Source organism: Rhizobium sp. NZLR11 (genome assembly GCF_019685115.1).
Taxonomy (GTDB): Bacteria; Pseudomonadota; Alphaproteobacteria; order Rhizobiales; family Rhizobiaceae; genus Rhizobium.
The window spans coordinates 171274-225784 of record NZ_JABDWD010000009.1 but is presented as its reverse complement, the minus strand read 5'-3'; the positions used below and the strand labels follow the sequence as shown (position 1 = coordinate 225784).

The window sequence follows — 54511 nt, the reverse complement described above, 5'->3', positions numbered from 1 at the left end:
CGGTTTCCTGCTGAAGGCGAAGGCCGAACTGATCGACGGCCGGGCGACCGGCTCCGTTCAACCGGTAAACACAAAGCCGTTATTGCAGGTCGAATGAGGGTTGAAGCTCTCCCCTGCCCGCTCCACGTTCGGACGGGAGAGATGACCGGGGAAGCAAGATGAAGAGAATATCCGCCTTCCATTTCGCAGCAGCGCTGTTCCTGTTCGGCGCCGTGTCCGCCGATGCGGCCGATACCGTCAATACGCAGGGTCCCGCCGTTCGTGTCGACAATCTCGCCAAGGGCCTCGAGCATCCCTGGGCGGTCGAGGTGTTGCCCGATGGCGCCTATCTCGTCACCGAGCGGCCCGGCCGCATGCGCATCATCCGCGATGGCAATATCTCCGACCCGATCGGCGGCGTGCCCACGGTCAGCGCCCGTGGCCAGGGCGGCCTGATGGACGTGGCGCTCGCCCCGGACTTTGCGACATCTAGAAGGATCTATTTCACCGCCGCCATCGCCAATGCACAGGGCTCTGGCACTGAAGCCTTCAGCGCCACGCTTTCCGCTGACGAGAAGAGACTGGGCGCCGTAACGCCTGTTTTCACCATGCGGCGCTTCACCTCCGGCAATATCCAGTACGGCTCGCGCATCGCCATAGCCCGTGATGGTTCGCTGTTCATCAGCGTCGGCGACCGTGGCGACCGCGACCGCTCGCAGGACTGGCAGGATGATGCCGGCTCGATCATCCACATCAATGCCGATGGCAGCATCCCGGCCGACAACCCATTCAAGGACGGCGGCAAGGCGCTGCCGGAAATCTGGTCGAAGGGCCACCGCAACCCGCAGGGTATCACCTTCGATACCAAGGACGGCAAGCTCTACACCGTCGAACACGGCGCGCGCGGCGGTGACGAAATCAACCAGCCTGAGGCAGGCAAGAATTACGGCTGGCCGATCATCACCTATGGCCGCGACTATTCGGGTGCGGAAATCGGCGAAGGCACCGCGAGGGAAGGGCTGGAACAGCCGCTGCATTACTGGGATCCGTCGATTGCCCCTGGTGCGCTCACGGTCTACCGCGGCGCCATGTTCCCGGAATGGGACGGCAATTTCCTCGTCGCGGCGCTGAAGTTTCAGCTGCTTTCGCGCATGCAGCGCGACGAAAGCGGCGCCTTCGTCGCCGAAGAGCGCCTGTTCGAGGGTGAATACGGCCGGATCCGCGATGTCGTCGTCGCACCCGACGGCGCGCTGCTGATGGTGACGGACGAGGACAGCGGATCGCTGCTCAGGGTTTCGCGCGCTGAGGCCAATAACGGCTGAAAGATCACAACGCGCCACGTAACTCCTTGCGGATAACAAATTTCAGTCCGGACCAGACCTCATCGACGGCGCAGACCTTGACGTCAACAAGGCCGGTCGGAAGGAGGATCTCTCGTAGCACATCCTCGGTGACGTCCGTCGGCACCCGCGAACTCTTCTTCGGCCAGGAGATCCAGAGGATGCCATCCGGTCTCAGAACACGAAAAAGCGCGGACGCGAAAGCCTCCAACGTCGCTCGCTCGGTCGTAAACAGGTGCATGTAGTCAAACGCCCGCCGAGGCGTTTCGGGAAGCGCAAGGGCGACCGAGGCAAAGCCGTCGAAGCCATAGATCTCGCCAATCGTTTCGGGAACGCCGAGAAGAGCAGCCGCCTGGCCGCGCGCGAGGCCGAGCTTCTTGGCGAGCGGCGTGCCAGAATAGCCTGCCGTCCCGGGCATCGCCGCCATTTCGCCGGCCAGCCGGCCTTCGTCGCGTTGCATGCTGTCACCTCCGCCAACCGGCAACATAGTCTGCACCCTTGCCGAAAGGAAACGCAACTGCTAACCGCTGGGGCACATTCCTTCCCCATCGAGGACGACATGACGCGCGCTCAGGCGAACCTTCTGCTGTTGCTTGCAGCCGCCATCTGGGGTGGCGGCTTCGTCGCGCAATCGACGGCGATGAAGGCGATCGGCCCCTTCTGGTTCATTGCCCTGCGTTTCACCGTCGCGACGCTGGCCGTGCTGCCTTTCGTCGTTTTCGAAGCGCTCAACTCCAAGGTGAAGACCAGCGCACGCCATGCGAAACTCTATATTCTGACCGGCCTTGCGCTTTTCGGCGGCGCAGCCACGCAGCAGGTCGGGCTCCAGACGACGACTGTGACGAATTCGAGCTTCATCACCGGCCTCTATGTTGTCTTCGTGCCGCTGATCGCCGTGTTCTTCCTGCGTCGTGCCCCGCATTGGATCATCTGGCCGGGGGGGCTGATGGCTGTCACCGGCATCTATCTCTTGTCAGGCGATCACCTCTCGGCCCTTACATCAGGCGACCTCCTGACAATGGTCTGCGCCGGCTTCTGGGCAATCCAGATCACCCTTGCCGGCACGACTGTTTCTGCGACCGGACGGCCGCTCGCCCTCTCGGCCACGCAATTCGCCGTCACCGCAATCTGCGCGCTTGTCATTGCCGCAATCGTCGAACCGATCAGCCTCTCTGCGATACGGGCCGCGGCACCTGAGATCGTCTATGTCGGCATCTTCTCCTCGGGCCTGGCCTTCGTGCTGCAGGTGATCGCCCAGCGTTACACCACACCCTCGCAGGCAGCGATCTTCCTCTCCGCCGAAGCGCTCTTCGGCGCCTCGCTCGCAGCCCTGCTGCTGGGCGAGACGATGCCAGTGACCGGCTATGCAGGTTGCGCGCTGATGTTTATCGCTATGCTTGTGGTCGAACTCGTGCCTGGATTTGCCCGGCGACGCCTGCCAGTCACCTGAACACGCGTCGAAATGCGGGTGAGTCACGCGTTGAGAAAAAATTTATCGGATGCGTAAAGACGCGTTCACGTTGCATTATTGGGAAAATCTGCTCCGAACTTATATTGCAGACGATATAAAACGTTAATCATTCCTCTATCTTCGAAGAAAATTTTGCGTTTTTGCGCAAATTGGATATTCGCAGGGGTGCGCGCCGCACGGCACGCTAAAAACTTTTGCTTGCCAAAATCCTTTAACCGCAGCATTCTCAGCGCGTTCGGGCATTTTGCGAGCATGGGAAGTCCTTAAGTATTTGCGCGCCGGGAACGCTAATATTCCGGTCAGCCGGTTCCGAAGATGGCGGGCGAAGTCCTGCCTGGAACAGGCCGAGGTAGAGGGGACCTTTTTCTCACATTTCAAGAATTGCCTGCCTACACCTCCCGCAAGGAGGCAATGCTATGATGCTGCCCGTGTGGATGGCGGGCAGAGAGAAAAGGGACCTGACGCATGGCAGAGACTGGCACTGTAAAATTCTTCAATACCGACAAAGGCTTCGGCTTCATCAAGCCGGACCGGGGCGGCGCCGATATCTTCGTTCACATTTCTGCCGTTCAAGCCTCCGGGCTGGCCGGTCTGACGGAAAACCAGAAGGTAAGCTTCGACACGGAGCCGGATCGCCGCGGCAAGGGCCCCAAGGCCGTCAATCTGCAGATTGCGGGCTGAACCTCTTAACAAGGCTGTCGAATTCGAGTTGATGCCCGGCAGCGATGCCGGGTTTTGTCGTTCAGCCTTCGTTCAGCCACCAATCTATAGGACTGCCACCATCGAGAAAGGAACCGGCGTTCGGTTCCCGCGATTAGGACCTACGCTGATGAACAGGCTCGTAAAAACTCTTATGCTGACGGCAACGGCTGCTGCGCTTACCCTCTCCGCCATTGGCGATGCATCGGCCGGCGACCGTCATTGGCACCATCACAACGGCAACGATGCGCTCGTCGGCGGCGCCCTTGGTCTCGCGACCGGCCTGATCGTCGGTTCGGCCATCGCCAATACCAATAACGGTCCTGCATACGAAGAGCGCCGCTACATCGACCCGGCTTACGAGCCGGATTATTACGAGCCCGCTCCGGTCTATCGCGCCCCGCGTCGCGTCTATGTCGAGCAGCCGCAATATGTCGAGCAGCCGCGATACTATGCACCGGTCCGCACGTCGGTGGAGCCCTGGTCGCCGCAGTGGGAGCGTTACTGCTCTTACCGCTACCGCTCTTTCGATTCGCGTAGCGGCACCTATATCGGCAATGACGGCCGCAGCCATTTCTGTACCGCCGGCTGATCTCTCTAAAGCGCGTCGCTTCAAACTAAATTCACGCGACGCTCTTTTGCTATTGTGCATGCTATCCCGGAACCGCTGCACACTTCCGGGCGACATGCATTATCATCGCTGATGCCAGGCGCCGCTTTCGAGCGGCACTTTCTTTTGTGATCCGTCAGCGAATTTTTCTCAAAGCATATCGGCATCGGGTTCGAAATCGGTCGAGACGCTGACCGCGCGCCATTCCCGATCAGCGTCGATACGCGCGGCATCCGCTTTCTCGACATTGCGGACAGCATCGCTGCCGAGCAGCAGCCGGAGCGGTGCTGCATCGAGGCCGGCGATATGGATGACCACCGCAGCCGCTTTGGCAGGATCTCCGGGCTGGCGACCATTATACTCACGCTGGAAGCGCACGGTAGCGCCGACCGTCTCCGCATAGTCCTGCCGCCCTTCGGCAAGCACCGTCGAGGCGCCGGCGAAATCGGTCCTGAAGCCGCCGGGCTCGATCACCGTCACCCTGATGCCGAATGGCGCGACCTCTTTCGCCAACACCTCGGAAAAGCCCTCGACACCGAATTTCGCTGCCGAATAGGCGCCGCGCCCGGCAGGTCCGATCCGGCCACCGACGGATGAGAACTGGATGATATGCCCTGCCCCCTGTTCGCGCATCAGGGCGATGACCGCCTTGGTCATGATGATCGTGCCGAACAGATTGGCCTCGATCTGCGCCCGGAAATCGGCAAGGCTGGTATCTTCGATCGAGGAGACATTGCCGTAGCCGGCATTGTTGACAAGCACGTCGATGCGTCCGAACCGCTTCACACCGGCCTCGACCGCTGCCGTGGCCGCCGTCTCGTCGGTCACGTCGAGCGCGACCGTCAGCACCTGGCCGCCATATCGCTCGGACAGATCGGCAAGTTGGGCCGGATCGCGCGCCGTCGCCACCAGATTGTCGCCGGAGGCCAAAACCGCCTCCGCCAACGCTCGGCCGAGACCGCGCGAACTCCCTGTAATCAACCAGACCTTGGACATCGGAAACCTTTCCTTCTTTGGTTCCCGGCTCATGTATGGTCTATCGTATCCGATCGAAAGAAGGTACCCTGGCGATCTATACGCACCTTGAGGTAACTGACTTGCCGAGCGACATGTTCGATTTCTGCAGCAGCATGACGGATGAACAGGATGCGCGCGCCCGCGAACTGATCGAGCGGGCGGCGTCGAAATGGCCGCTGCGCATCCTGCACGTGCTCTCCGGTGCGGGCGCACCCCTGCGCTTCTCGCGCCTTATGGAAAGGGTCGAGGGCATCAGCCAAAAGGTGCTGACGCAGACGCTGCGCACCCTCGAAAGAGACGGCCTCATCATCCGCACGCTCTATCCGCAAGTGCCGCCGCGCGTTGAATATGAGTTGACGCCGCTCGGACGCGACCTCCTCATGCAGGTCGCTGGCCTCTGGCGTTGGATCGTCGAACATCTGGATGCATTCGATGCACGCAAAGCCGTGAAGCTGCCGACCGTTGCCGACAACCAAAACCCGTTCTAAGCAGGGATGCGGATCGTTGCCCTCAGTCCGCCGAGCGGGCTGTCGGCGAGGGTGACGTTGCCGCCGTGGCTGCGGGCGATGTCGCGGGCAATCGCAAGGCCAAGGCCGGTGCCCGACGCATCGAGGTTACGCGCCGCGTCCAGTCGGAAGAACGGCTTGAAAACGTCCTCGCGGTTCTTTTCCGGAATACCCGGTCCGTCATCGTCGAAGATGACGGTCAGCCATTTGGCATTGTGCTTGGCTTCGATGTCGAGCCTGCCGGCATAACGGCGGGCATTCGAGGCCAGGTTGGTGACGAGACGCATGAAAGCATTCGGCCTGACGGATATGTCGTCATCGCCTTCGATGGAATAGCTGAATGTCTTGCCGTGCAGAGCGAAATCGGATTCCAGCTTTACGAAGATCTCGCTGAGTTTCAGCTCGCCGACATCCTCTTCGACTTCGCCGCGTGCGAAGGCCGTGTAGGCCTCCAGCATGGCCTGCATATCGTTGACGTCGTCGTTCAGCCCATGCAGGTCGGGATTGTCGCCGGCGAGCGCCAGTTGCAGTTTGAAGCGGGTGAGGATGGTGCGCAGATCATGGCTGACGCCGGAGAGCATCGCGGTGCGCTGCTCGATCTGCCGTTCAATTCGCTCGCGCATCAGGATGAAGGCAAGGCCGGCGCGCCTGACCTCGTCGGCACCGCGCGGATAGAAATTATCGGGCTTCTGCCCCTTGCCGAAGCTTTCGGCCGCTCGCGCCAAGGTCAGGATCGGCCGGATCTGCCCGCGCAGGAAGAGGATAGAGATGCCGATCAGCACCAGCGAGGTGCCGACCATCCAGACGATGAAGATATGTGTGTTCGAGGCATAGGTCTGGCTGCGCTTGGTCAGCACCCTGAGGATCTTGTTGTCGAGCTTGATGCGGATCTCGACGAGGTTCGAGTTGCCGACCGTGTCGATCCAGAAAGGCCGGTGGATCTCGTCGGTGATCTCGTCGCTGAGGATGCCGTCGAGTATCGAGAAGAACGGCTTGACGCGCGGCGGCGGCAGATCGCCGTCCGGCTCGATCGAGATCTGCAGGCTGAGCTGGTCGCGGGCGATGCGGATGATCTCGTTATAGTCCGAATTCTGCGGGTAGGTCTCGATGATCTCGATGATCGCGGCGATGTCGCGGGTGACGGCCAGCGACAGCCGCTCCGTCACCATCTGCCAGTGGCGCTCCATGAAGACGGCGGCGACGACGGATTGCAACAGCACCATCGGAATGATGATGATCAGCAGCGAGCGCGCGTAAAGCCCGGTCGGCAGCCGCCGGCGCAGCCAGCGGGCAATCGAGCGCCAGCCCGGCCCAGAAGTGCGGTCTTCCCGCCGCAAGCTGTCGATCGTCACCATTAGCGCCGGTCCTGGCCTCTATCCTCAGATCTAGTCGATGCTCAGCCTGTATCCGATGCCGCGCACGGTCTGCAACCAGACGGGATTGGCCGGATCATCCTCGATCTTACGCCGCAGCCGGTTGATCTGCACGTCGATCGTGCGCTCGCCGACCTCTGTGTCGTTGCCGATCAGTTCATGGCGGGGGATCGTATCACCGGCGCGCCGTGCAAAGAGCAGCATGATCTCCTGCTCGCGGTCGGTGAGCCGGATCACCTCGCTGGCTTTCTTCAGCTCCTTGCGGGTGAGTGAGAAGGTATAGGGGCCGAACATCACCTGTTCGATCTTCGGTCCCTCGCCGCCGGCATTGCGGCGCAGAATGTTGTTGATGCGCAGCACCAATTCGCGCGGGTCGAAGGGCTTGGAAAGATAGTCGTCGGCGCCCGCCTCGAGGCCTTCGATCCGGTTGCCCGATTCCGCCAGCGCCGTCAGCATGATGATCGGCACGTTCTTGATGGCGCGAAGCCCGCGGGTGACGTCGATGCCGGATTCGCCGGGCATCATCACATCCATGATGATCAGGTCGAAATCGAGACCCGCGAGCTTGCGCTGAGCCTCGGCGCCGTCGGCGGCGACAGTGACGCGGAAGCCGTTCTCGGCGAGATAACGATTGAGCAGCGCACGGATGCGCGAGTCGTCGTCGACCACCAGCAGATGCGCCGCATCGTCTGAAATACCTGTCTTGACCGCCATTCAATCCGCCTTCTGTCTGTCCCGCATTCCCCTGAGGAAAGCTTTTACGCCCTCCCGCACCTCCGCAGAAGCCCCATCGAATGCCCGCTCAATGCGGCGCGATTGCGGCTCGGCAAGTGCAAGCGCCAGCTCTCGTCCCGATTTCGTTGGATAGAGCTTGCGCTGCCGCCGGTCCTCGGGGCCTGCCACCTGGCGAATATAGCCTGAATCGATCAGCTGTTTCAGCACCCTTGCAAGGCTCTGCTTGGTAATCCTCAGCGTATCGAGAAGATCGGCAACCGTCATGCCGGGATTGCGGTTGACGAAATGCACGACGCGGTGATGGGCCCGGCCGAAGCCGCTCTTTTCGAGGATGGCGTCAGGATCGGAAACGAAGTCGCGATAGGCGAAGAAGAACTGTTCGATAATCTCGAAATCGATGATGTCAGTATCTTCCATCGGCGTGGCCAGCGGCTCTGGCTTGCCTGCTTTGGGGCCGGTCTGTCGTGACACTCGGCATTCCTTTCTCTCTTCGCACCCCGCGGGAAACTTTCGCCAAGATATGTCAGCTTTATTGACATAAATTTGCGTCGCGGCTAGCTTTCCGACCTCTGGGAGAGCCCCGCACGGACTTTTATTCCTCGGCATTTCCCCAGAAACCAAGGCCCGTCCTGCACTCCGACGCAATACGCGATTTCCCCTTGCGTCTGTGGATAAAACGTAATGGGGACAACAATCAACAGGCATGGCGCTTGAAGCGCCGGAGGAGACTAGGGATGGCTTCAGTTCCTTTCGACCAGCTGGACGGCGAAATATGGTTCAACGGCGAGTTTGTCGCCTGGAAGGACGGCAAGATCCACGTGTTGACGCACGGCCTGCATTATGCCAGCGCCGTCTTCGAGGGCGAGCGCGCCTATGGCGGCCAGGTGTTCAAGCTCACCGAACATAACCAGCGCCTGCACAGATCCGCCGAGATCCTCGGCTTCAATGTGCCCTACTCCGTCGAGGAACTCGACGCGGCGACCGTCGAGCTCTTGAAGCGCCAGGGTTTCCAAGATGCCTATGTCAGGCCGATCGCCTGGCGCGGCAGTGAGATGATGGGCGTTTCGGCGCAGGCCAATCGCATCAATGTCGCCATCGCCATCTGGCAATGGGGCAGCTATTTCAATCCGACCGAGAAGCTGAAGGGCATCCGCCTCGATATCGCCGAATACCGTCGTCCCGATCCGAAGACTGCGCCTTGCGCCTCCAAGGCTGCCGGTCTCTACATGATCTGCACCATTTCCAAGCACGCCGCCGAAGCCAAGGGCTATGCCGATGCAATGATGCTCGATTATCGCGGCCAGGTCGCCGAAGCGACAGGCCCCAACATCTTCTTCATCAAGGATGGCGTCATTCACACGCCGACCCCGGATTGCTTCCTGAACGGCATCACCCGCCAGACCGTCATTGAACTCGCCAAACGCCGCAGCATCGAGGTCATCGAACGCGCGATCCTGCCGGAAGAGCTCCCCGGCTTCAGCGAGTGTTTCCTCACCGGCTCGGCTGCTGAGGTGACCCCAGTTTCCGAGATCGGCCCGCATCGCTTCACGCCGTCGGTGATTTCCGAGACGCTGATGAACGACTACATGAAGGACGTCTATCCGGCGGCAGTCGCTGCCGGATAAGATCCTTCACGCGATCGCCCGGCAATTCAAAGCGTTACGGCGCCGCACGGCTGAAAAGGCGCGGCGCTGAGCTGAACGCCGGCCGGGCATTTACCGATGCGCCCGTGCCATGACCAGTCCGGCGAGCGTCGAGAGAATGCCGCCGCCAATCAATCCGCCGATGCCGTCGGCGATCAGGCCGGTCATAGCCGCTTCCCCACCGACCATGCTGAGCAGCATGCCGCCGGCGACACCGCCGATCGCGCCTGCGATCGTACGGGCGACGACGTTAATCGCGTTCTGCTTTAAGGCGGCGCTCGCGGCATTGCCGCCGATGGCGCCGGCAATCAACTGTGTGACGAGCGGAAGTAGGGCTTCCATGACTTTCCTCCTCTGGCGATCTCCCCGATCGCCGTTTATATGCCGAACCTTCGGCATGTTAGCATTTTATCATATTCAGGAGGAAAGCGTTAAGAAAAAATCAACCCATGCGGGAGGCAAGGGATGAAGCAGAAGGGGCTGGAAACGAGGCGGCCAGCCGACCGCCCCGTTGTATTTTGCCGATTACATCACTGATAAACGTAGACGATCCGGCGTGTACCGGGATCGACCAGCACCGGCCGATCGTTGATCCTCGTATAACGGTACCCATAATCCGGGATCGTCTGGAAGGTGACGTCGCCAGGGACTTCGGCGCCGACGACGACATCGCCGCCGAGCTGCACCGTCTGGCCGGGATTGGTGTCGATATAGGTGCGGACCGTTTCGGGCGGAGTGATGGTCTCGACAGCCCCGACCGGGCCGAGCAACTCGTCGCCCGGCGCCGGCTGCGGATCAACTGGGACGACACTGGCGGTCGACTCGTAGGTCACGACGGGAACGCCGATCTCGGCGCGGTGCTGCTCGACGATGACCTGGCTGCCGCCTTGGTCGACCTGTAGATAATCGGCATAGACCCAGCCGCGCATGCCGTTGACGTCGACACGGCACCAGCGGCTGCCTTCGATGCAGCCATCAAGCACCGCGGTCGAGCCGCGCGTGGCAAGACCAACTGCCGGATATTGCGGGCCGGGGCCGGCGCGGACGTTGAGATCGTTGACGGTCGTCGCCGTCATCTCCGCCTGCGCAAGGCCAGCGGTCGCCAGGAGCACGGCCCCCGCCAGCAGAATGTTTCTCTTCAAGGTCATGTGAGCGTCTCCTTAGTTTCGATGGGCTGACAACGCGCGGCATTCCACGATGTTCCCATGCGCTCCGCAGTGCAAAGCGCTACGCTCAGGCGGCTTCAGGCAAGCAATTGAATTTTCGGGATAAAATTCGATTTTAATGACATCCAGCGACAGGGTGGAGATCCATAAATTCTTGTTTCAGCGCGTCTTTTTGCCGTGATACGCGCCTCTAAGGCAGAAGATTCCGGCTGTCCTTCGCACGGTTTCGGACTATACCCTGAGCATCCGAGACACCAAGCGAGGCAGTTATGGGCATGCTCCAGGCCGGCATTATTCCGGTGACACCCTTCCAACAGAACTGCACGATCTTCTTCGATGCAGACACCAAGGAAGGCGTCGTCGTCGATCCGGGCGGCGATGTGCCGCTCATCCTGCAATCGATCGCGGAGAACGGTTTGGTCATCAAGGAAATCTGGCTGACGCATGGCCATCTCGACCATGCCGGCGGTGCCACCGAGTTGAAGGAGGCCCTCGGCATCGACGTTGTCGGCCCGCATCAGGACGACTTGCCGCTGCTGCAGCGGATCGAGACCCAGGCCGAAAAATACGGCATATCGGGATTGCGCAACACCCTGCCCGACCGCTGGCTGAAGGATGGCGACAAGATCGCGTTCGGTGCCCACGAATTCGAGGTCTACCACACGCCCGGCCACGCCCCCGGCCATGTCATCTATTTCAACCGGGTGCAGAATTTCGCCCACCTCGGCGACGTGCTCTTCAACGGTTCGATCGGCCGCACCGACCTGCCGGGCGGCAATCATCAGCAGCTTCTCGATTCGATCCGCGACAAGGTGCTGCCACTCGGCGACGACGTCGGCTTCATCTGCGGCCACGGCCCCGGCAGCCGCATCGGCGACGAACGGCGAAGCAATCCATTTCTAAAGGGTATTTGAGCCGGTGAAGATCCGGGCGAGCGCATCGGACGAAAAGCCGATAAAACGGTGTGAGCTCACGGTCACATCATCTTGCTACCGTTCGGCACCGGCCGTTCGACGGAAGCAAGCACGATCGCGCCGCTCTCGTCCTCGAAGCCCAGCGTCAGCACTTCCGAGCGGAACGGCCCGATCTGGCGTGGCGGGAAATTGACGACGCCGAACACCTGCCGGCCGATCAGGCTTTCCGGCGTGTAATGCACGGTGATCTGCGCTGAGGATTTTTTCGTGCCGATCTCGGGACCAAAATCGATCGCCAGCTTGAATGCCGGCTTTCGCGCTTCCGGAAAGGGACTGGCCTCGACGATCGTACCGATACGGATGTCGACACGCTCGAAATCGGCGTAGGTGATCTCTTCGGCCATATCGTCTCCGTCAGCCGGCCAGCTCTTCGGCCCGCTTGCGCGCCGCCGCCAGTGCTGCGTCGAACAGAGGCTGCATGCCGTTTTCGGACATCAACACGGCGAGTGCCGCCGCCGTCGTGCCGCCGGGAGAGGTCACATTTTGCCGTAGCCGCGAAGCGTCGTCGGGGGACTGGTGCAAGAGTTCACCAGCCCCCGCGACTGTTTCCCGCGCAAGACGCATGGCGAGGTCCGCCTGCAAGCCGAGTTTACGGCCTGCTTCCGCCATACATTCGACGAGATAGAACACATAGGCAGGACCGCTGCCCGAAAGCGCCGTCACGGCATCGATATCGGCCTCTGCAGGCACCCATTCCACAGGCCCCGAGACGCTGAGAAGCGAATGAACACGCTCTCGCTGCTGATTGCTGACCCCTGAATTGGCAAAGGCGCCGGTAACGCCGCGCCCGACCATGGCCGGCGTGTTTGGCATAGCTCGCACCATGGCGGCTTTGCCCAGATGCCTTTCGAGGAAACCGAGCGTCTTGCCGGCCGCGACCGAGACCACGACCGTATCCGGTCCGACGGCGCTCTTAACCGCCGGCAACACCGTCTCCATTACCTGCGGCTTGACCGCGAGAAACAGCACGCTTGCCTTCAAATCCGCCGGAGGCGCGATCACATGGGTCGCGCCGGCCTCGTTGATTGTCGCCAGCATCGCCACCGACGGGCCGGGATCGACGACAATGACGGCCGAGCCCGGAACGCCGCTTTTCAGCCAGCCGGAGAGCATTGCCCCGCCCATATTTCCGGCGCCGATCAGGACGACGGGATTTGTCGAGGAGACAAGGTTCGCGGGCATCTTATGCCTCGCCGACTGTTTCGAACAGCACGGCTTCCATCGCTTTCGTCGCTTCCATGCCGGACCATACGACGAACTGGAATGCCTGGAAATAGGCTTCGCAGGTGTCGAGCGCGCTGGAAAGCAGCACCTCGACCTGGCGATTTGTGGGTTCCGCGCCACCGGCAAGCAGCAGCGATTGGCGGAAAATGACGACATCTTCCTGGCGCCAGAGGTCGAAATGCCCCATCAGCACCTGCCCATTGATCGCCGAGAGCAGCTTGACCACCTCGTTGACCCTGATGTCGGGAACTTTGATATCGAAGGCGCAGCCAAGGTGCAGCGCTTCGAATTCCTCCATCCAGGAGAAGGAGACGTGATAGTCCGTCCAGCGCCCCTCGACCGTCATCGCGATCTCGTCCTCGCCGGACCGTTCGAACGACCAGTCGTTGTGGGAGGCAACGTACTCGATCATGTCGACCGGGTTCGACTGACGCTCAACTTCCAATTCCATCAGGTTCATGCAGCACCTTCTTGACCGGAACGAATGCGACCTAACTTGATGTATGAACACAAGAAAGACACACGCAAATACCGGAAACCACCACTCGGATGATCGTTGAACCGCTGCCAGACGTAACGCAGATAACCTGCCCGGAGCTTACCAAGTCGCTTCGAATCATCATTTAAAATCAGTGTATAATGCCACCTGCCCCCTGCCAGCCCCCTGGGGGGAAAATAGGACCGGGCGACTGTGGAAAGCTCTTCGAAACTCAATTCAGAAGGGAGAATAAGCGACTCTGCGAATTGGCTTTTTTGGCAGTGTCCACAGGCGGAAAATTCACCTGATTTTTTTGTGGCACATGCGGCATCTGCAATGAAGGCGGCTGCCGCATCTGCTTCATGTCGGGACTTTGAAGCATGTCGCGCAAAAGTGTTCAGCGGCTTTGCGGTTACGACATGCGAAAAAACAGAGACCTAAAGCGCAGGAAGCGAATCTGAAAGATCGCGACGCCTTAGTGACCCTCGCCGGCAAGCCTCGCCTCGAGTGCCGCGATGCGGGCGGTAAGCGCCTCGTTCTCGTCGCGCGCCTTGATCGCCATCTCGCGCACCGCCTCGAACTCCTCGCGCTTGACGATATCCATGCTATTCAGCCAGCGCTCCGCCTGAGCGTTGAAGGCGGTCTCGATCTCCTTGCGGACGCCCTGGGCGGCGCCAGCCGCATCGGTCATCAGCTTGGCGAATTCGTCCATGATGCGGTTCGTTCCGGTCGTCATGGCGGTTTTCTCCCTTCGCATGAGGTGAATTCAGCCCTTCGGGGCCTCAAAGATTGAGGTAGGGCTTCGCCAGCCGCGATGCAAGCGCTTTGCATGGGATAAGCGTGCCTGAACCGGCTGCGGAAGGGCCATCACGAACAATGGACTTGACCGTCCGGGATCGCAGCGGCATGTTCCGCGCAAACAAACAGGTGGGAAAACCTTGCCGACAGCAGCCAATCTCCTTGCCATCATGCCTTTCCCTGACATCGATCCGATTGCCTTTTCGGTCGGCCCGCTGGCGATTCATTGGTACGGTCTTGCTTATGTCGCCGGCATCCTGCTCGGCTGGGCCTATGCGCGCCGCCTCGCCGCCAATGATGGACTCTGGCTGGGCAATGTCTCGCCGATGTCAAGGACGCAGCTTGACGATTTCATCGTCTGGGCGGCACTTGGCGTCGTCCTCGGCGGTCGTCTCGGCTATATTTTCTTCTATGATCTCCCCGCCGTCCTGCGCAGTCCTATCCGTGCACTCGAGATTTGGAACGGCGGCATGTCCTTCCATGGCGGCCTCACCGGCACGACGATCGCCATGATCTTGTTTGCCCGCCGCAACGCTATCCCGATCTGGAGCCTGTTCGACATCGTCGCCACCGTCGTTCCCTTCGGCCTCTTCTTCGGCCGCATCGCCAATTTCATCAATGGCGAGCTCTGGGGCCGGTTGACCGACGTGCCCTGGGCTGTGGTCTTCCCGAGCGGCGGTCCATTCGCCCGCCACCCAAGCCAGCTTTACGAAGCCGGCCTCGAAGGCATCGTTCTCCTGCTGGTGCTGGCCGCTCTCGTTTACGGCATGCGCGCGCTGAAAAGCCCCGGCTTCATCACCGGTGTCTTCGTCTGCGGTTATGCGCTGTCGCGCATCTTCGTCGAATTTTTCCGCGAGCCTGACGCCCAGCTCGGTTACCTCCTAGGCACGAACTGGCTGACCATGGGCATGGTGCTCTCGTTCCCGATGATCCTGCTTGGCCTCTGGGCGATGCTGCGGGCACGCCGCCAGGCTGCGCTGCAGCTCTGAAAACGGCAGGACGCGCGACATGACCACCGCTCTAGGCGAAAAGATCAAGGCGATCATCCAGGCCAACGGCCCGATCAGCGTCACCGATTATTTCTCGCTCTGCCTGGCCGATCCCGAACACGGCTATTATCGCACCCGCGAGCCCTTCGGCCGTTCGGGTGATTTCGTTACCGCGCCCGAGGTCAGCCAGATCTTCGGCGAAATGATCGGCGTCTTCATCGTGCATGCCTGGCAACGTCACGGCGCCCCGACGGGCGTCCGCCTCGTCGAGATCGGCCCCGGTCGCGGCACCATGATGGCCGATATGCTGCGCGTCATCTCCCGCATCGCCCCGCCGCTTTTCGACGCGATGACCGTGCATCTCGTCGAAACCAGCGAACGCCTGCGCGACGTCCAGAGCCAGACGCTCGAAGCCTACGCCGGAAAAATCGCCTGGCACGACGGCTTCGACGAAGTGCCATCAGGCTTCACGCTGATAGCCGCCAACGAATTGTTCGACGCTATCCCGATCCGCCAGTTCGTCCGCATGCCGACGGGTTTCCGCGAGCGCATGATCGGCATTGATGCCGATGGCGCGCTGACCTTCGCCGCCGGCGTCGCCGGCCTCGATCCGGCACTTCTCCCCGAACTGGTGCAGAACCTGCCGCTCGGCACGCTCTTCGAGATCTCGCCTGCCCGCCAGGCTGTGATGATGGCAATCTGCGAGCGGCTGCGCGCCTTCGGCGGAACAGCGCTCGCGATCGACTATGGCCATCTCGTAACCGGCTTCGGCGATACGCTGCAGGCCGTGCGTATGCATGAATTCGACCCGCCGCTCGCCCATCCCGGTGAAGCAGATCTGACGAGCCATGTCGACTTTCAACAGCTCGCCGAAACGGCGCTTGCGGTCGGCGTCCATTTGAACGGCGCCCTGCATCAGGGTGATTTTCTGAGCGGCCTCGGCATCCTCGAACGTGCCGCTGCCCTCGGCCACGACCGCGAACCGCAAACCCAGCAAGTCATCCAGACGGCAGTGGAACGGCTCGCCGGAGCCGGTGAAGGCCGGATGGGCGAACTCTTCAAGGTGATGGCGGTCTCTCATCCCGCAGTCGACCTCATGCCCTTTCGTCCGGTGGATTGACAGGGCGCCCGCGGCTGGTTCAACATCCGCGCGAACAAGAACTTGAAGCGCGCCGCCTGTGCGATGCGCTTGGGATAATAACAAACCCCTTAAAAAACCCCGGAATCACAGATGCAGGACGCGGCTTCTCCCGCACCGATCGAAAGCGCGCTGCTGAACGAAGCGGCGGGCGCCACTATTCGCCACGGTTATTTCACCCGGGCCGGCGGCGTTTCCGAAGGGCTTTATCGAGGCCTCAATGTCGGCCTCGGCTCCAGTGACGAACGCGACAAGGTCCTGGAAAACCGCCGCCGCGTCGCCGCCTGGTTCAGCCTGCCGGTCGAGCGGCTGGCGACCGTGCATCAGGTCCATTCCCCAGACGTCGTGACGGTCGACGCCGATTACGACGGCGCCCGCCCCGATGCGGATGCGATGGTGACGCGCACCCCTGGCATCGCGCTTGGCGTGCTTGCCGCCGATTGCGGCCCGATCCTGTTCGCCGACCCGGACAATCGCGTCGTCGGCGCTGCCCATGCCGGCTGGAAGGGCGCGCTGACGGGCGTGCTCGAAAACACCATCGCCGCCATGGAGGCGCTGGGGGCGGACCGCACGCATATTGTCGCCTGCCTCGGCCCCTCGATCAGCCAGACAAGCTATGAGGTCGGCCCGGAATTCATCGAGCGCTTCATCGCCGAGAACCCGGATTACCAACGTTTCTTCGCGCCTTCGGCAACGCCCAGCCACGCCATGTTCGATCTGCCGGCGCTGACCGTCGACCGGTTGACGAAAGCCGGCGTGCGGACCGAAAACCTCGGCCTTTGCACCTATCCGGACAGCGAGCGCTTCTTTTCCTACCGCAGGACGACACATCGCAAGGAGCCGGATTACGGCCGCCAGATTTCCGCGATATCAATCAGGGAGACGTGAGCAGAATGGCACTGCACTTCGAAAAGGCCGAATTCGCAAGCCGGCTTGCGCGCCTCACCGAGAAAATGAAGGAAGAGAAGCTCGACGCCCTGCTGCTCTTCGCTCAGGAAAGCATGTACTGGCTGACCGGCTACGACACCTTCGGCTACTGCTTCTTCCAGACGATGATCGTCAAGAGCGACGGCACCATGGCGCTGATCACCCGCTCGGCCGATCTTCGCCAGGCCAGGCATACCTCGATCCTCGAGGACATCCATATCTGGGTGGACCGGATCAACGCCGATCCGACGCTCGACCTGAAGAACCTGCTGGTCGAGATGGACCTGCTCGGCGCCCGCATCGGTGTCGAATATGATACGCACGGCATGACCGGCCGCGTCGCCCGCCTGCTCGATGCGCAACTGACCACCTTCGGCCAGATTGTCGACGCTTCCTACCTCGTCAGTCGGCTGCGCCTCGTCAAAAGCCCGACTGAGGTCGCCTATGTCGAGCGTGCCGCCATCCTCGCCGACGATGCGCTCGATGCCGCGATCCGGCTGACAAAACCCGGCGCCGACGAGGCTGATATCCTCGCCGCCATGCAGGGCGCGATCTTTTCCGGCGGCGGTGACTATCCCGCCAACGAGTTCATCATCGGCTCCGGCGCCGATGCCCTGCTTTGCCGTTACAAGGCTGGCCGCCGCAAGCTCGACGCCAGCGACCAGCTGACGCTCGAATGGGCAGGCGCTTACGCCCATTACCATGCGGCCATGATGCGCACGATCGTCATCGGCGAGCCGATGCAACGCCACCGCGAGCTCTATAATGCCTGCCGTGAAACCATCGAGGCGATTGAGACCGTCCTGAAGCCCGGCTACACCTTCGGCGATGTCTTCGACATGCATGCCAGGATCATGGACGAGCGCGGCCTCGCCCGCCACCGGCTGAATGCCTGCGGTTATTCGCTCGGCGCCCGCTTCTCGCCCTCCTGGATGGAGCACCAGATGTTCCATGTCGGCAATCCGCAACCGATCGAGCCGAACATGTCGCTCTTCGTGCACATGATCATCGCCGATTCCGACACGGGCACCGCGATGACGCTTGGCCAGACCTATCTGACGACGGCGGATGCGCCGCGCGCGCTGTCCCGCCATCCGCTCGATTTCATCGGTCTTTGACCCTTGAGAATCCGGAATTGACAGACGCCCGCCCCCGCCCGCATAAATTCGGACGGGGCTGATGCGATGGGAAGGACGGATCAAGGGATGACGCGAGCTGCGATTGTGCCCACGCTCCTGGTCGTAACGGCGCTGCTGACCGCCTGCAATACCACCGATGCGCTGACACCGCAGGTCGATATCGGCGATTCTTCCGCGCGCGCGTCGTCGAGTCCGGTGACGCAGAGCGAGGCCGAGGATCTGGCGGGCTCCCGCCAACGGGTCTTCGCCGGAAATTCGCAGCCGCGCACCTACCATCCAGCCTATGATCAGTCGCAGCAGGCCTATCGGGCGGGCACCGGCGCACCGCCGACGACAATGCAGGAGCAGGCAGACGCCCTGTCGCGAAGCAGCTCCTCGCCCGCCGCCTCCGCTCCGATCGAGGGGCAATCGCTGCCACCGCCGGCTTCCAACGGACAACAACTTCCCGCACAGTCGACGCAGCAACCGGCCGAGACGCAACAGCCGCAACAGACCGCCGCTCTCAACGCCCGCGCCTCCTCTGGCCGGGGCAACACGGTGCGCTTCCTGCCGATCATCGGCGCACCGGTGCAGGCGGTGACGCCGCTTTCGCGCCAGCTTGGCGCCGAGGCCCGCGCGCACGGCCTTTCCATCAAGAGCTCGACCGATGCGAGCAGCGACTACATTCTCAAAGGCTATCTCTCCGCCTTCAGCGACGACGGCAAGGTCACCGTGGTCTACGTCTGGGACGTCCTCGACAGTGGCGGCGGCCGCCTGCACCGCATTCAGGGGCAGGAAAGCGTGCCGACGGCGGCGGCCGACCCCTGGGCGGGCGTTCCTGCCTCGGTGATGCAGCAGATCGGCTCGAAAACCATCGCGGAATTCTCTTCCTGGCGGCAGGCGCAGGGCGGTTAGTCACAAACTTTTTGCAAATATGAATGCCTGTGGCGCCTTTCCCCTTGCATTCACGGGGAAGCTGGCTAAAAAGCGCGGCTATCAGCGCATAACAGGCGGACCAAAATGAAGGTTTTCGCAGGCAATTCGAACCGGCAACTCGCCGAAGCGATCTGCACCTATCTCAACGTTCCCTTGGGGAGAGCCAGTGTTCGAAGGTTTGCCGATCAGGAAATCTTCGTGGAAATCCAGGAAAATGTGCGCGGCGAGGACGTTTTCCTCGTACAGCCCACCGCCTTCCCCGCTAATGACCACCTGATGGAACTGCTGATCATGATCGACGCGATGCGTCGTTCCTCAGCCCGTCGCATCACCGCAGTGCTTCCCTATTTCGGCTATGCGCGTCAGGACCGTCGTGCTTCAGGCCGCACACCGATCTCCGCCAAGTTGGTTGCAAACCTCATTACCGAAGCCGGCGCCGACCGCGTCATGACGCTCGATCTTCATGCCGGGCAGATCCAGGGCTTCTTCGATATCCCCACCGACAATCTCTTCGCCATGCCCGTGCTGACGCGCGACATCAAGAGCCATTATGACCTCAGCAACGTCATGGTCGTCTCGCCTGATGTCGGCGGCGTGGTTCGCGCCCGCGCGCTTGCCAAGCGGCTAGACTGTCTTCTGGCCATCGTCGACAAGCGTCGCGATCGGCCGGGTGACTCAGAAGTCATGAACATCATCGGCGACATCACCGGCAAGGACTGCCTGCTGATCGACGACATCGTCGATTCCGGCGGCACGCTCTGCAACGCAGCCGACGCGATGTTGGCCAAGGGCGCAGCCAGCGTCACCGCCTATATCACCCACGGCGTGCTTTCCGGCGGCGCGGTCACCCGCGTCGCGTCCTCAAAGCTTCGCGAACTCGTCATCACGGATTCGATCCAGCCGACCACGGCCGTGCTCTCGGCCCACAATATCCGCATCGTGACGACGGCGCCGCTGATCGGCGAAGCCATCAGCCGAACGGCCCAGGAAGAGTCTGTCTCTAGCCTTTTCGACTGAAATTCAGCTATCTGCCGGCACGGGGAAGCCGTCCGCAATGATATGCAGACGGCTTTTCTCAAATTGCGATGCTGCCGCAGCGGCTGAAAGCAGCCTTCTGCTGTGAATCGACGAGATTATCGATGAACCAGTTCGGATAGACCGGCGCCGGCTCGGTCGCCGCGTCAAGGGCTGCGAGTTCCCCTTCATCCAGCACCAGATCCGCCGCGCCGAGATTGTCGGCCAGTTGATGCGGCTTCGAAGCCCCGAGCAGCACGCTGGTGACCGCCTTCGTCGCCAGCAGCCAGGCGATCGCCACCTGCGCGACGCTCGTCCCGTGCGCCGTCGCGATCGCCCGCATGCGCTCGACCAGCGCAAAGCCCCGTTCCTTGTCGAAGGGTAGAATATCGAAACCGGAATAGCGGTTTTCCGGATCGCCGAGCGTTTCGCGAGTGTATTTGCCGGAGAGAAACCCCGAGGCGAGCGGGCTCCAGACGGTCAGCCCAAGACCGTAACGCTGTAGCATTGGAACCATGTCGCGCTCGACATCGCGGCCGAGCAGCGAGTAGTACATTTGTCCATGCGTGAAGGGGGCGAGCCCGTTGGCCTTCTGGATTTCGAGCGCCGCCGCCACCTTCCACGCCGACCAATTGGAAAAGCCGATATAACGCACCTTGCCGGAACGCACCACCGCATCGAGCGCCGAAAGTGTCTCCTCCAGTGGCGTGAACGGGTCTTCCTTATGGACGATATAGACGTCGATCCAGTCCGTTCCGAGCCGTTTCAGGCTCTGCTCGATCGACCAGAGGATGTGACGTCGGGAGAGCCCGGCCTGGCCGAGCAGCGTACCGGTGCGGAAGCCGACCTTGGTGGCGATTACCACCTCGTTGCGCCGCGCCTTCAGAACCTGGCCGAGGATCGTTTCCGACTGACCGGATGCGTAGGCGTCGGCCGTATCGAAGAAGTTGACGCCGGCATCAAGAGCCTGCCCGACCAGCGCATCGGCAACATCGGCATCGGTCTTGTAGATCGAACCGATGCTGCGATCGCCCGATGTGAAGGTCATCGCGCCAAAGGCTAGCCTGGAAACGGCAAGTCCGGTCCGGCCAAGGGTCGTATATCGCATGTCATCTCTCCATTCGTTGGATTGTCGTGATCGGCTGGAAAGACAATGCCAGAAAGGATTATTGCGAAAAATCCGCGAATTCGATAAGGCTTATGAAGCTCAACTTCATAATCGACCGATGGCGCCTGATCCCTTTACCGGACTGACCGAATTCCTGGCGGTCGCAGACGCCAGGAGCTTCACTGCTGCCGCCGCATCGCTCGGCGTCACACCAACCGCCGTCAGCCAGACGATTCGGGCGCTTGAGACGAGGCTCGGCCTGCCGCTCTTTGTCCGCACAACGCGGCGCGTCGCGCTGACTGAAGCAGGTGCGGCACTCTTTCAGCGCGTCCGTCCGGCTGCTGCCGACATCGCCGACGCCTTCGACATGCTTGGCGGCTTCCGCGACCGCCCGCTCGGCCATCTGCGCCTCACGGTGCCGCGCATGGCCGTGCCGCTGATCGTGACGCCGCTATTGCCGCGATTCCGCAAAGCCTATCCTGATATTTCAGTGGAGATCTCGGTCGACGATGCGGCGATCGACATCACCGAACGCGGCTTCGACGCCGGCATCCGCATCGGGGAGGCGATCGAAAAGGACATGATCGCCATGCGGCTGACATCCGATATCACCTGGACGGTCGTCGGCTCGCCCGACTATTTCGCCCGATGCGGCAGGCCGGAAACACCCGAGGATCTTACCCGCCATCAAGCGGTCCGCTACCGCTATCCGACATCGGGCGCCATCTATCGCTGGGAATTCGAGCGCACCGGGCGCGACTTCTCGGTCGATCCGCCCGGCGGTCTGATGGTCAACGATTTCTTGCTGCTGCTCCAGTTCGCCGAAGCCGGGCTCGGCCTTGTCTATTTGCCGGATATCTCGGTCAGCGAGGCGGTGGCGTCAGGGCGGCTCGAGCGTGTGCTCGACGCTTTTCTACCGACCTCGCCAGGCCTCTTCGCCTATTTTCCTGCCCGCTCGCAGACGCAGCCGAAGCTGCGCGCCTTTCTCGACATGGCGTCGACGCTGATGCGCCGCAAGGGATGATATCCCAGGCGGCGCGTCTGCTCTTCGAACGAAGACCCAATATCGGTCCGGTAGGATTACGGCTGCTGATCCGCTTCCTTGACCACCTGCCCGTTGACGGCGATCGCGCCGTCGCGGCTGATGCTGATATCCCAGCGCGAGCGTCCATCCGCATCGGTCTTGGCAAAGCCCTTCACCATCATGATGCCGAAGGAGACCTGATTGAGATCGGGATCGGTCTTGGCAAGCTCCTGGACCGCGGCGATCGTCTTGTCGAGATCGCGGGCAAGGATGGTCGCCTCCATCGAATAGTCCTTCTGGCTATCGACGCGTCCTTCGATCTTGCCGGTCATGTCGATATCGTAGACATCCGACTTGGCGCTGATCTTCGGAAATTCGACCGTAAGCTGGCCGTCGCGGAAGAGCTTCTTGCCCATCTCCTCGCCGCTCGTCTCCGGCGCCTTGTCGTTGAAATCCATCGCCATGAAGGCATCGCCAAAACTTGCGAAATCCAGGTTAGGAACCGCAAGCTGCAGATCGAAGCTGGTCGGCATGAAGGCCGAATAGCTTGCCGGCATCAACGGACTGTCGAGGCTGATGTCTTGCGCATTCATGCCGAAGCCGAAACGCATGGCGTCGCTCGGCCCATCCATGGCGACGTTATAGCCGAACGCCTTGACGCCGCCATTGCCCATCTGCGTGTTGACGGTCAGATTGTTGACCCCGATCGTCTCACTGAACGAGGTGAGAAGTGGGAAGGCCCCCTTGAGGATTCCCTTGATCTTGCCGCTGTTTTCGGGGCTCAACTCCTTCTCCTCGACATGATCGAGAATGAAGAAGACCATCTCGCGGATTTGCTTGACCGGCAGACCGTTCACCTTGGCCTCGACATCGATCGAGTCGGCCCGGATTTCAACGGGCGGCATTTGCGCGCCGGAAACCTGCTCGACGAAAGTCGACATCGAGCCGCTGCCCGTAAGATCGATACGCCCGTTGCCGCCTGCGCTGTCCGTCGAACTCAGCTTCTGGTCCATGCTGGCGATGCTGGCGCTGACTTCGTCGGTGTCGGATTTGCTGGTGAGCTTGATGTCCTTGGCCGTAGAGGTGCCGGAGCGCAGATAGCTGATCGCAGGGTCGAAGACACCAGCGTAAACAAGCGACGCGATGGAATAGGAGAAATCCGTCGGCTTCTCGTCCTTGCCCTTGAAATGGCCGGAGACGTTGAATTTGTTGTCACCCTCGATGTTCCAGAGGCCGCTATCGAGCGGTGTGGCAAACGTCGAGAACGGCGCCAGGCCGTTGATCGTGAACGTCGCCGGATCGACCTTGGTCAGCAGCTTCGCCAGATCGTAGATGATCTCGTAGCGCGTGCCGGCCGGATTGACGGTGACCAGGCCGCTCTTCGCCAATTCCTTCGGAAGCAGCTTCGTCAGGTTGCCCTTGAGCGCGTCGGCGCCGTCCTGGTTGATCTCGACGCTCTGCGCCGTAGTGACAAGGCAAAGTGCCAGCAAGCTCGTTGCCGTGACAAGTTTGAGACGCATAGTCCGATTTCTCCTCAGCCGCTTTTTGAATGCGGCATCCAAAGAGGTGAAGCGCGCCGATGTCAACCTCGACTGTGCCGGGAATGGCGATTTTGCCGCTTCCGGCACCGTCGATACCATCGCCTCGATGTCGAGTGCGGTTTCGGCTTGCCGAAGGGCGGATATCAGCGGAAAACACCCTCAATCCGCAACTTGCGTTTCCGAGCGACTTATAATATAGGCCACCGGTCCGCGTAGACACCCTTGGAGGCAATGCGGATGAGGTTGGGTCATACCCGCCTCCGGTTCGTCGGAGCAAGGCTTCTGCCAGCCGTCGAACTCTCCATATAACCTCGAAAGGAATAGCCATGAGCCAGGAAACTTACGAGCTCAAGGCCGAGGCGCGCGAACGGGTTGGTAAGGGGTCCGCCCGTGAACTTCGCCGCAACGGTTTAATTCCCGCTGTCATCTATGGTGACAAGCAGGCCCCCATTGCCATCGCTCTCAACACCAATGAGGTGACGAAGCGCATTCATGCCGGTGGTTTCATGACCACCGTGGCGACGATCGAAGTCGACGGCAAGACGTACAAGGTTCTGCCGAAGGACTACCAGCTCGATCCGGTCCGTGACTTCACGATGCATGTCGATTTTCTGCGCGTCTCCGGCAACACCCAGGTGACCGTCGAAATCCCCGTTCACTTCATCAATGAAGCGAAGTCCCCGGGCATCAAGGTCGGCGGCGTTCTGAACATCGTTCGCCATGAAGTCGAAGTTCATTGCCCGGCCGATGCGATCCCCGAATTCTTCAACGTTGACCTCAACGGCAAGAAGATCGGCGACAGCATCCATATTTCGGAAGTCACCCTGCCGAAGGGCGTCACCCCGGTCATCGACCGCGACTTCACGATCGCGACCATCATTGCCCCGGCCGGCGGCATTGACGAGACCGCTGCAGAAGGCGGAGCCGAAGCCTGATCGCTTCGACCAATTTGTAAAGCATATGGCCCGCTTTCCCCTGGAAAGCGGGCTTTTCATTGCCCGGCATAGGCCTCCGTTTCAGCAAATTTAATATATTCGTGAAAGCATGCCCCGTCAGCTGCGAAGAAGCCTGCCCGAACACGCAGCAGCAAATTTGGCCGGCCTGGGGAGTAGACGGAACCAATGAACAATTCCGTTGAGAACAGATTTTTTGCGATAGTTTGTGGAGCGCTGCTTGTCTTTGTCGCTCCCCTCTTTGTTCTCTTCCTTTTTCTTTCCTCGGAACGGGCCGACAAGGAAATACGCGATCATATTTCTGTTCTTCTTGTCGCCAATGCCCAGGCGCTGGCAAAGCCGCTCTGGGATCTCGACGAGGAGAGCGTCACCCAGATCAGCGCGACGGTCGTTTCGCAGGGTGCCATCGTCAAAGTCGAGGTGCGCGACCAGTCGGGCCAGCTCGACATCAGTCAGTCCACCATTCCGCGCTCCTTCGACGGCAAGCTCGTCCAGGTGTCGCGTGCCATCATCTACAACACCGTCGACGGTCCGAAGAACCTTGGCAGCATCAGCGTCTATTATCCGGCGCTCGGTCTGTTCTCCGGCCTGAAGCAGGAAGAGGTCGTCTTCATCTCGATCTTCATCTTCGCGGTGCTGACCGTTTTCGGCACCGCGCTGATCGGCAACCGTTTCTTCGTTATCCAGCCGCTGATGCGGCTGACGGCAGCCATCGAGGCCACCCGCCAGCTGGGCTCCCGCCATCATGTCGACTGGCAATCGAACGATGAAATGGGACGGCTTGCCCGCAGCTTCAACGAGATGCAGACCAAGCTTGAAAGCGAGGAGAAGGAGCTGAAGCTCGCCCACCGCCGCGCCACCGACATCTATAATCTGACGCCCGCCATGCTCTTCTCGCTCGACGAGGAAGACCGCATCACCGCCGTCAGCGATTACTGGCTGCTTGCCACAGGATATAACCGCGCCGCCGTCATCGGCCGCAACTTCGCCGATCTGGTCACATCAACCACCCGCGACAAGTTCCTCAAGCGCCGCCAGGCGGATAGCGGCATGACCGTCACCGTCAAGTTCGTCTGCCTGGATGGCCGCATCATGGACGTCCTCATCATGGAATCGGAGGCGGAAGCCGGCGTTCACGACCGCCTCTCGCTATCGGTCATGACCGATGTGACCGAACTCAAGGCCTCCGAAGATCGCAACCACCGCCAGGCGATCACCGACCATTTGACCGGGCTTCTCAATCGCCAGGGCTTCGAAGCCGTCCTCGACAACAAGATCGCCGCCGCCGACGCGGCAGGCCAGGAACTCGCCTGCCTCTTCGTCGATCTCGATCGCTTCAAATGGATCAACGACAATATGGGCCATGCCGCCGGCGACATGGCGCTGATCGAGCTTGTCGAGCGTCTGAAGACCTATCTTGCCCCCTCCGATGAGGCGGCCCGTCTCGGCGGCGACGAATTTGCCATCCTGCTGCCGGCGAAGGACGCCGAAAAACGCGCCAAGGTGATGTGCGAGCAGATCGCCTCGATCTTCGAAACGCCGTTCGCCCCCGACATGCATCTGAGCGCTTCCGTCGGCATCGCCATCTATCCGCACCATGCCGCAACCGCGGCCGAACTGCTGCAGAAATCCGACCTGGCGATGTATGCCAAGAAACGCGACGGCAAGAATGGCGCGCAGCTCTTCGACAACGCGATGCTCGACCGGGCCCGCAGCCGCGCCGAGATCGAGGCCAATATCGAAGCCGGCCTCGTCGACAACTGGTTCGAGGCCTTCCTGCAGCCGATCGTCAATCTGAACGGTCGCGGTATTGCCGGTTTCGAAGCGCTGATGCGCCTCAACCATCCGCACAAGGGCTTGATGCCGCCGGCCGAGATCATCAGCGTCGCCGAAGAGACGGCAAAGATCGTCCGCGTCGGCAACGTCATCATGGAAAAGGCGATCTGCAATCTCGCGAAAATCTCCCGCATATCAGGCATGCAGGATACCTATCTCGCCATCAACTTCTCGCCGCTGCAGTTCGAGCCGGCGCTGCCGGCCCGCCTCGCTGCCATCGTCGGTCGCCATGGCATCCGCCCCGAGCGAATCGTCGTCGAGATCACCGAAGCCGTTTTGATGCACGACAACCCGCAGATCCGTATGATCGTCACCGAGCTTCGCCGCTTCGGCTGCCGCATCGCGCTTGACGATTTCGGCACCGGTTATTCGTCGCTGAGCTACCTCAACCGCTTCCCTGTCGACATCATCAAGATCGATCAGTCCTTCACCCGCGCCATCAACGACGGTGATGACGACGTGCGCCAGAAGAGCCGCATGCTGATCGAAGGCATTACCACGCTCTCCCACAAGATGAACTGCACCGTCATCGCCGAGGGCATCGAGACCGAAGAGGAATGCCGCACGCTTCACCAGATGGGGCTTGATTATGGCCAGGGCTACCTCTTCCATCGTCCACAGCATGCAGCCATGCTGATCGAGCAACTGATAGCCTCGGAATCGGCCGTCGCACGCGCCTCATGAAGGAGATGATACGATGAAAAAGCTCCTGCTTCTCGCATGCCTGGCGCTGCCCGGCGCTGCCCATGCGCAAACGGTGACTTTCACCACCGAGGATTATGCCCCCTTCAACTATCGCGAAGGCAAGGAGATCAAGGGCGCGACCGTCGAGCAGGTCGAAAAGTTGATGGCCGCGATCGGCGTTGACTACACAATCGAGGTCATGCCGTGGGCGCGCGCCTTCGGCCTTGCCCGCACGGCGCCGATGACCTGTGTGTTCGCCACCGCCCACAATGGCGCCCGCGACCCGTTGTTCAAATGGGTCGAGCCGCTGCTGATCGATCGCAACATCCTGATCACCCGCAAGGGTTCGGGCGTCACCGCCAATAATCTGGACGAGGCGAAGAAATACACGATCGGCACCCAACGCGAGGATTATACCGAGACGATCCTGAAGGAGAAGGGTTTCACCAAGCTCGATGTCGCCAGCGACTTCAACGCGACGCTACGCAAGCTGCTCGGCGGACGCATCGACATGATGCCGATCTCCGAACTCTATTTCGAAAAGCTGAAGGCCGACCAGCCGGTGGAAATGGTGACCGTACTCTCCGCCCAGCCGATGAGCATCGCCTGCGAGAAAAGCTTTCCGGACGATCTGCTCGCCAGGATGCAGGCTGCCCTCGACAAGCTGATCGCCGATGGCGACCAGAAGCAGATCTTCCTGAAATACGGCATGAACCTGTCGGAGTGATTCTGCTCAACTGGCTCATGCCCTTTCCGCTTGACTTTGCCATCGTTTCGCGGTGGTGAACGTCGGGACGTTCTAGCGAAGAAAGACAGGCCATGCTGATCATCGCGGGTCTCGGCAATCCCGGCAGCAAATACGCCGGCAACCGGCACAATATCGGCTTCATGGCCGTCGACGCCATTCAGCGGCGCCACAGCTTCTCGCACTGGTCGAAGAAGTTCAGGGCCGAAATCGCCGAAGGCGAAGTCGGCGGCGAGAAGGTGCTGCTGATCAAGCCGCAGACCTTTATGAATCTTTCCGGTGAGGCCGTCGGCGAGGCGATGCGCTTCTACAAACTCGAGCCCGCCGACCTTGTGGCGATCTACGACGAACTCGACCTTCCCCCCGGTAAGGCGCGGCTGAAGACCGGCGGCGGCCATGGCGGCCACAACGGCATCAAGTCGCTCGACGCCCATTGCGGCAGGGAATACCGGCGGCTGCGCCTCGGCATCGGCCATCCCGGCGTCAAGGACATGGTGCAGAACCACGTGCTCGGCGATTTCGCCAAGGCCGACAAGGCCTGGCTGGAGCCGCTTCTCGACACGCTTGCCGACAATGCCGACATGCTGGTGCGAAACGAGGATTCGCAGCTGATGAACAAGATCGCGCTGGCGCTCGGCGGCAAGGCCGAGGAGGAAAAGCCGCGGAAGGCGAACAAGACGACCGAAAAGAAGCCGGCCGGCCAGTCGCATATCCACCAGGCCCGCAATCACAATCAGCCGAAGCTCCTGACCACTGGTCCGATGGCCGATATTCTGAAGAAGATGTTCGGCAACAAGGGAGAATGAGACTGGTGCCGGAGCGGAATGTCGCCATCCGCGCCGCCGTTGCAAGCGATCTACCGGGACTGACCCTCCTCTATCGGCATTTGAACCCGGCCGATCCGGTTCTCGACAAAGCCATGGCCGAAGAACGCTTCTCCGCCATCCTCGCTCAGCCCGGAATGACTGTTTTCATCGGCTTTGCCGGCGATCTCGCCGCTGCCACCGCCACCCTGATCGTCGTGCCGAATCTGACGCGGAACGGCGCCTCCTATGCGCTGATCGAAAACGTCGTCACCCATGCCGGTCACCGCCAGTGCGGTTATGCCGGCAGCGTCATCGGCCATGCGGTGACTGAGGCCTGGAAGGCCGGCTGTTACAAGGTGATGCTGCTCACCGGCTCGACCAACCCGGCAACGCATCGCTTCTACGAAAACTGCGGCTTCGTGCGAGGTAAGACCGGCTTTCAGATCCGCCGGCCCTGAATCCGAACTTATTCCTCCGGCTCCGTCGTGAACATCAACGGAAAGCCCATTTCCTTCGCAAGGTCTATGCCCTCCTTGGCCTTGGTCTCGGCAATATCCCTGGCGCAGACCACGACCACGCAGGAGCCGAGCTTGTGCGCGGTCATCATCACCCGGTAGCCAGTCTCCTCGCTCATACGGAAGACTGACTTCAGGATCATAATGACCAATTCGCGCGGGGTATAATCGTCATTGACGAGAATGACTTTGTAGAGCTTCGGCTTGTCCAGCTTCAGCTTCACCTTGGTCTTCGGCTTAAGGGCTATGTCATTGTCACTCATCGGAAAAATCCACCCGTTGACATGGGTCAGGAAATGTCAAGACCATTGAATCATTGTCGATGACGAGTTTTCGACAGGCCGTCGCCGCAATTCCCAGTTTGAATGCAGCAGCGCCAGTCTGGCATCGAGAGGGTCAATTGGGTGACCGGCATACTGACGACATCCGCCGAGCGTCGAAATCCCCGTCGCCATCAAGAATAGGTCAGCACCGATCCATCGGCAAGTGAGCAAGGTAAAAGCTCTCTAAGACTTGACCACATTGCTCCTTTATCCCATAGGCACCAGCAACGAATTTAAGAACAGCAGGTATTCGCCATGGGTTTCAAATGCGGCATCGTCGGTCTGCCGAACGTCGGCAAATCAACCCTCTTCAACGCGCTCACCAAGACGGCCGCGGCACAGGCGGCGAACTATCCCTTCTGCACTATCGAGCCGAACACTGGTGAAGTCGCCGTGCCCGATCCGCGCATGCGCAAGCTTGCCGACATCGCCAAGTCGAAGGAGCTGATCCCGACCCGGATCTCCTTCGTCGACATCGCCGGCCTAGTGCGCGGCGCCTCGAAGGGTGAAGGTCTCGGCAACCAGTTCCTCGCCAATATCCGCGAAGTCGATGCCATCGTCCATGTGCTGCGCTGCTTCGAAGACAGCGACATCACCCATGTCGAAGGCCGCATCAATCCTGTCGCCGATGCTGAGACCATCGAGACCGAGTTGATGCTCGCCGACCTCGAAAGCCTGGAGCGCCGGACAGAGCAGACGCGCAAGCGCGCCACCGGCAAGGACAAGGAGTCGATGGCGATGCTGCCGATCATGGAAGCGTCGCTGAAGCTGCTCAACGAAGGCCAGCCGGTGCGCACGCTGCTGTCGACGCTCGATGCCGAGGAAATCGCAATCCTCAAGAGCCTCAACCTTTTGACCTCGCATCCCGTGCTCTACGTCTGCAACGTCGCCGAGGCCGAGGCTTCGACCGGCAACGAATTCACCGAGGCCGTCGCCGTCATGGCTCGCGAACAGGGTGCCGAAACCGTCGTCATCTCGGCGGCGATCGAGGCTGAGGTCGCTCAGCTTCCCGAGGATGAGGCCAAGGAATTCCTCTCCGCCCTCGACCTTGACGAGGCCGGCCTCGACCGGCTGATCCGCGCCGGTTACAAGCTGCTCCACCTCATCACCTATTTCACCGTCGGCCCGAAGGAAACGCGTGCCTGGACGATCGAGCGCGGCACCAAGGCGCCGCAGGCCGCCGGCGTCATCCATTCGGATTTCGAGCGCGGCTTCATCCGCGCCAACACCATCGCCTATGACGACTACATCAAATTCAACGGCGAAGTCGGCGCCAAGGATGCCGGCAAGGCGCGTGACGAAGGCAAGGAATACGTCGTCCAGGACGGCGACGTCATCCACTTCCGCTTCAACACCTAAGTGAAAACGCTGCCGCCTTAGCCTTAACCCGGCGGCAGTCGGTTTGCGATTGCCGGCGGCAGTGCACGCAGCACCAGCCGCCGAAGTGGCATCCAACCGGTGCCGATGATTAATACGATTGCGCCGACGACAATCAGCGTCGAGAAGATATAGGTGTCGGCTGTGGCGCTTCCCTGCCGGAAGACGCTGAAGATCGCCACGCCGAGCGACAGAAGCCCTGATGTCACGAAGGCGCGCCGGTCGATGATGAGACCGATCAGCATCAGCGCCGTCACCGTCGCAACGACTGCAGGTGTCCGCGCCGACATGTTCGCGACGTCGAAGATATGGACGTCTCCCCCGAACGACAGCAGGGAAACCGTGCTGTAGAGCAGCGCCGGCGCGGCGCCGAGATGCAGCCAGAAAGCGATGTCGGAACGCGTCGTCCGTCGCAGCCGGTCGCCGAGATCGAAATAGAGCGCCATGGCAAACAGTCCGAGCGCGCAGATAAGGGCAAGCAGCGCCAACGCGACGGGATGATCGAGGAAAAACGCAGGATTGCTGCTCGCCCATTGCACCAGCCGCAAAAGCAGAGTGAGGACGAAAGCAAGCACCGACATGATGCAGAGCGCAAGCGACAGCGGCACGCGATACCGGACATAATAAGCGCCGAGGATGATCGGGAAGCCGGCGACGAACTGCGTCGCCTCCGCTCCGAAAGATTGGGAGGTCGGCGTCCACGGCGGGAAGAAACGGGACATCAGCAGGCATGTCCAGCAGAACAGCGCGATCGTCAGGCTGACGGCCGGCAGGGCAAGCCGCTGGCGGTTCACCAGGATTTCCGAAAGCACGATGATGGCAGGCAGCACGGCATAAAGTGCGGCAAGCCCCCAGAGGCCGCAAAGCGCCACGATAACGCCGATGGTGATCAGCACGTCGTGGAAGCCGCGCACGAAACGCGGCGTCTCTGTGTCCGACCATGCCTGCCCCTGCGCCGCCACGGCCGGCCGCCCCTCGGCAACGCCGATGGCGTGCCCGACGACGGCGACGCCGCGCTCGCTCAGAAATGGCAAAAGCCGCCCGCCCGCCTCCGGCGAAATCAGCCCTTCGCGCGCTGCCTCGTCGAGTATCGACCTTAGTTCAGTCATGCCGGTTTATCTCCCCGGAATCATTGAGCCCGCGCGGATGCTATTGTAAGCACTAGAGCAAGACGCCGAAAAGTGTAAGCGGTTTTCTTATGACATCATGCTCTAACTCTTTAATTTAGAACAGGAATCAGATTTTAGGCCGACCTGCCTAAAACATCCTGTTCTAGGCGCTGCATATGGCGGAGGTACGAATGACGGCAGAAAAGCTTTCCCTAGAGGATTTCCAGCCCGGCCGCCGCTTCGCCCTCGGTCCAAAGCTGGTGTTGGCCGAGGAAATCATCGAGTTTGCGCGGGAATTCGATCAGCAGCCCATGCATCTCGACGAGGCTGCCGGCCGCGCCAGCATTCTAGGCGGGCTCGCGGCCTCCGGCTGGCATACCTCTTCGATGCTCATGCGCATGATGGCCGACAGCTATATCCTGAACGCGCTCTGCGAGGGTGCGCCGGGCATAGACCTGATGGAATGGCGCAAGCCGGTGCTGGCAGGCGACACGCTGCAAGGCCACTCGACCGTGCTCGAAGCCCGGCCGATGCGCTCGCGCTCCGGAATGGGCATCGTCAAGTTCCGTCACGAGATGGAAAACCAGCGCGGCGAACTCGTTTGTCTCTCGGAGAATTCGGTCATGATCCGAATGCACCCCGGCCTCACTGACATCAGCATCAGCCCGGAGACATCAGCATGAGAATGTCCGAGCTTTGCGCCGTCGGCGAGAAGGCCGAGATCGGCAGCTACACCTTCACCGAGGAAAACATCATCCGCTTCGCGACGCGCTTCGATCCGCAGCGTTTTCACGTCGACAAGGAAGCAGCCAAGGATACCCTCTTCGGCGGCCTTTGCGCTTCGGGATGGCACACCACCGCCGCCTGGATGCGGACCTTCCTCGCCTTCTGGAAAAGCCAGAGCGTCGCCCTCGCACAAAGAGGCATGACGGCTCCGAACCTCGGCCCTTCACCCGGCTTCCAGAAACTGCAATGGCTGCGGCCGATCTTCCCAGGCGACGTCGTGACCTATTCCGTCACCCTCCTTTCCAGCCGGCCGCTCGCGTCGCGGCCGGGCTGGCACCTCAACACCATCCTCTGCGAGGGCGCCAATCAGAACGGCGATCCCGTAATGCGCTTCGAAAGCGGCGTCTTGGAATTCGACTGACGCCGCGTGCGGAATGCCGGGTCAGTGGCCGGAGAATTCGACCAGGGTGTGAACGACGACGCCGAGCTCTTCCAGCTTCTTGCGACCCCCAAGGTCCGGCAGGTCGATAACGAAGCAGGCGCCGACCACTTCCGCGCCGATCTGGCGCAGCAGCTTCGTGGCACCCACCGCCGTGCCGCCGGTTGCAATCAGGTCGTCGACCAGGATCACCTTCTCGCCGGGCTGCACCGCATCGCGGTGCATCTCCATCTCGTCGACGCCATATTCCAGGCTGTAGGCAATGCGCACGGTCTCGTGCGGCAGCTTGCCCTTTTTGCGGATCGGCACGAAGCCGGAGGAAAGCTGATGCGCCACCGCACCGCCGAGAATGAAGCCGCGCGCCTCCATGCCGGCAATCTTGTCGATTTTCGTGCCTGCATAGGGCTGCACGAGTTCGTCGACCGCCCGGCGGAAAGCGCGGGGGTTGCCGAGCAGCGTGGTGATGTCCCGAAAGATGATGCCGGGCTTGGGGTAGTCGTGGATGGAGCGGATGCTGGCGGCCAGCTCCGAAGTCATATTCTTGTCCATCGAAAGTCCATATCTGCGAGCGAAATTCGCCGCACCCTATCAATTGCCAGGGGCGGAACCAACAAAAAAGGCGGCTCGCAAGCCGCCTCTAAGATTCCGGCAAGGAGCGCTCAATGCTCTTTGTTGGCGTAGACCGAACGCTTCGTCAGGTAGATCAGCACCGTGAAGATCGCCAGGAAGATCATGACCATGAAGCCGGTGCGCTTGCGCTCCTCAAGATGCGGCTCGGCGGCCCACATCAGGAAGGAGGAGACGTCCTTGGAATACTGGTCGACGGTCTGCGGTGCGCCGTCGTCATAGGTCACCTGGCCATCGGAGAGCGGCTTCGGCATGGCGAGGACGGCAGCGGCATGGAAATACGGGTTATAATGTCCGCCCTGCGGCACTTGGAAACCGGCCGGCGGCTCTTCATAGCCGGTCAACAGCGCGTGGATATAGTCCGGGCCGTTTTCCTGATACTGCGTGAAGACGTCGAAGACGAATTGCGGGAAGCCGCGCTCGACTTCGCGGGCTTTGGCGATCAGCGAAAAATCAGGCGGAGCCGCACCGTTGTTGGAAGCGGCAGCCGCCTCCGCATTGGCGAAAGGCGCCGGGAAGTGGTCGGAAGGGACCGCCTTGCGGGTAAACATCTCGCCGGCCGCATTCGGGCCGTCCTGGACTTCGTAGTTCGCGGCGAAAGCTTTCACCTGCCCCTCGTTGTAGCCGAGCTCGTCGAGCATGCGGAAAGGCACGAGGTTCATCGAATGGCAGGCGGAACAGACTTCGGTGTAGACCTTGAGGCCGCGCTGAAGCTGAGCCTTGTCGTAATGGCCGAACGGACCGGCGAAAGTCCATTCCTCCTCCTTCGGCTCCTTCAGCGGATAGTGCGGCGTCGCACTTTCCGCGTGATGGGCAGGAGCAGCACCGTTGGCGGGCGTCGCTTCCTGGGCGACGGCGGCGCTGCCGAGAACAGCAGCGACTGCGAGCGAAAGAATGCTTGCAACAAGCGTTTTCATGTTTTTGTTCCCTTCCGCCGCGCGCTTACGCATTGGCCGCCGCACTGGCGGCAGCTGTCTTGTTGCGCTTTTCGAGCACCGCTTCGGTGATCGAGTTCGGGATGCGGCGCGGCGTTTCCACCAGGCCGAGAACTGGCATGGCGACCAGGAAGAAAGCGAAGTAGAGAAGCGTGCAGATCTGCGAAATCGTGGTGAACAGGCCTTCCGCCGGTTGCGAACCCAGCCAGCCGAGGATGATCGCGTTGATCACGAACAGCCAGTAGAACAGCTTGTACCAGGGACGGTAGACCGCCGAGCGGACCTTCGAGGTATCGAGCCAGGGCAGGAAGAACAGCACGATGATCGCACCGAACATCACCAGCACGCCGCCGAGCTTGGAGTCGATCGGGCCGACGTTGAAGGTGATCGAACGCAGCATCGCGTAGAACGGCAGGAAGTACCATTCCGGAACGATGTGGGCCGGTGTCTTCAACGGGTCGGCCGGGATGTAGTTGTCGGCATGGCCGAGGAAGTTCGGCAGGTAGAAGACGAAATAGGCATAGACCAGCAGGAAGATTGAGACGCCGAGCGCATCCTTCATCGTCGCATAGGGCGTGAAGCGCACGGTGTCCGTCTTCGTCTTGACCTCGACGCCCGTCGGGTTGGTCTGGCCGACGACGTGCAGCGCCCAGATATGCAGGACGACGACGCCGGCGATCATGAAGGGCAGCAGGTAATGCAGCGAGAAGAAGCGGTTCAGCGTCGGCTGATCGACGGCGAAGCCGCCCAGCAGAAACTGCTGGATCCATTCGCCGACCAGCGGGAAGGCCGAGAAGAAGCCGGTAATGACGGTCGCGCCCCAGAAGGACATCTGCCCCCACGGCAGAACGTAGCCCATGAAGCCGGTCGCCATCATCAGCAGGTAGATGACCACGCCGAGGATCCAGAGGATTTCGCGCGGTGCCTTGTAGGAACCGTAATAGAGGCCGCGGGCGATGTGCAGATAGACGGCGACGAAGAAGAAGGAGGCGCCGTTGGCATGCATATAGCGCAGCATCCAGCCATGATTGACGTCACGCATGATCTTTTCAACGGAGTTGAAGGCGATCGTCGTGTCGGCGGCATAGTGCATGGCCAGCACCACGCCCGTCAGGATCTGCACGATCAGCATGACGGCGAGCATGGCGCCGAATGTATAGGCGTAGTTCAGGTTCCTGGGAACCGGATAGGCGATGAAGCTGTCATAGACCATGCGCGGCAAAGGCAGGCGCGCATCGACCCATTTCTCAAGGCCGGTTGATGGCTCGTAGCTGGAATGGCCACTCATTAATCAGTCTCCCCTCAACCGATCTTGATCTTGGTATCGGATATAAATGAAAAGGTCGGAATCGCCAGGTTCTGCGGCGCAGGACCCTTACGGATGCGGCCGGCCGTATCGTAGACCGAGCCATGGCAGGGACAGAACCAACCATTGTATTCGCCGGCCTGGCCGAGCGGCACGCAGCCGAGATGGGTGCAGGTGCCGATCATGACGATCCAGTTTTCCTTGTCCTTGCCACCTGAACGGTCGACACCCGTTGCCTGAGCTTCGGGCGGCAGATTGGCATTGCGGGCGATCGGATCCTTGAGGTCCGCCAGCGCAACATCGGCGGCGGCCTTCACTTCTTCAGCCGTGCGGTTGCGGATGAAGATCGGCTTGCCGCGCCACTTGACCGTCAGCGACATGCCGGGCTCGAGGCTCGCAACATCGACTTCGATGGAGGCCAGCGCCAGCGTCGACGCATCCGGGCGCATTTGGTCGACGAACGGCCAGGCAACCGCGACGGCGCCGACAGCACCTGCCATACCAGTGGTGAGATAAAGGAAATCACGGCGAGTAGGCTCTGTTGAAGCCTCGCTTGTCGTTACGTGTTCGCTCACGGCCTAACCATCCTCTGCGCAATTATCGCGGAATTCCGCCCTGCCCCCTCTGCCGGCGAATCGATCCAGACACAATTCGGCCATAGATTCCCCGGCAATCCGGCGCGTTCTAAGCTTGATCGCAAATTATGTCCAGCCTTGGCAAGGGGAAGAGGGCACAATGTCGCGGGAATTTCCGATGAATTTTTTAAGGCAAACACGAGCTTGCGATTATGTTGCATTGCAACAAAAATGCCGCCGTGATAGGCGCAGTCGCAATCACGCCAGCGAGCCGGACCGGAGCGGATGAGAGACACGATTTTCTGCGTATTCAGCGTTCTCACAACCCTGGTTCTCACCATCGTCTCACTGCGATACGTTAGCAACTTCTATCTGCTTTCTCTCTTTTACAGTTTCCAGATCCATCTGGCGGTGGCAGCAGCGGCAGCGTCGATCGCAGCCTTTCTCGTCAAGCGGCACTGGTATGCGCTGCTGACGCTCGCCGTATCCGCGGTCCTTGCCGTCCATGGTGTGGTGATGACGCGCGAATTCGTCGAGCCCGCCGTCGCCGAAGGCCGCCCGGCCCTCTTCAAGCTGATGTCTTTCAATATCGAGAATGATAATTTCGCCAACGGCGCAGCAATCGCCGATATGGCCATCGCCTCGGGTGCCGACGTCGTCAGCATCCTGGAGGCCGAACCGCTGCTGTCGGAACTGCCGCGGTTATTGAAGACCTATCCCTATTACGTCGGCTGTGGTGTCGGCATGCAGGAATGCGATACGCTGGTGCTGTCGAAGCGCCCGCTCATCGAACCTCGCATCCGCAACCTCGGGCTGCTCTGGCGCAACCGGCTGACGATCTCGACGATCGACTTCGACGGCCAGAAGATCAATTTCCTCGCCGCGCACCTGACCAAACCTTATTACGACGAATTCCATGGCCTGGAAATCGAAGATCTCACGGAGATTATTCCCTCACTGCCGGGACCGCTCGTTCTTGCCGGTGATTTCAACACGTCGATTCTGGCGCCCGACGTGCAGTATCTCATGCGCAGCCAAGGCTTGGGCACGGTATCGCTGGAGCCGGCGACATGGCCGATCGCCGCAGGCGCCTTCGGCATTCCGATTGATCACGTCTTCAGCAGGGCGCCCCTGCGGCTGAAATCGGTCCGCCGCATCGGGGACAGTTTCGGTTCAAATCATTTTGGCCTCATGGCGGAATTCGTCGTCGACCCTTGAGCCCACGTCTTCGTCCGCCGCGAGGAAGCCGCCGGACTGGCGCGCCCAGAGCTCGGCATAGAGCCCGCCGCGGCGAAGCAGTTGGTCATGGCTGCCCTCCTCGATGATCCGGCCGAGATCAACAACGATCAGCCGGTCGAGTGCTGCAATCGTCGACAGCCGGTGGGCGATCGCAAGCACCGTTTTGCCTTCCATGATCCGATGGAGATTGGATTGGATCGCTTCCTCCACTTCCGAATCGAGGGCCGACGTCGCTTCGTCGAGGACGAGGATCGGAGCGTCCTTGAGCATGACGCGGGCAATGGCGATGCGCTGCCGCTGTCCGCCTGACAGTTTGACACCGCGTTCGCCGACATGCGCATCGAAACCTCTACGGCCCTGCTGATCCTGCAGCCGCTCGATAAAGTCGATGGCTTCGGCACGCCTGGCCGCCTCGACCAACCGCTCCTCACCGGCATCCGGCCGTCCGAACAGGATATTGTCGCGCACCGAACGATGCAGCAGCGAGGTGTCCTGGCTGACGACGCCGATCTGCATCCTGAGAGATTCCTGCGTCACGGCCGCAATATCCTGGCCGTCGATGAGAATGCGACCATCCTGAATGTCGTAGAGGCGCAGCAGCAGGTTCATCAGCGTCGATTTTCCCGCCCCCGAACGGCCGACGATCCCGACCTTTTCGCCCGGTTGGATGGTCAGTGAGAAATTCTCGACGACCGGCAGGTGACCCTTGCCGTAGCGGAAGGAAACATTGTCGAAGCGGATGCCGGGCTGCCGGATCAGCAGGCTCTTCGCATCCGGCCGATCGACGAGCCCCAGAGGTTGGGATATCAGCTCGGCGGCGTTCTGAATGGTGCCGAGATTGCGCATGATACCGTTAAACTGCGTCATCAGCCGCCCGAGCAGGAAATTTAGCCTGAGCACCAGCGCCAAAGAAAATGCCACGGCACCGGAGCTGATCAGGCCGCGCAGCCAGAGATCGACGCTCAGCCCCGCCATCGTTACAATCATCAGGCCGGAGAGCAGCGCCATCGAGGCCCTGACGCCGGTGATGAACCGCGTGAAACGCAGAACCGTATCCTGAAAGATATCGAAGCCCTGCCGCATGTATCGGTCGCTTTCCTCGTCGCGCGCAAACAGCTTCAGCGTCTGCATGTTGCTGTAGGAATCGACCATTCGGCCGTTCAGCATCGATCCGGCCTCCGCTGTTTCGCGGGAATGAAGGCGGATCCGCGGAACGAAATGACGGGCAAGCAGGCCGAAGGCGCCAAGCCAGAACAGCACGACGGCGGCAAGGGAAAAGTCCAGCCGGGCGACGAGCACCAGCGTCGTCACGGCATAAATTCCGACGAACCAGACGCTTTCCATCAGCGAAGTGACGAGATCCCCGGTTGCCTGCCCGGCCGACCAGACCTTGGTAACGATGCGTCCGGAGAAATCGCTCTGGAAGAACGATAAAGACTGCCTGGAGACATGGAGATAGGATTGCCAACGTGCTAGATTGTAGAAACCCGGCGTGATCACCTGCTGATCGACGAGCGCGATCAGGAAGGCGACGACGAAACGCACGAGCCCGATGAGCGCGAGCATGCTGAACAGCTCGCCGCCATGGGCTGCGAGAAGACCGCTCCAGCCGGCGCCGGGCCTGATACTGCCAAGGATATCGACGAGCCGGCCGACGAACCAGAAAAGTGCGGCCTCGATGGCCGCCGATGTGCCGCCGAGAATGAGCATGGCGACGAACGGCATCTTCGCCTGGCCGATATAGAACCGGATGAAACCGAGCGTCGAGCCCGGCGGCTGAAGATTGGCGCGCGGACCGAACGGATCGATCCAGGTTTCGAACAGGCGAAGGATGGGGCGCAGGAACATGGAAGCGATATAGGCGGATTGAGCCGAGCGGCAAAGGGAATGAAAAGCGGACGCAACCTTATATTTTGGTAATGAACGATAACATCGGCGGCATCGCCATTGATTACCCCCGAACCCGTCACAATCTGACGATACGATCGCACTTCACCGGAGAGTATCCATGGAAACGAAAATGCTCGATGTGCATATTCCGCTTCCGCTCGCGGAAAGGCTCGATGCCCTGGCTCTCGACCTGGCATTGCCGCGCGACGAAATCGTCACCGAGGCCGTTACCGCCTGGCTCGACCAGGAGGAGCGCCGCCGCATCGTCGCGCTGCGCACCCTCGCCGCCGCCAACACCATCATCCTCGTCGAACATGACCGCGTCATCGACTGGGCCGACAGCCTGTGAATGGACGGGGCGGCCGTCGGCAGTCCCCAATACCGTTGGCAACCACAAAGTAGCCAGGATAGGAATTCAAAAGGCCTTACCCGCTTCCGCCGGGAGGGCCCTTTATCATTCCGCCGCCTCTTCCGCCTCTTCGGCGTGATCGGAGAGGAAGCCGCCGGACTGGCGGTTCCAGAGGTCGGCATAGATGCCGCGTCCTTCGACGAGTTCGGCATGCGAACCGGCCTCGACGATTCGGCCCTTGTCGAGCACGATCAGCCGGTCCATCTCCGTCAACGTCGACAGCCGGTGAGCGATCGCGATTACCGTCTTGCCCTCCATCAGGGCAAACAGGTTTTCCTGGATCGCCGCCTCGACTTCGGAATCGAGCGCCGAGGTCGCCTCGTCGAGCACCAGGATCGGCGCGTCCTTAAGGAAAACGCGGGCGATCGCGACGCGCTGCCGCTGGCCGCCGGAGAGCTTGACGCCGCGTTCGCCGACCTGAGCGTCAAGCCCCTCGCGGCCTTGCATGTCGACGAGCCCTTCGATGAACTCCCAGGCATTGGCGCGCTTGGCGGCCTCGATGATCTCGACGTCCGAGGCATCGGGACGGCCGTAGGCGATGTTGTCGCGGATCGAGCGATGCAGCAGCGAGGTATCCTGCGTCACCACGCCGATCAGCGAGCGCAGGCTTTCTTGCGAGACGCCGGCGATGTCCTGCCCGTCGATAGTGATGCGCCCACTCTCCAGGTCGTAGAAGCGCAGCAACAGGTTCATCAGCGTCGTCTTGCCGGCGCCGGAGCGGCCGACGAGACCGACCTTCTCGCCCGCCTTGATGTCGAGTGACAGGTTGTCGATGACACCCTTGCTCTTGCCGTAGTGGAAGCGGATGCGGTCGTAGTGGATCGCGCCCTTCTTCGCCGTCAAACTGGGAGCGCCCGGCTTGTCGACGATGTCGTGCTGTTTGCTCATCATCTCCATGCCGTCATAGACCGTGCCGATATTCTCGAACAGCGCCGAGACTTCCCACATGATCCATTGCGACATACCGTTGACGCGCATCGCAAGTCCGATGGCGATGGCGATGGCTCCGACCGAGATCGCGCCGTTCAGCCAGAACCAGATCGACAGACCGGAGATGACGAAGAGCGCGACACAGTTGTTCAGATAGACGCTGATGTGGAAGAGTGTCACCTTGCGCATCTGCTTGTGCACGGTCTGCAGGAACTCGTCCATGCCCTCCTTGGCATAGACCTCCTCGCGGCCGGCATGCGAAAACAGCTTGACGGTGGCGATATTCGTATAGCTGTCGACCACGCGCCCCGTCATCATCGAGCGCGCATCCGCCTGCGTCGCAGCGATCTTGCGAAGCCGCGGCACGAAATAGGCGACGATGCCGATGTAGACGGCGAGCCAGACGAGGATCGGGATCATCAGCCGCCAGTCTGCCGCCGCAATGACGATGATCATCGTCAGGAAGTAGGTCACAACGTAGACGAAGACGTCGAGGATCTTCATCACCGTTTCGCGCACGGCAAGCGAGGTCTGCATGACCTTGGTCGCCACGCGCCCGGCAAACTCATTGGCGAAGAACGTCATGCTGTGGCGCAGCAGGAAGCGGTGCATCTGCCAGCGTGCAATCATCGGATAGTTACCGAGCATCATCTGATGCATGATCAGAGAATCGAGCCCCGCCGTCAGCGGCAGACCGATCAGCACCAGCGCCGCCATCCAGAAAAGCTTGTGGCCCTCCCTGTCCAGGAAGTTGGCGCGATCGGCATTGGTCAGCCAGTCGACGATGTCGCCGAGGAACTGGAAGAGCGCCACTTCGCCGACGGCGATCAGCGCGGTCAACAGGGCCATCAGTCCGAGCCATGGCGCCGCCGGTTTGCTGTAGTGCCAGCAAAAGGCAAAGAGACCCTTCGGCGGAGCAACGGGCTCCTCGCTTGGAAAGGGATTGAGTCGCTGTTCGAACCAGCCAAACATGAAATTGCTCCGAAACGTCAGCGTTCCGGCTCCCGGCTTCGCGCCATCCCAGCGCATGCAAGCACATATGGGAACCGAACGTTCAAGGGGCGAGGCTGAAACAGCCGCACAATGGATCAAAAAGAGGGATTCAAGAAGAAATGCGCCCTAGCGGCGCCGCGTCGCCTTGGACGGCATCACGGCGGGAAAGCGCATATCGAGCAAAATATTCATGACGGCCCTCCCTGCTGGCGACTGAAGACATGCATGGATAACGCGAAAATCGCGAAATTTCCAGCCCAATAATGGCGCAAATTGAACGTTTCCGGGCCAAACTGCGCCCTGTTGCGCCGAAAGCAAGGTTGCATTAGGCCTCTCGCGTGGAAACGGAAACCAAAAAGCGGGCATGATGACGGACCTGAGATTGGCACTCTATCAGCCGGATATTCCCGGCAATACCGGCACGATCCTGCGCCTTGCAGCCTGCCTGGGCTTCGCGGTCGATCTGATCGAGCCCGCCGGCTTCGACGTCTCCGACCGCAACCTGAAACGATCAGGCATGGATTACATCGCCACAGCTAGCCTCACCCGACATATCAGCTGGGACCGCTTCGAGGCGTGGCGTCTGACCACCGGCCGCCGCCTAATCCTTGCCTCGACCAAGGCTGCGGACCGCTACACCGATCTTGCCTTTTGCCCCGACGCTATCCTGCTTTTCGGCCGCGAAAGCGCCGGCGTGCCGGATCAGGTCCATGAGAGGGCCGATGCCCGCATCCTGATCCCGATGGTCGAAGGCCAGCGCTCGATCAACGTCGCCGTCTCGGCTGCAATGATCGTCGGCGAAGCGATGCGCCAGACGGTCTGGGCCTGACCGCTGCTGGCGCGCGCAGAGCAAAGGCCCGCAGAATTGCGGATCCGCTGATGAATATGTCGCAAAATAGCGTTGTCTATCCGTCAAACCGGCGTATATTTATTAGCCGAGCAATCAAAAATACTGCGTAGCCTCCATGATTCCAATGGGTTGGACGCCTTATGAGGAAAGCACCACTTCTCCAGGCTGTGAAAGAAGAATAAAAACAAGAAATGGATTCCACAATCATCATGATCAACCTGTTCGGTGCCGTGGCCTTGCTGCTGTTCGGCCTCGCGCAGGTGAAGGACGGCGTGTCCAGGGCCTTCGGCGCACGACTGAGAACAGGGCTGGCGAGCGGCACGCGCGGTGGCTTCCGCTCCTTCCTGTCGGGGCTGGTAGCGACCATCGCGCTGCAGAGTTCGACGGCAACGGCGCTGATGACCGCATCCTTCGTCGAACGTGACCTGATCAAGCCGCGCATGGCGCAGATCGTCCTGCTCGGCGCCAATGTCGGCACCGCGATCACCGCCTGGATCGTCGCAACCGGCATCGAATGGCTCTCTCCGCTGCTGATCCTGACCGGCATCGTGCTTTACCGTGGCCGCTCCAGCGCCCGCCAGGGCGGTGGCGCGGCGCTGATCGGCATCGGTCTGATGCTGCTGTCGCTGCATTTGCTCGGCCTCGCCACGGAGCCGATGCGCGCCTCTCCGGCTCTCGCCGCCTTCATCGGCCTGCTGGACGGCGCTCTGCCCGTGGCGCTGCTCTTTTCAGCAGGCCTTGCCTTCCTTTCCTCGTCGAGCCTGGCTGTGGTGGTGCTTATCCTGTCGCTCGCCTCGGCGGGCCTGGTCTCGGCTGAACTCGTCATCGTGCTCGTGCTCGGCGCCAATCTCGGCGGCGCGATCCCACCTGTCATCGCGACATTGTCCGGACCGGTGTCGGCGCGGCGCGTCACTCTCGGCAATCTCGCGGTGCGCGCGCTCGGCTGCTTCATCGCCCTGCCGCTGGCGGGCTATGGCGCCGAACTCATCCAGATGCTGCCCTTCGGTCCGGCCAAGCTGCCGGTCGACGCGCATCTCGCCTTCAACCTTCTGCTCGCAGCACTCGCCTGGCCGTTCTCCCGGCCGCTCGCCACCCTGATGGCCCGGCTGGTGCCGGATCAGCCGGAGCCTGACAACGCACCGAAATATCTCGATGCGCAGGAGCTTTCGACACCCGTCATTGCCCTTGCGAGCGCCACCCGCGAAGTGCTCGGCGTCGGCGACATCATCGAGCGCATGCTGGTTAGGGTCTCCGAAGCCTTCGAGCAGAATGATGCCAGCAAACTTGCCGAAATCCCGGCTCTCGAAGAGCGCGTCGACCGGCTGCAGCAGGAAGTGAAGATCTATCTCTCGAAGCTCGGCCGCGACGGACTCACCGACGAGAACGCCCGCCGTTCGATCGTCGTCATCGATTATGCGATCAATCTCGAACATATGGGCGACATCATCGAGAAGGGCTTGCGGGAGCAGGTGGCGAAGAAGATCTCGCTTGGCCTGAAATTCTCCGATGACGGTCATCAGGAACTGCGCAAGCTGTTCGACCTGACGATCGACAATCTGCGGGTCGCCCAGACGATCTTCGTCACCCGCGATTTCAATCTCGCGCGGCAGATGATGGAGATAAAGGTTGAGGTGCGCCGGATGGAGAAGCAGTCGGCCGAGCGCCATCTCGAACGCCTGCGCGACGGCCGCGCCGACAGCCTGCAGACCAGCTCGCTGCATCTCGACATGCTGCGCGACCTGAAGCGGGTCAACGCCCACATTGTCTCTGTGGCGCATCCGATCATGGACGAGAGTGGCCTGCTGATTGAAAGCCGTGTGCGGCCCGCCGCGGAGTGAGGATCAGTCTGCCGAAGGCAGGCGGCGCATGGTGAATTCGATCTGGTCGCCGTCGAGCTGGCGCCAGCTCTCCACCTCTGTCCAGTAGGCGGCTTTCGGATATTCGTCGAACCATTCCCGCGCCTTGGCGCGTGCGTCGATCAGGGCGAGGCAATATGTCTCACGCACGAAGTGGTCTTTCCTGCGGGAAGAAGTTTCCGCCCGATGTCTCGCTATCCTGCGTTTCAGGCCGTCGAAGGACGGAGGTCCTGGAACTTTTTTCATCAAACCTACCTCTTCAGAAAAGGTAGTATCGAAATTCGGGATTTGCGAGTCGAATCTTGGAAGCGCTTGGCGGTCCTTGCTTGGCTTGGCGAGATGCGGCGCCACCTGCTAAACGGGGCGGATAATCGAGAATAAGCGAGTCGCTTCCTATGGAGATGCCGACCGCCGGAGGCGCGAATGGAAAGACCGGAACTGCCGATCGGCTTGCCTGAAGATATCGAAGAGAAGAAGGCGGCCGCCCGCAACTGGTTCGAAGGACTGCGCGATACGATCTGCGCCTCCTTCGAAACCCTTGAAGACGAGTTGGAAGGTCCGCTCTCCGATCAGGAGCCCGGCCGCTTCGTCGCCAAGGATTGGTGGCGCGAAAACGGCGGCGGCGGCCGCATGTCGATGATGGAGGGCCGTGTCTTCGAGAAGGTCGGCGTTCACACCTCCACCGTCCACGGCGAGTTCTCTCCGGACTTCCGGGCGCAGATACCTGGCGCCAAGGACGATCCGCGTTTCTGGGCCTCGGGCATTTCGCTGATTGCCCATCCCGTCAATCCCAACGTCCCGGCCGTGCATATGAACACCCGCATGGTGGTCACCACCAGCCGCTGGTTCGGCGGTGGCGCCGATCTGACGCCGGTGCTGTCGCGCCGCCGCACCCAGGAGGACGAGGATAGCCAGCTCTTCCACAAGGCCATGGAGATCGCCTGCCGCAATCATGCCGTCGCCGATTACGATGCCTATAAGGCCTGGTGCGACGAATATTTCTTCCTGAAACACCGCAGCGAGGCCCGCGGCATTGGCGGCATCTTCTACGACTGGCTGCATTCGAGCGAGGACGCTGGCGGCTGGGACGCCGATTTCGCCTTCACGCGCGATATCGGCCGGGCCTTCGCCATGGTCTATCCGAAGATCGTCCGCACCAACTTCAATAAATTGTGGACGGAGGCTGACCGCGACGAACAATTGATCCGCCGGGGCCGCTACGTCGAATTCAATCTGCTGTATGATCGCGGCACGATCTTCGGCCTGAAGACCGGCGGCAACGTTGAATCCATTCTCTCATCGTTGCCCCCCGTCGTCCGTTGGCCATGACACTGTGATACTCATCGATAAATTCGAGGTGATGGGCCTTCACGAAAATTAAGCGTGTCCTAACTTTATATGTATGTGCGTAACAATCGGAGGAGGATTGTCATGACGATACAAAGTGGCTCGCCTGCGTCCACGGATGTCCAGGAAACATCCCGCACGATCGACACGTCCGAGTTTCTGACGCGCATCGCCGAGAAATTGCGGACCAAGAGCGGCTCAGATCTGCCGCTGTCCTGCTTCATCGAGCAGGTCAAGCTGCAATTGGCTGGCGGGAAGTCGCCGGAACAGCTGCAGAACGAAGCAGCCGCCGCCAACAGCAACCTGCCCGGCCAGCTTTCGGATACCTACAAAGCCTGGGCGATGCCCGACTGACATTGCCTTTACCGGCCGGCATATCTATGCCGGCCGGAACCTTCCCTCCCCCCGCACATTCATAAATCGCGTGAGATCGCGATCGTCTTTGTGTTTTGAACAGAGGAGAAGACCATGCGACTTTTCGAATGCGGCACTCTCGTCCCGGGCTGCGCCTGGCATACACGGGCAGACAGCGACGCCGAGGTGGTCCGCCGCGCCGTCGAGCACCTGAAAAACGCTCACGGCGAAACCACGATCCGCGAGAACATGGTAGACAATATCAAGGTTCGCATTCGTGATGAGGTGAATGCAGCCTGATTATTGCACCTGTTCCAGTAGCCGGGCGAGCAGCGCCGCCCGGTCGGAAACGAAGTTTTCCTCCACCCACTGGTTTTCCAGGCCGGCAAGCAACTCGCCGACGCGCGGGCCGGACGCGATGCCGACCGACATCACGTCGCCGCCGTTCAGCGGAAATTGCGGCTTCTTCCAGTTCGCGGCCTGATCCAAGAGCTTGATGAGCCGCGCCGACCGCGCCATTTCATCGAAATCCCCTTCAGCCTTGCCGCGCGCAACGCCGAGCGCCAGCTTGAGCCGCGTCATGATGCCGTCGGCTCCGTTGCGGTAAAGCAGCCGTTCGAAGGCGGCCGACGACATGCCGTCATTGGCGGGCGCGGCCATTGCCCAGGCCTTGAGGGTAGCAGCTTCCGCATTCGAGAGCTTAAGCCGGACTGCCAGCGCCTCGAGCCGCGCCGCATCGGGCGGCACGATCGCCGCAAGCCGTAGCAGCGGATCGGGCGTCCAGCCGAGCGCCTTTTCGGTGGCGACCAGCGAAGGGATGGCATCGATCCCCCATAGTTCCGATTCCGGCAGGATTTCCGTCAGCACTGCCACCTGCCGCATCCAGAGCAGCGCTCTGCCTGGATCGGCAGCACCGAGCAGCTTCCGCAGTTCCGACCAGACGCGTTCTGCCGAAAGCGTCTTCAGTTTCGACCGCGCCGCCGCACACGCCTTCAGCCCCTCGGCATCCGGCCGTCCGGAGCCGTAATAGGCAAAGAAGCGGAAGAACCGCAGGATGCGCAGATGATCCTCGGCAATACGCTTTGCCGCATCGCCGATGAAGCGGATGTTGCGCCTCTCGATATCGGCAAGCCCGCCGACCAGATCCACCACCTCGCCCCTAGCATCGGCATAAAGCGCGTTGATCGTCAGATCCCGCCGTTCGGCATCTGCCTTCCAGTCGGTGCTGAAGGCAACCTCGGCATGGCGCCCGTCGGTCTCGACGTCGGTGCGAAGCGTCGTCACCTCGAAGGGCTTGCCGTCGATGACGAGCGTCACCGTTCCGTGCTGCAGGCCCGTCGGCACCGCCTTGATGCCGGCCTCGGCCGCCCGCTCCATCACCGCCTCCGGCCTGAGTGTCGTGGCGATGTCGATATCGCTGACCGGCAGATCCATCAGGCTGTTGCGCACGGCGCCGCCGACGATCCGCGCTTCGCCGTCGTCGGCCCCACCGTCGCCGTTGAGAAGTGCCAGGATCCGGCCGAGAGCCGGGTCGCGGAACCATGCTTGGTCGGCAAGACCGGTCATGCATAAAGCCTTTCGTAAAGCGTGCGGACGATGCCGGCTGTGATGCCCCAGATCATTCTGGTTTCATAGGGCACGCGGTAGAAATGCCGGTCGATGCCGTCGATGACACGCCGGTCGCGGGTATGATTGGCCGGGTCCATCAGGAAGGAAAGCGGCACCTCGAACACGTCGTCCACCTCGGTTGGGTTCAACGTCAGCGCGAAGCCAGGCGTGACGACGCCGAGCACCGGCGTGATGCGGAAGCCTGTCGAGGCAAGATAATTCGGCAGCCGCCCGACGGTCTCGACGAAGGAGCCGGGGAGACCGATCTCCTCCTCCGTCTCGCGGATCGCCGCCATTTCCGGTGAGATATCGGCAGGATCGATCGAGCCGCCGGGAAAGGCGATCTGCCCGGAATGCTTGCGCAGCGTCGCCGTGCGCTTGGTGAAGATCACCTGCGCCTCCTCACCGTCGTCGACGACGGGCACGAGCACGGCGGCGTCGCGCAGCTTGAAGGTCTCGACCTCGGCCACGATATCGGGATTGAGGATGTGGTCCCCGTGATCACGCCAGGCATGATCGACCGGCCCGCCATTCTGGTTGAGCGCGCGGCGGCGGAATTCGGCCGCTGAGAACAGCGGATAACGGTGGGTGATCGCATCATTCATCGGCAAAGAGCATCCAGTTCGTCGGCCGGCATGACCGGGAAGACCTCGCCGCCGGAGCGGATCGCAAACATCGCCCGCCCCTCCGCGTCGAAAATCTCGCCCAGCGCGACCAGTTCATACATCACCGCACGCGACACCAGCGCCTCCAGCCGCCCGCGCACATGCAGATAGGGTTTTAGTTCGGCATTCTCGCCCGCAATGGCAAAGCGCAGCCGATGCTCTCCTCCCGCCTCCACGACATCGCCGACATTGGTGCGGAAGGTCAGCACCTGTCGGCCTTGCTCCTTCGTCACGCTCATCTCAACGGCGATGAACGGAGCGTCGACGACCCTTATCCCGACCTTTTCCACAGGAGTTACGAGATAGGTCTTCTGGTCGTCATCCTTCCTCAAAACCGTCGAAAACAGCCGCACCAGCGCTGGCCGGCCGATCGGCGTGCCCATGTAGAACCAGGTGCCATCGGCCCTGATCTCCATATCGATGTCACCGCAGAAAGGCGGATTCCACCGCTCGACTGGCGGTAACCCACGTTTTTTTCCGCCGCTTTCATCAGACGCGCGCGAAATTAGCGCAGCAAGTCCCGCCGCATCCGCCTGTCCGCTGATTTCCTCGGCTGCCATTCTTCCGTCCCGGTTTGTCCTTAACGAAGTGATGTCACGAGATAGTCATTCGCAACGAACTTGTCAGCCCGTCACATCTCCATAACTCTATCGGGTATGAGGCACATGTATAAGTCCGCCGATTCGCTGCCGAATGATTTCAGCCGTTGGAGATGCCCATGAGTATGATGAAGACCGAAGCCAGCCTCGATGAAAAGGCGATCGTCGCCGCTGCCGAAAAGGCGCTCTCCGATATCGCCGCCATCCGCGGAGAAGTCTCGAAGGTGATCTTCGGTCAAGAAAGCGTCGTCGAGAACACCATTCTCGCCGTGCTGTCCGGCGGTCATGCTCTGCTCGTCGGCGTTCCCGGCCTTGCCAAGACCAGACTGGTAACGACGCTCGGCGAAGTGCTCGGCCTCGCCGCCAATCGCATTCAGTTCACCCCGGACCTGATGCCCTCGGATATTCTCGGATCCGAGGTGATGGACCAGGACGACAGTGGACGCCGCTCTTTCCGCTTCGTCAAGGGCCCTGTTTTCGCTCAGCTGCTGATGGCCGACGAGATCAACCGCGCCTCGCCGCGGACCCAGTCGGCCCTTCTGCAATCGATGCAGGAATATCACATCACCATCGCCGGCCAGCGATATGACCTGCCGGCCCCCTTCCATGTGCTCGCCACCCAGAACCCGCTCGAGCAGGAAGGCACCTATCCCCTGCCCGAAGCCCAGCTCGACCGCTTCCTGCTGCAGGTCGACGTCAACTATCCCGAACTCGCCGCCGAGCGCCAGATCCTGCTCGAGACGACGGGCTTAGGAGAAACCCGGCCGGAAGCCGTCATTAACGCGCAGCGGCTGATCGAAATTCAGGCCCTGGTGCGTCAGATGCCGGTAAGCGACACGGTCGTCGATGCCATCCTGGCGCTGGTGCGTTCTGCCCGTCCCGGACAGGGCAATGCCTCGACCGACAAGAACGTCGCCTGGGGTCCGGGCCCTCGCGCCGGCCAGGCGATGATGCTCTGCGCCCGCGCCCGGGCGCTCTACGAAGGTCGTCTCGCGCCCTCGCTCGACGATATCTTTGCGCTCGCCGAACCAATTCTCCAGCACCGCATGGCGTTGACTTTCGCTGCCCGCGCCGAAGGCATGTCGGTGCGCGACGTCATCGCCGGACTGGTCAAGCAGGCAAAGGGATAAGGAAGCCGGACGCGTGGCATCTATCGGACAGATCGTCAACCCGACACCCGGCAGCGATGCCCTTTCCCGCGCCAGGCAGCGGGCCGCCCTGGTGCCGGACTGCCTGGTGGAAGCCAAGCGCATCGCCAACACGGTGATCGCCGGCTGGCATGGCCGTCGCAAACGCGGCATCGGCGAGAATTTCTGGCAGTTCCGTCCCTATGCCGAGGGCGAAAGCCTGTCGCGCATCGATTGGCGCCGCTCCGCCCGCGACGACCATACCTATGTGCGCGAGCGCGAATGGGAGGCGGCCCACACCATCTGGCTCTGGTGCGACATGTCGCCCTCGATGATGTACAAGTCGAGCTATGGCAGCGTCTCCAAGGAAAGCCGCGCGCTGGTCGTCATGCTGGCGCTGGCTGAAATCCTTGCCCGCTCCGGCGAGCGCATCGGCTGCCCCGGCATCATGGAACCCGCCTCCGCCCGCAACGCCGCCGAGCGCCTTGCGGCTGCGCTCATGCATACGCCGCTGACCGGCGGCCTGCCGGAAACGGCGATGATCCGCGGCTGGAGTGACCTCGTCCTCATCGGCGATTTCCTCGATGATGCGCCGGCGATCATGGAACGCCTCGGCCCACTTGCCCGCCGCGGCCTGCGCGGCCACGTGGTCGAGATAGCAGATCCCGCCGAGGAGATATTCCCTTATAGCGGCCGCACCGAATTCACCGACCCGGAGAGCGGCGCCAAGCTTATCTCCGGCCGCGCCGAACACATCCGCGATGCCTATCGCAACGCCTACCTCGCCCGCAGGGACAGCCTCGGCCAGTCGCTGCGCCATCTCGGATGGACTTTTGCGACCCACCGCACCGATCATCTGGCGTCGGAGGCGCTGGTTGCGGTGCACATGTATCTGTCCGGCATGCCGGCCAAGGCAACGCATGGAGGGCAGCTATGACCGCCCTTCCCTTCGCTTTCGCCTTTCCCGCCATTCTCGGCGCACTCGTCGCCCTGCCCGTCATCTGGTGGCTGCTGCGGTTGACGCCCCCACGTCCGAAGACCGAGGTCTTCCCGCCGCTGAAGATCCTCGCCTCCGTGTTGAAGCGCGAGGAGACTCCGGCGCAGAGCCCGTGGTGGCTGACGCTGCTGCGCATGCTGCTCGCCGCCACCATCATCCTTGCGATCGCCGATCCGGTTTTCAATCCGCGCACCAGTTCGCTCGCATCCGGTGGCCCGCTCGTCCTCTTCGTCGACAACAGCTGGGCGGCCGCGCCCGACTGGGAGCGCCGCATCCAGACGGCTGACGCGCTGATAGACGACGCCGAATCCGCCGGCACACCCGTATCGATCGCCTTCACCGCCGATCCGACCAACGACGCCGTACCAGGTAGCGCCGCTGCCGCCCGCGACAAGCTGAGCGCTGCCGAGCCGCGACCGCTCGTGCCGGACCGCGAGCGCGCCTTCCAGGCGTTGCGCGCAGCGCTGAACGGCATCAAGCCCGGCACCCTCGCCTTCCTGGCCGACGGCGCCGCCGCCAGGGCCGACGACGCGACGGTGCGCAGGCTCGCCGAACTCCAGCCCGCCGATCTCCGCCTGATCGAAGGCGATGCTGCACGAACGGTCGCGATTACCGCGGCAAACAATGCGGCTGATGCCATGACCGTCAAGGTCACACGGCTCAACAGCTCGCATGCCGCATCCGTGGCGCTGAACGCCGTCGATACCCAGGGCCGCTCGATCGCCAACGGCAGGGTGGATTTCGCCCCAGGCCAGAGTGTCGCGACGAGTTCGATCACTGCACCCTTCGAGATGCGCAACGATTTCGCCCGCGTCAGCGTCGATAACGCCGCGACAGCAGGCGCCGTCCACCTTCTCGACGACGCATTCAGGCGCCGCCGCGTCGTTTTGCTGTCCGGTGGAGGTGGGGATGAATTTCAACCGCTGCTCTCGCCGCTCTATTATATCCAGCGGGCGCTGCAGCCTTACGCGGATCTGATCCAACCGGCCGATTCCGATCTTTCGATCGCCATTCCGAAACTTCTCGCCAGCAACCCCTCCATCATCATCATGGCCGATATCGGCCGGCTGCCCGAGGACACCTACGAACCTCTGACGCGTTGGATTTCGAATGGCGGTATGCTCCTGCGTTTCGCTGGCCCGCGCATGGCCGCAGCCCCTGCGGACGATCCGCTGATCCCCGTCATCCTGCGCCAGGGAGAACGGGCGCTGGGCGGCACATTGTCCTGGAGCGAGCCGCAGTCACTTGCCGAATTTCCGAATTTCGGGCCTTTCGCAGGCATCGCGCGTCCCGCCGATGTCGTCGTTAAGCGGCAGGTCCTTGCCGAACCGACGCCCGATCTTGCCGAACGCACCTGGGCGAGCCTGGCTGACGGCACGCCCCTCGTCACGATGAAGCAGCTCGCCTCCGGACAGATCGTTCTGTTTCACGTCACTGCGGAAGCGACTTGGTCCGATCTGCCGATCTCGGGCACTTTCGTCGACATGCTGCGCCACCTCCTGCAGATATCGCGCTCGGGCGGCGTGACGTCGGAGGCGCGCGGCAATGCGCGTGTCGCTGAAACCCTGCCGCCATTCCGTATGCTGACGGCCAAGGGCACGCTCGTCTCCGAGACGGGTTCGGCGCGGCCGCTCATTCCACAGGCCGGAGCCGAATCGACGGCGAATTTCGACAATCCGCCCGGGCTCTATGGTTCGGAAGATGGTTTCACCTCGCTGAACGTCCTGCCCGAGAACACCGAACTGACGCCACTCGACACAACGGGAACCAGTGCCGTGCACGAAGGCCTGATCGGCGGCGAAAGCTGGTCGGCAAAGCCCGCGTTTTTTCTCGCAGCCTTTCTGCTGCTGCTGGCCGATAGCCTGGTCGTCCTGTTCATGAATGGCGCCTTCTCGCGACTACGCCCGGCTACCCGCACAGCGGCGATGATCGCCATTGCGCTCAGTGCCGTCTTTCTCATCCAGCCCGGCACGCTTCATGCCAACGACTCCCAGCCCGGCGACGACCTCATCCTGCAAAGGCTCGACAACACGCACCTCGCCTATGTCGTCACCGGTGAACAGGACGTGGACGATATATCCGAGCGCGGTCTCGAGGGCCTCACCCAGTTCCTGACTTTCCGCACGACGCTGGAGCCGGCGCCGCCCGTGGGCATCGACCTCACCAAAGACGAGCTCGCCTTCTATCCGATCATCTACTGGCCGGTTTCGGCAACGGCGCCGATGCCGTCGACGGCGGCGATCAGCCGTATCGATGCCTATATGCGCAACGGCGGCACCGTGCTTTTCGATACCCGCGATCAGATCAGCGCATTGGACAATGGCGGCAATGTCAGCGCCAACGGCCAGAGGCTGCAGGCAATCCTCGCCAATCTCGACATTCCGCCGCTGGAACCGGTGCCCTCCGATCACGTGCTGACGAAGTCCTTCTATCTTTTGTCGAGCTTTCCCGGTCGTTACGCCGGCAGCCCGCTTTGGATCGAGGCTCGGCAGGGCGGCCGCGAAGCGACCGAAAAATCTGCTGCGACGGCCGACGGCGTTTCGCCGATCCTGATCACCGGCAATGATTTCGCCGGCGCCTGGGCAATCGACGACAGCGGCGTGCCGATGCTGCCGACCGTGCCGTCCGATGAAGCGCAGCGCGAATATGCCTACCGTGCCGGCGTCAACATCATGATGTACATGCTGACCGGCAACTACAAGACCGACCAGGTCCATGTTCCCGACCTTCTCGAACGGTTAGGACAATGAGATGACCTTCGACTTTTCGCCCTTCCTGCCTTGGCCGATTCTAGCCGCACTGGCCGCCGTCAGCGCCATCATCGCTGCCTTCGCGATCTGGCGCGGCATTCGCGGCGCCTGGATCAGAACACTGGCAGCTCTC

General features: G+C 61.5%; 59 protein-coding genes and 1 pseudogene (2 of these 60 running past the window's edge). 34 read left to right on the top strand and 26 right to left on the bottom strand.

All coding sequences use genetic code 11. From position 1 onward, the window contains the following. A pseudogene (locus HJB83_RS18015) lies at positions 1-31 on the top strand (class GN sortase); its annotated part reaches 212 nt to the left of the window's first position; the annotation flags it as partial. 127 nt (positions 32-158) lie between these two features. Then, complete coding sequence (locus HJB83_RS18010; RefSeq protein WP_207581258.1) at positions 159-1301, top strand: PQQ-dependent sugar dehydrogenase; 1143 nt, start codon at positions 159-161, stop codon at positions 1299-1301. A gap of 4 nt (positions 1302-1305) precedes the next feature. On the opposite strand, the gene HJB83_RS18005 is transcribed toward HJB83_RS18010, so the two are convergent. Next, positions 1306-1779, bottom strand: coding sequence for a DUF3052 domain-containing protein (locus HJB83_RS18005; RefSeq protein ID WP_207581259.1), 474 nt, complete (start codon positions 1777-1779; stop codon positions 1306-1308). Positions 1780-1878: 99 nt separating this feature from the next. On the opposite strand from HJB83_RS18005, the gene HJB83_RS18000 reads away from it, so the two are divergent. Then, positions 1879-2769 (top strand): DMT family transporter, encoded by an 891-nt coding sequence (locus HJB83_RS18000; RefSeq protein WP_207581260.1) that lies wholly within the window; start codon positions 1879-1881, stop codon positions 2767-2769. Between the two features lie 65 nt (positions 2770-2834). Here HJB83_RS18000 and HJB83_RS17995 read toward each other — a convergent pair whose 3' ends face one another. Then, positions 2835-3044 (bottom strand): hypothetical protein, encoded by a 210-nt coding sequence (locus tag HJB83_RS17995; protein WP_207581261.1) that lies wholly within the window; start codon positions 3042-3044, stop codon positions 2835-2837. 211 nt (positions 3045-3255) lie between these two features. Here HJB83_RS17995 and HJB83_RS17990 point away from each other — a divergent pair, with 211 nt between their 5' ends. Together HJB83_RS17990 and HJB83_RS17985 are read left to right on the top strand one after the other, a co-directional pair. Then, positions 3256-3471, top strand: coding sequence for a cold-shock protein (locus HJB83_RS17990; RefSeq protein ID WP_003561293.1), 216 nt, complete (start codon positions 3256-3258; stop codon positions 3469-3471). Between the two features lie 148 nt (positions 3472-3619). After that, a complete protein-coding gene (locus HJB83_RS17985) occupies positions 3620-4081 on the top strand; it encodes a BA14K family protein (protein ID WP_207581262.1) in 462 nt (153 codons plus the stop codon). Positions 4082-4249: 168 nt separating this feature from the next. Here HJB83_RS17985 and HJB83_RS17980 read toward each other — a convergent pair whose 3' ends face one another. Beyond that, positions 4250-5095, bottom strand: a complete 846-nt coding sequence (locus tag HJB83_RS17980; RefSeq protein ID WP_207581263.1) for an oxidoreductase — start codon at positions 5093-5095, stop codon at positions 4250-4252. 35 nt (positions 5096-5130) lie between these two features. Here HJB83_RS17980 and HJB83_RS17975 point away from each other — a divergent pair, with 35 nt between their 5' ends. After that, complete coding sequence (locus HJB83_RS17975) at positions 5131-5604, top strand: helix-turn-helix domain-containing protein (protein ID WP_207581264.1); 474 nt, start codon at positions 5131-5133, stop codon at positions 5602-5604. Here HJB83_RS17975 and HJB83_RS17970 read toward each other — a convergent pair. From HJB83_RS17970 to HJB83_RS17960, 3 genes are read right to left on the bottom strand one after another with little or no spacing between them, the layout of a single operon-like run. Then, on the bottom strand, positions 5601-6977 hold the full coding sequence (locus HJB83_RS17970; protein ID WP_207581265.1) for an ATP-binding protein: 1377 nt from the start codon (positions 6975-6977) through the stop codon (positions 5601-5603). The genes HJB83_RS17975 and HJB83_RS17970 overlap by 4 nt on opposite strands. A 30-nt stretch (positions 6978-7007) precedes the next feature. Continuing rightward, the gene (locus HJB83_RS17965; protein WP_003581129.1) at positions 7008-7709 is read right to left on the bottom strand and encodes a response regulator; all 702 of its coding nucleotides are present in this window, start codon (positions 7707-7709) and stop codon (positions 7008-7010) included. Next, positions 7710-8201 (bottom strand): MarR family winged helix-turn-helix transcriptional regulator, encoded by a 492-nt coding sequence (locus HJB83_RS17960; protein ID WP_207581266.1) that lies wholly within the window; start codon positions 8199-8201, stop codon positions 7710-7712. Between the two features lie 263 nt (positions 8202-8464). Between HJB83_RS17960 and HJB83_RS17955 the strand changes: the two genes are divergently transcribed. Continuing rightward, positions 8465-9355 (top strand): branched-chain amino acid aminotransferase, encoded by an 891-nt coding sequence (locus HJB83_RS17955; RefSeq protein WP_207581267.1) that lies wholly within the window; start codon positions 8465-8467, stop codon positions 9353-9355. 90 nt (positions 9356-9445) lie between these two features. Here the strand turns inward: HJB83_RS17955 and HJB83_RS17950 are convergent, their stop codons facing one another. Beyond that, positions 9446-9715: a hypothetical protein gene (locus HJB83_RS17950; RefSeq protein ID WP_207581268.1), complete on the bottom strand. Its 270-nt coding sequence runs from the start codon at positions 9713-9715 to the stop codon at positions 9446-9448. 188 nt (positions 9716-9903) lie between these two features. After that, a complete protein-coding gene (locus tag HJB83_RS17945) occupies positions 9904-10521 on the bottom strand; it encodes a DUF1236 domain-containing protein (RefSeq protein ID WP_207581269.1) in 618 nt (205 codons plus the stop codon). Positions 10522-10808: 287 nt separating this feature from the next. On the opposite strand from HJB83_RS17945, the gene HJB83_RS17940 reads away from it, so the two are divergent. Further along, complete coding sequence (locus tag HJB83_RS17940) at positions 10809-11453, top strand: MBL fold metallo-hydrolase (protein ID WP_207581270.1); 645 nt, start codon at positions 10809-10811, stop codon at positions 11451-11453. A 62-nt stretch (positions 11454-11515) separates the two neighbouring features. On the opposite strand, the gene HJB83_RS17935 is transcribed toward HJB83_RS17940, so the two are convergent. The 4 genes from HJB83_RS17935 to HJB83_RS17920 all read right to left on the bottom strand — a co-directional run bounded on the left by HJB83_RS17935 (position 11516) and on the right by HJB83_RS17920 (position 13951). Beyond that, entirely contained in the window at positions 11516-11857 is a 342-nt protein-coding gene (locus tag HJB83_RS17935; protein ID WP_207581271.1) for a tRNA-binding protein, read from the bottom strand. Between the two features lie 10 nt (positions 11858-11867). Then, positions 11868-12695, bottom strand: a complete 828-nt coding sequence (gene proC / locus HJB83_RS17930; protein ID WP_207581272.1) for a pyrroline-5-carboxylate reductase — start codon at positions 12693-12695, stop codon at positions 11868-11870. Between the two features lies 1 nt (position 12696). Further along, the gene (locus tag HJB83_RS17925; protein WP_207581273.1) at positions 12697-13197 is read right to left on the bottom strand and encodes a YbjN domain-containing protein; all 501 of its coding nucleotides are present in this window, start codon (positions 13195-13197) and stop codon (positions 12697-12699) included. A gap of 493 nt (positions 13198-13690) precedes the next feature. Continuing rightward, positions 13691-13951, bottom strand: coding sequence for an accessory factor UbiK family protein (locus tag HJB83_RS17920; protein WP_207581274.1), 261 nt, complete (start codon positions 13949-13951; stop codon positions 13691-13693). Positions 13952-14153: 202 nt separating this feature from the next. On the opposite strand from HJB83_RS17920, the gene lgt reads away from it, so the two are divergent. From lgt to HJB83_RS17890, 6 genes are all read left to right on the top strand, one after another. After that, complete coding sequence (lgt, locus tag HJB83_RS17915) at positions 14154-15002, top strand: prolipoprotein diacylglyceryl transferase (protein ID WP_207581275.1); 849 nt, start codon at positions 14154-14156, stop codon at positions 15000-15002. A gap of 19 nt (positions 15003-15021) precedes the next feature. After that, positions 15022-16122 (top strand): class I SAM-dependent methyltransferase, encoded by a 1101-nt coding sequence (locus HJB83_RS17910; RefSeq protein WP_207581276.1) that lies wholly within the window; start codon positions 15022-15024, stop codon positions 16120-16122. A gap of 111 nt (positions 16123-16233) precedes the next feature. After that, complete coding sequence (gene pgeF, locus HJB83_RS17905) at positions 16234-17028, top strand: peptidoglycan editing factor PgeF (protein ID WP_207581277.1); 795 nt, start codon at positions 16234-16236, stop codon at positions 17026-17028. Positions 17029-17033: 5 nt separating this feature from the next. After that, on the top strand, positions 17034-18185 hold the full coding sequence (locus HJB83_RS17900; RefSeq protein ID WP_207581278.1) for a Xaa-Pro peptidase family protein: 1152 nt from the start codon (positions 17034-17036) through the stop codon (positions 18183-18185). 87 nt (positions 18186-18272) lie between these two features. Continuing rightward, a complete protein-coding gene (locus HJB83_RS17895) occupies positions 18273-19100 on the top strand; it encodes a hypothetical protein (RefSeq protein WP_207581279.1) in 828 nt (275 codons plus the stop codon). Between the two features lie 105 nt (positions 19101-19205). Then, entirely contained in the window at positions 19206-20138 is a 933-nt protein-coding gene (locus HJB83_RS17890; protein ID WP_207581280.1) for a ribose-phosphate pyrophosphokinase, read from the top strand. 58 nt (positions 20139-20196) lie between these two features. Here the strand turns inward: HJB83_RS17890 and HJB83_RS17885 are convergent, their stop codons facing one another. Further along, on the bottom strand, positions 20197-21243 hold the full coding sequence (locus HJB83_RS17885) for an aldo/keto reductase (protein ID WP_221159573.1): 1047 nt from the start codon (positions 21241-21243) through the stop codon (positions 20197-20199). Between the two features lie 118 nt (positions 21244-21361). On the opposite strand from HJB83_RS17885, the gene HJB83_RS17880 reads away from it, so the two are divergent. Beyond that, complete coding sequence (locus HJB83_RS17880) at positions 21362-22267, top strand: LysR family transcriptional regulator (protein ID WP_207581282.1); 906 nt, start codon at positions 21362-21364, stop codon at positions 22265-22267. A 56-nt stretch (positions 22268-22323) separates the two neighbouring features. Here HJB83_RS17880 and HJB83_RS17875 read toward each other — a convergent pair whose 3' ends face one another. Continuing rightward, the gene (locus HJB83_RS17875) at positions 22324-23787 is read right to left on the bottom strand and encodes a hypothetical protein (protein ID WP_221115857.1); all 1464 of its coding nucleotides are present in this window, start codon (positions 23785-23787) and stop codon (positions 22324-22326) included. 347 nt (positions 23788-24134) lie between these two features. On the opposite strand from HJB83_RS17875, the gene HJB83_RS17870 reads away from it, so the two are divergent. The 5 genes from HJB83_RS17870 (at position 24135) to HJB83_RS17850 (ending at position 29290) form a co-directional block, all read left to right on the top strand. Beyond that, the gene (locus HJB83_RS17870; RefSeq protein WP_164013558.1) at positions 24135-24743 is read left to right on the top strand and encodes a 50S ribosomal protein L25/general stress protein Ctc; all 609 of its coding nucleotides are present in this window, start codon (positions 24135-24137) and stop codon (positions 24741-24743) included. 186 nt (positions 24744-24929) lie between these two features. Beyond that, positions 24930-27281 carry an EAL domain-containing protein gene (locus HJB83_RS17865; RefSeq protein ID WP_207581285.1) on the top strand — a complete coding sequence of 784 codons (2352 nt, stop codon included), beginning with the start codon at positions 24930-24932 and terminating at the stop codon, positions 27279-27281. 13 nt (positions 27282-27294) lie between these two features. After that, on the top strand, positions 27295-28008 hold the full coding sequence (locus HJB83_RS17860) for an ABC transporter substrate-binding protein (protein ID WP_207581286.1): 714 nt from the start codon (positions 27295-27297) through the stop codon (positions 28006-28008). Positions 28009-28100: 92 nt separating this feature from the next. After that, positions 28101-28832 carry an aminoacyl-tRNA hydrolase gene (pth, locus tag HJB83_RS17855; protein WP_221115858.1) on the top strand — a complete coding sequence of 244 codons (732 nt, stop codon included), beginning with the start codon at positions 28101-28103 and terminating at the stop codon, positions 28830-28832. Beyond that, on the top strand, positions 28829-29290 hold the full coding sequence (locus HJB83_RS17850) for a GNAT family N-acetyltransferase (protein WP_207581288.1): 462 nt from the start codon (positions 28829-28831) through the stop codon (positions 29288-29290). Before pth ends, HJB83_RS17850 begins: the two co-directional genes overlap by 4 nt. 8 nt (positions 29291-29298) lie before the next feature. On the opposite strand, the gene clpS is transcribed toward HJB83_RS17850, so the two are convergent. Then, positions 29299-29610: an ATP-dependent Clp protease adapter ClpS gene (gene clpS / locus HJB83_RS17845; RefSeq protein WP_207581289.1), complete on the bottom strand. Its 312-nt coding sequence runs from the start codon at positions 29608-29610 to the stop codon at positions 29299-29301. A gap of 315 nt (positions 29611-29925) precedes the next feature. On the opposite strand from clpS, the gene ychF reads away from it, so the two are divergent. After that, complete coding sequence (gene ychF / locus HJB83_RS17840) at positions 29926-31029, top strand: redox-regulated ATPase YchF (protein ID WP_207581290.1); 1104 nt, start codon at positions 29926-29928, stop codon at positions 31027-31029. A 23-nt stretch (positions 31030-31052) separates the two neighbouring features. Here the strand turns inward: ychF and HJB83_RS17835 are convergent, their stop codons facing one another. Continuing rightward, positions 31053-32156: a hypothetical protein gene (locus tag HJB83_RS17835; protein WP_207581291.1), complete on the bottom strand. Its 1104-nt coding sequence runs from the start codon at positions 32154-32156 to the stop codon at positions 31053-31055. Between the two features lie 191 nt (positions 32157-32347). On the opposite strand from HJB83_RS17835, the gene HJB83_RS17830 reads away from it, so the two are divergent. Both HJB83_RS17830 and HJB83_RS17825 read left to right on the top strand, forming a co-directional pair. After that, entirely contained in the window at positions 32348-32839 is a 492-nt protein-coding gene (locus HJB83_RS17830; protein WP_207581292.1) for a MaoC family dehydratase, read from the top strand. Next, a complete protein-coding gene (locus tag HJB83_RS17825; RefSeq protein WP_207581293.1) occupies positions 32836-33303 on the top strand; it encodes a MaoC family dehydratase in 468 nt (155 codons plus the stop codon). The genes HJB83_RS17830 and HJB83_RS17825 overlap by 4 nt, the downstream gene beginning before the upstream one ends. A 21-nt stretch (positions 33304-33324) precedes the next feature. Here HJB83_RS17825 and HJB83_RS17820 read toward each other — a convergent pair whose 3' ends face one another. The 4 genes from HJB83_RS17820 to petA form a co-directional block, all read right to left on the bottom strand. Then, complete coding sequence (locus HJB83_RS17820) at positions 33325-33870, bottom strand: adenine phosphoribosyltransferase (RefSeq protein WP_207581294.1); 546 nt, start codon at positions 33868-33870, stop codon at positions 33325-33327. Between the two features lie 110 nt (positions 33871-33980). After that, positions 33981-34865, bottom strand: coding sequence for a cytochrome c1 (locus HJB83_RS17815; protein ID WP_207581295.1), 885 nt, complete (start codon positions 34863-34865; stop codon positions 33981-33983). Positions 34866-34890: 25 nt separating this feature from the next. Further along, positions 34891-36171 (bottom strand): cytochrome b N-terminal domain-containing protein, encoded by a 1281-nt coding sequence (locus tag HJB83_RS17810; protein WP_207581296.1) that lies wholly within the window; start codon positions 36169-36171, stop codon positions 34891-34893. 14 nt (positions 36172-36185) lie between these two features. Further along, complete coding sequence (petA, locus tag HJB83_RS17805) at positions 36186-36764, bottom strand: ubiquinol-cytochrome c reductase iron-sulfur subunit (RefSeq protein ID WP_207581297.1); 579 nt, start codon at positions 36762-36764, stop codon at positions 36186-36188. Between the two features lie 285 nt (positions 36765-37049). On the opposite strand from petA, the gene HJB83_RS17800 reads away from it, so the two are divergent. Continuing rightward, positions 37050-37982 carry an endonuclease/exonuclease/phosphatase family protein gene (locus HJB83_RS17800; protein ID WP_207581298.1) on the top strand — a complete coding sequence of 311 codons (933 nt, stop codon included), beginning with the start codon at positions 37050-37052 and terminating at the stop codon, positions 37980-37982. Here the strand turns inward: HJB83_RS17800 and HJB83_RS17795 are convergent. Further along, positions 37938-39851 carry an ABC transporter ATP-binding protein gene (locus HJB83_RS17795; protein WP_221132501.1) on the bottom strand — a complete coding sequence of 638 codons (1914 nt, stop codon included), beginning with the start codon at positions 39849-39851 and terminating at the stop codon, positions 37938-37940. The two genes, HJB83_RS17800 and HJB83_RS17795, sit on opposite strands and share 45 nt — an antisense overlap. Before the next feature lie 160 nt (positions 39852-40011). On the opposite strand from HJB83_RS17795, the gene HJB83_RS17790 reads away from it, so the two are divergent. Further along, positions 40012-40242, top strand: a complete 231-nt coding sequence (locus HJB83_RS17790) for a ribbon-helix-helix protein, CopG family (RefSeq protein WP_207581300.1) — start codon at positions 40012-40014, stop codon at positions 40240-40242. Between the two features lie 105 nt (positions 40243-40347). Here the strand turns inward: HJB83_RS17790 and HJB83_RS17785 are convergent, their stop codons facing one another. Beyond that, entirely contained in the window at positions 40348-42204 is a 1857-nt protein-coding gene (locus tag HJB83_RS17785) for an ABC transporter ATP-binding protein (protein ID WP_207581301.1), read from the bottom strand. Between the two features lie 388 nt (positions 42205-42592). Here HJB83_RS17785 and HJB83_RS17780 point away from each other — a divergent pair, with 388 nt between their 5' ends. Both HJB83_RS17780 and HJB83_RS17775 read left to right on the top strand, forming a co-directional pair. Next, entirely contained in the window at positions 42593-43054 is a 462-nt protein-coding gene (locus HJB83_RS17780) for a tRNA (cytidine(34)-2'-O)-methyltransferase (protein ID WP_221132516.1), read from the top strand. A 212-nt stretch (positions 43055-43266) separates the two neighbouring features. Then, a complete protein-coding gene (locus HJB83_RS17775) occupies positions 43267-44913 on the top strand; it encodes a Na/Pi cotransporter family protein (RefSeq protein ID WP_207581302.1) in 1647 nt (548 codons plus the stop codon). Positions 44914-44916: 3 nt separating this feature from the next. Here the strand turns inward: HJB83_RS17775 and HJB83_RS17770 are convergent, their stop codons facing one another. Further along, positions 44917-45177 (bottom strand): hypothetical protein, encoded by a 261-nt coding sequence (locus HJB83_RS17770; protein WP_207581303.1) that lies wholly within the window; start codon positions 45175-45177, stop codon positions 44917-44919. A gap of 177 nt (positions 45178-45354) precedes the next feature. Between HJB83_RS17770 and hemF the strand changes: the two genes are divergently transcribed. From hemF to HJB83_RS17755, 3 genes are all read left to right on the top strand, one after another. Continuing rightward, positions 45355-46260, top strand: coding sequence for an oxygen-dependent coproporphyrinogen oxidase (gene hemF / locus HJB83_RS17765; RefSeq protein WP_207581304.1), 906 nt, complete (start codon positions 45355-45357; stop codon positions 46258-46260). A 102-nt stretch (positions 46261-46362) separates the two neighbouring features. After that, positions 46363-46632, top strand: coding sequence for a hypothetical protein (locus tag HJB83_RS17760; protein WP_207581305.1), 270 nt, complete (start codon positions 46363-46365; stop codon positions 46630-46632). A 114-nt stretch (positions 46633-46746) separates the two neighbouring features. Beyond that, positions 46747-46932, top strand: coding sequence for a DUF1059 domain-containing protein (locus tag HJB83_RS17755; RefSeq protein WP_207581306.1), 186 nt, complete (start codon positions 46747-46749; stop codon positions 46930-46932). On the opposite strand, the gene HJB83_RS17750 is transcribed toward HJB83_RS17755, so the two are convergent. Genes HJB83_RS17750 through HJB83_RS17740 form a run of 3 tightly spaced genes read right to left on the bottom strand, consistent with a single transcriptional unit; the run spans position 46933 to position 49465 of the window. Continuing rightward, a complete protein-coding gene (locus tag HJB83_RS17750) occupies positions 46933-48198 on the bottom strand; it encodes a CCA tRNA nucleotidyltransferase (RefSeq protein ID WP_221132500.1) in 1266 nt (421 codons plus the stop codon). Next, positions 48195-48845, bottom strand: a complete 651-nt coding sequence (locus HJB83_RS17745) for a CoA pyrophosphatase (RefSeq protein ID WP_207581308.1) — start codon at positions 48843-48845, stop codon at positions 48195-48197. Before HJB83_RS17745 ends, HJB83_RS17750 begins: the two co-directional genes overlap by 4 nt. Next, positions 48842-49465 (bottom strand): DUF1285 domain-containing protein, encoded by a 624-nt coding sequence (locus HJB83_RS17740; RefSeq protein ID WP_221132499.1) that lies wholly within the window; start codon positions 49463-49465, stop codon positions 48842-48844. The genes HJB83_RS17745 and HJB83_RS17740 overlap by 4 nt, the downstream gene beginning before the upstream one ends. A 158-nt stretch (positions 49466-49623) precedes the next feature. On the opposite strand from HJB83_RS17740, the gene HJB83_RS17735 reads away from it, so the two are divergent. The 4 genes in view from HJB83_RS17735 to HJB83_RS17720 are tightly spaced (at most 13 nt apart) and all read left to right on the top strand, a layout consistent with a single transcriptional unit that may run on beyond the window. Then, positions 49624-50634, top strand: a complete 1011-nt coding sequence (locus HJB83_RS17735) for a MoxR family ATPase (RefSeq protein ID WP_207581310.1) — start codon at positions 49624-49626, stop codon at positions 50632-50634. 13 nt (positions 50635-50647) lie between these two features. Beyond that, on the top strand, positions 50648-51568 hold the full coding sequence (locus tag HJB83_RS17730) for a DUF58 domain-containing protein (protein WP_221115861.1): 921 nt from the start codon (positions 50648-50650) through the stop codon (positions 51566-51568). After that, positions 51565-54378: a DUF4159 domain-containing protein gene (locus HJB83_RS17725; RefSeq protein WP_221132498.1), complete on the top strand. Its 2814-nt coding sequence runs from the start codon at positions 51565-51567 to the stop codon at positions 54376-54378. Before HJB83_RS17730 ends, HJB83_RS17725 begins: the two co-directional genes overlap by 4 nt. Before the next feature lies 1 nt (position 54379). Continuing rightward, on the top strand, positions 54380-54511 hold the 5' end (the start) of the coding sequence (locus tag HJB83_RS17720; protein ID WP_221132497.1) for a hypothetical protein. It continues 1938 nt past the right edge of the window; 132 of the gene's 2070 nt are visible here — the first part of the coding sequence; its start codon is at positions 54380-54382; the stop codon falls past the right edge of the window.

Coding starts and splice junctions, on each gene's coding strand:
- HJB83_RS18010 (WP_207581258.1), top strand. CDS start 159: ATGAAGAGAATATCCGCCTTCCATTTCGCAGCAGCGCTGTTCCTGTTC.
- HJB83_RS18005 (WP_207581259.1), bottom strand. CDS start 1,779: ATGCAACGCGACGAAGGCCGGCTGGCCGGCGAAATGGCGGCGATGCCC.
- HJB83_RS18000 (WP_207581260.1), top strand. CDS start 1,879: ATGACGCGCGCTCAGGCGAACCTTCTGCTGTTGCTTGCAGCCGCCATC.
- HJB83_RS17995 (WP_207581261.1), bottom strand. CDS start 3,044: ATGCTCGCAAAATGCCCGAACGCGCTGAGAATGCTGCGGTTAAAGGAT.
- HJB83_RS17990 (WP_003561293.1), top strand. CDS start 3,256: ATGGCAGAGACTGGCACTGTAAAATTCTTCAATACCGACAAAGGCTTC.
- HJB83_RS17985 (WP_207581262.1), top strand. CDS start 3,620: ATGAACAGGCTCGTAAAAACTCTTATGCTGACGGCAACGGCTGCTGCG.
- HJB83_RS17980 (WP_207581263.1), bottom strand. CDS start 5,095: ATGTCCAAGGTCTGGTTGATTACAGGGAGTTCGCGCGGTCTCGGCCGA.
- HJB83_RS17975 (WP_207581264.1), top strand. CDS start 5,131: ATGGTCTATCGTATCCGATCGAAAGAAGGTACCCTGGCGATCTATACG.
- HJB83_RS17970 (WP_207581265.1), bottom strand. CDS start 6,977: ATGGTGACGATCGACAGCTTGCGGCGGGAAGACCGCACTTCTGGGCCG.
- HJB83_RS17965 (WP_003581129.1), bottom strand. CDS start 7,709: ATGGCGGTCAAGACAGGTATTTCAGACGATGCGGCGCATCTGCTGGTG.
- HJB83_RS17955 (WP_207581267.1), top strand. CDS start 8,465: ATGGCTTCAGTTCCTTTCGACCAGCTGGACGGCGAAATATGGTTCAAC.
- HJB83_RS17950 (WP_207581268.1), bottom strand. CDS start 9,715: ATGGAAGCCCTACTTCCGCTCGTCACACAGTTGATTGCCGGCGCCATC.
- HJB83_RS17945 (WP_207581269.1), bottom strand. CDS start 10,521: ATGACCTTGAAGAGAAACATTCTGCTGGCGGGGGCCGTGCTCCTGGCG.
- HJB83_RS17940 (WP_207581270.1), top strand. CDS start 10,809: ATGGGCATGCTCCAGGCCGGCATTATTCCGGTGACACCCTTCCAACAG.
- HJB83_RS17935 (WP_207581271.1), bottom strand. CDS start 11,857: ATGGCCGAAGAGATCACCTACGCCGATTTCGAGCGTGTCGACATCCGT.
- proC (WP_207581272.1), bottom strand. CDS start 12,695: ATGCCCGCGAACCTTGTCTCCTCGACAAATCCCGTCGTCCTGATCGGC.
- HJB83_RS17925 (WP_207581273.1), bottom strand. CDS start 13,197: ATGAACCTGATGGAATTGGAAGTTGAGCGTCAGTCGAACCCGGTCGAC.
- HJB83_RS17920 (WP_207581274.1), bottom strand. CDS start 13,951: ATGACGACCGGAACGAACCGCATCATGGACGAATTCGCCAAGCTGATG.
- HJB83_RS17910 (WP_207581276.1), top strand. CDS start 15,022: ATGACCACCGCTCTAGGCGAAAAGATCAAGGCGATCATCCAGGCCAAC.
- pgeF (WP_207581277.1), top strand. CDS start 16,234: ATGCAGGACGCGGCTTCTCCCGCACCGATCGAAAGCGCGCTGCTGAAC.
- HJB83_RS17900 (WP_207581278.1), top strand. CDS start 17,034: ATGGCACTGCACTTCGAAAAGGCCGAATTCGCAAGCCGGCTTGCGCGC.
- HJB83_RS17895 (WP_207581279.1), top strand. CDS start 18,273: ATGACGCGAGCTGCGATTGTGCCCACGCTCCTGGTCGTAACGGCGCTG.
- HJB83_RS17890 (WP_207581280.1), top strand. CDS start 19,206: ATGAAGGTTTTCGCAGGCAATTCGAACCGGCAACTCGCCGAAGCGATC.
- HJB83_RS17885 (WP_221159573.1), bottom strand. CDS start 21,243: ATGCGATATACGACCCTTGGCCGGACCGGACTTGCCGTTTCCAGGCTA.
- HJB83_RS17880 (WP_207581282.1), top strand. CDS start 21,362: ATGGCGCCTGATCCCTTTACCGGACTGACCGAATTCCTGGCGGTCGCA.
- HJB83_RS17875 (WP_221115857.1), bottom strand. CDS start 23,787: ATGCGTCTCAAACTTGTCACGGCAACGAGCTTGCTGGCACTTTGCCTT.
- HJB83_RS17870 (WP_164013558.1), top strand. CDS start 24,135: ATGAGCCAGGAAACTTACGAGCTCAAGGCCGAGGCGCGCGAACGGGTT.
- HJB83_RS17865 (WP_207581285.1), top strand. CDS start 24,930: ATGAACAATTCCGTTGAGAACAGATTTTTTGCGATAGTTTGTGGAGCG.
- HJB83_RS17860 (WP_207581286.1), top strand. CDS start 27,295: ATGAAAAAGCTCCTGCTTCTCGCATGCCTGGCGCTGCCCGGCGCTGCC.
- pth (WP_221115858.1), top strand. CDS start 28,101: ATGCTGATCATCGCGGGTCTCGGCAATCCCGGCAGCAAATACGCCGGC.
- HJB83_RS17850 (WP_207581288.1), top strand. CDS start 28,829: ATGAGACTGGTGCCGGAGCGGAATGTCGCCATCCGCGCCGCCGTTGCA.
- clpS (WP_207581289.1), bottom strand. CDS start 29,610: ATGAGTGACAATGACATAGCCCTTAAGCCGAAGACCAAGGTGAAGCTG.
- ychF (WP_207581290.1), top strand. CDS start 29,926: ATGGGTTTCAAATGCGGCATCGTCGGTCTGCCGAACGTCGGCAAATCA.
- HJB83_RS17835 (WP_207581291.1), bottom strand. CDS start 32,156: ATGACTGAACTAAGGTCGATACTCGACGAGGCAGCGCGCGAAGGGCTG.
- HJB83_RS17830 (WP_207581292.1), top strand. CDS start 32,348: ATGACGGCAGAAAAGCTTTCCCTAGAGGATTTCCAGCCCGGCCGCCGC.
- HJB83_RS17825 (WP_207581293.1), top strand. CDS start 32,836: ATGAGAATGTCCGAGCTTTGCGCCGTCGGCGAGAAGGCCGAGATCGGC.
- HJB83_RS17820 (WP_207581294.1), bottom strand. CDS start 33,870: ATGGACAAGAATATGACTTCGGAGCTGGCCGCCAGCATCCGCTCCATC.
- HJB83_RS17815 (WP_207581295.1), bottom strand. CDS start 34,865: ATGAAAACGCTTGTTGCAAGCATTCTTTCGCTCGCAGTCGCTGCTGTT.
- HJB83_RS17810 (WP_207581296.1), bottom strand. CDS start 36,171: ATGAGTGGCCATTCCAGCTACGAGCCATCAACCGGCCTTGAGAAATGG.
- HJB83_RS17800 (WP_207581298.1), top strand. CDS start 37,050: ATGAGAGACACGATTTTCTGCGTATTCAGCGTTCTCACAACCCTGGTT.
- HJB83_RS17795 (WP_221132501.1), bottom strand. CDS start 39,851: ATGTTCCTGCGCCCCATCCTTCGCCTGTTCGAAACCTGGATCGATCCG.
- HJB83_RS17790 (WP_207581300.1), top strand. CDS start 40,012: ATGGAAACGAAAATGCTCGATGTGCATATTCCGCTTCCGCTCGCGGAA.
- HJB83_RS17785 (WP_207581301.1), bottom strand. CDS start 42,204: ATGTTTGGCTGGTTCGAACAGCGACTCAATCCCTTTCCAAGCGAGGAG.
- HJB83_RS17780 (WP_221132516.1), top strand. CDS start 42,593: ATGACGGACCTGAGATTGGCACTCTATCAGCCGGATATTCCCGGCAAT.
- HJB83_RS17775 (WP_207581302.1), top strand. CDS start 43,267: ATGGATTCCACAATCATCATGATCAACCTGTTCGGTGCCGTGGCCTTG.
- HJB83_RS17770 (WP_207581303.1), bottom strand. CDS start 45,177: ATGAAAAAAGTTCCAGGACCTCCGTCCTTCGACGGCCTGAAACGCAGG.
- hemF (WP_207581304.1), top strand. CDS start 45,355: ATGGAAAGACCGGAACTGCCGATCGGCTTGCCTGAAGATATCGAAGAG.
- HJB83_RS17760 (WP_207581305.1), top strand. CDS start 46,363: ATGACGATACAAAGTGGCTCGCCTGCGTCCACGGATGTCCAGGAAACA.
- HJB83_RS17755 (WP_207581306.1), top strand. CDS start 46,747: ATGCGACTTTTCGAATGCGGCACTCTCGTCCCGGGCTGCGCCTGGCAT.
- HJB83_RS17750 (WP_221132500.1), bottom strand. CDS start 48,198: ATGACCGGTCTTGCCGACCAAGCATGGTTCCGCGACCCGGCTCTCGGC.
- HJB83_RS17745 (WP_207581308.1), bottom strand. CDS start 48,845: ATGAATGATGCGATCACCCACCGTTATCCGCTGTTCTCAGCGGCCGAA.
- HJB83_RS17740 (WP_221132499.1), bottom strand. CDS start 49,465: ATGGCAGCCGAGGAAATCAGCGGACAGGCGGATGCGGCGGGACTTGCT.
- HJB83_RS17735 (WP_207581310.1), top strand. CDS start 49,624: ATGAGTATGATGAAGACCGAAGCCAGCCTCGATGAAAAGGCGATCGTC.
- HJB83_RS17725 (WP_221132498.1), top strand. CDS start 51,565: ATGACCGCCCTTCCCTTCGCTTTCGCCTTTCCCGCCATTCTCGGCGCA.